Genomic DNA, 57,671 nt, shown 5'->3' with positions numbered 1-57,671 from the left:
GAGTGAGCAATGTGTCTTTTTCCTTCCGCGGAAATGATCCGGTTCGCGAGGCCATGCATTCCGTTTTCCTCTATTATGCCATTAAAGCCGGAATGAACATGGGCATTGTGAATCCGGCGCTGCTGGAGGTGTATGATAATATTCCGAAAGATCTGCTGGAGCATGTGGAAGATGTGATCCTTGATCGCAGGGATGATGCTACAGAACGCCTGTTAAGCTTCGCCGAAACCGTGGTGGGTACAGCAAAAGAAAGTAAAACAGATCTTTCCTGGAGAGAAAAGCCGCTGCAGGAACGCATTACACATGCGCTGGTAAAAGGTATGGACGAGTATATTGTAGAAGATGTAGAGGCGGCAAGGGCCAATTCTACCCGCACATTAGATGTCATAGAAGGACCTTTAATGACTGGAATGAATGTGGTGGGAGATCTCTTTGGAAGCGGAAAAATGTTCCTTCCACAGGTAGTAAAGTCGGCCAGGGTTATGAAAAAAGCCGTGGCGCATTTGCTGCCGTATATTGAGGAGGAGAAAAAGGCCGCTGCTCCCCAACCCCCAGAGGGGGAGATCGGCCTTTCCCCGAGGGGAGAGGAGTACTGGAAAACGGCAGATCCACAGATGTATTCTGCCATGAAAAAGTTTGCGAGGGAAATGCGGTATGAAAAAGCAACTCCTGCTGAACAAATTCTTTGGGAGGCTTTAAGCAATAAGAAGCTGGAAGGCTATAAATTCAGAAGGCAACATATTATCGGACCATACATTGCAGATTTTCTGTGTTTGAGGCATAGACTCATCATTGAACTCGACGGACTCATTCATCAGCGCCCAGAAAATAAGAAAAGTGATGAAGAGCGCACAAAATGGTTGAATCAACAGGGCTTCCGGGTAATTCGGTTTACAAACAAAGAAGTAGAAAAAAATCTTGATGACGTTCTTCAATCCATCATAGAAGAGCTAAAAAGAGCACCTGTGTTAGGCGCTTCTGTGGCACCCTCCCCCTCCGGGGGAAGGGGGGCAGAGGGCCACGGAAGCGCTGGAAAAATCCTCCTTGCTACAGTTAAAGGTGACGTTCACGACATTGGTAAAAATATCGTAAGCGTTGTACTGGCTTGCAACAACTATGAGATCATAGATCTTGGGGTAATGGTGCCACCCGAGAAGATTATCGAAACCGCCAAAGCCGAAAATGTTGACGCCATTGGTCTTAGCGGGCTCATCACGCCCTCTCTTGACGAAATGACTTATTTGGCCAGTGAAATGCAACGACAGGGATTTAAAATTCCGTTGTTGATTGGTGGGGCTACAACCTCCAAAGCGCATACGGCAGTAAAAATTGATACCCAGTACAGCAATGCAGTGGTTCACGTCAATGATGCTTCCCGCGCGGTCACAGTGGCGGGAGACCTGCTTAAAGAAAAAACCCGGCACCAATATAAAGCTCAATTAAAAGCTGAATACGACACCTTCAGAAAGAATTTTAAAAAAAGAAGTAAGGTGAAGGAATATTTGACCATTGCTGAAGCCCGGCAAAACAAATATCAGATTGCCTGGAAAGCCGATGACATTTCAAAACCAAAAAAATCAGGGGTACATGTGATTGAAGATTTTGAGCTTAAAAAACTGTTGCCTTTTATCGATTGGTCGCCATTTTTCCGAAGTTGGGAGTTACACGGGAAGTATCCTGCTATTCTTACAGACGAAGTGGTGGGAGAACAGGCCACATCGCTTTTTAAAGATGCCACCGAACTGCTCATTAAGATCCTGGATGAGAAATTGCTGAAGGCCAAAGCGGTCTACGGACTTTTCCCCGCAAATACTATAAATGATGACGATATTGAAGTTAAGGCTGAAGAAGCGGGTGCCAAAAATGTCATTTTTAGGACCCTTCGGCAGCAGTTGAGTAAATATGAAGGGAAACCTAATTTTGCCCTGGCCGATTTTGTTGCACCTAAAGAATCGGGGATTCAGGATTATATTGGCTGCTTCTGTGTTACTACCGGCTTCGGAACCGATGAGCTGGCAAAAAAATTCGAAGAAGAGCACGACCAGTATAATTCCATCATGATTAAAGCCCTATCTGACCGTCTTGCAGAAGCATTTGCGGAATATCTGCACAAGCAAATACGTACTGAAGACTGGGCTTATGCCCCCAACGAGAACCTGAGTAATGAGGAATTGATCAAAGAGAGCTATAAAGGAATCCGGCCGGCACCGGGATATCCTGCCTGCCCAGATCATCTTGAAAAGACCACCATTTGGGAACTTTTAAAAGTAAAAGAGAAAATAGGGGTGAAGCTCACAGAAAGCCTTGCCATGTGGCCCGCTGCCAGTGTGAGTGGATATTATTTCGCGCATCCCGAAGCCCGCTACTTTGGCGTTGGAAAGATCACCAATGACCAGGTAGCCGATTTTGCTGAAAGGAAAAACATAACCTTTGAAGAAGCTCAAAAATGGCTGCGCCCTGCTATTGCCGATGAATAAAAAGAAATCCGAAATCTCCTGAAATTAAAGAATTACAAGAAATGAAAATTACAGAACACTTAAGTGCTTCCAAAAATAAGACACTTTTTTCCTTCGAGATCCTGCCCCCTCTAAAAGGGCAAAATATTCAGTCAATTTTTGATGGTATAGATCCGTTAATGGAGTTTAAGCCACCCTTTATTGATGTGACTTATCATCGTGAAGAATATGTGTATATCGAGCGGGCAAAGGGGCTGCTGGAAAAGAGAGTGGTGCGAAAAAGGCCTGGCACAGTCGGTATTTGTGCAGCCATACAGAGTAAGTACAAAGTAGATGCCGTGCCCCATATTTTATGCGGGGGATTCTCTAAAGAAGACACCGAAAACTTCCTGATTGACCTCGATTTTCTCGGGATCAAGAACGTAATGGCACTTAGAGGGGATGCGGTAAAAAGTGAGATCTATTTTACACCAGATCCCCAGGGGCACAATTATGCAAATGAACTGGTAGAGCAAATTTCGGCTATGAACCGGGGAAAATTCCTTGATGAAGCCCTGGAAAATGGTCACAAAACCGATTTTTGTGTGGGAGTGGCAGGGTATCCCGAAAAGCACATGGAAGCACCCAGTATCGAAAAGGACATTCAGCGGCTTAAAGCTAAAATTGAAGCCGGTGCCGAATATGTGGTGACCCAGATGTTTTTTGACAACCAGAAGTTCTTTGAATTTGAGAAAAGTTGCAGGGAAAGTGGGATCACAGTGCCAATAATACCGGGGCTTAAGCCTATCGCCACCAAAAAGCAGCTCACCCTAATACCGCATCGTTTTCATGTAGATATGCCCAACGACCTTACCAGAGAGGTTGAGAAATGCAAGAACAATGAAGAGGTTCACCAGGTAGGGATTGAGTGGTGTATTGAACAAAGTAAAGAATTGGTGGCGGCAGGAATTCCGGTTTTGCATTACTATTCAATGGGTAAAAGTTCAAATATTAAAGCTATTGCTTCACAGGTTTTTTAGGAAGAAATTAATTATAGCATGAGGCTTCAAAAATGTCATTTTTGAAGCCTCATTTTGTGGCTATAACTTATTCATTTCCTGATTTTTATCAATATTTTTATACTGAAGAATTCTGAAATTTATTTTTTAAATATTCTTCAAAAATGAAAAATTTCAGGATCATTTCAGTTCTGTCTGTTATTACCGCAATCTTTGCTGCTGTTGCAGCGGCTGCCGGGATTTTTTATACTTCCGGAGGCGAATCTTATTTTTATGAATCCATTCGTGGGCAGCAAATAGAGATCTATGGTCGCGGACTTTACCAACACATGTCCAGCGAAGTTGCAGTGCAGGGGATTGCACATGATTACGTGATACTCTTTATCGCGGTGCCCGTTCTTTTAATTTCTACCTTTTATCTTAAAAAGCCGGGTCTCAAAAAAATACTTTTCCATGCAGGATTAGTAAAGTTCTTTTTCATCACCTATCTATTTTACATGAACATGGGGATGTATAATGGGCTTTTTATAGTGTATGTTATTCTCACTTCAACTTCTTTTTTTGCCCTCGCCCTTACACTACTAAATATAAATCCGGATACTCTCAAAGCAGGATTCGAGCCGGGACTTCCACGGAAATTTATTGGAGGTTTCCTAATATTCCTATCTTCAGCTATTGCACTGCTCTGGCTCCAGATTATAGTGGCACCTCTAATAGACGGCAGTATTATACCCGCATCTGTGGAACATTATACCAGTTTGACTGTGCAGGGACTTGATCTTTCCATTCTCCTACCATTATCCTTTGTAGGAGGATATTTGTTTATAAAAGATAGAAAGTGGGGATATTTTATATCTGCAGTTACTCTTGTATTTCTCTGTTTCTTAATGAGTGCATTGGTAGCCAAGATCATAGCAATGGCTTTAATAGGGGTAAATGTGATTCCGGTGGTCTTTATCATGCCCCCGGCCTTGATCCTGGCAGTAGTATGCAGTATAATATTTTTTAAGAAAATTAAACCTGAAGCACAGAAAAGCACCTTTTACTCTTCCAGCTCGATCCACACCGGGGCGTGATCACTGGTCTTTTCCCAGCCGCGTACATGATTGTCCACTCCGCCGTCTTTGAGCTTGTTGGTAAGATGAGGACTTAGCAGGAAATGGTCAATGCGCAATCCGGCGTTTCTTTCAAAGGCATTCCGGAAGTAGTCAAAGAAGGTATAGATGGTCTCTTCGGGATATAATTTTCTGATGGCATCTGTCCATCCCTGAGCTACAAGGCTGTGAAATGCTTTTCTCACTTCGGGCCTGAACAATGCGTCATCTACCCATCGTTCAGGTTTATAAACATCTTTTTCGGTAGGTATTACATTATAATCTCCGGTGAGAACTACAGCAACGTCACTATCCAGTAGCTCTTTTGCTCTTTTTGAGAGACGTTGAAGCCAGCGCATTTTATAGTCGAGCTTTGGTCCCGGTGCCGGATTTCCATTTGGGAGGTAAAGGCAGCCAATAGTGATCTCATTCACCACGGCTTCGATATACCTGCTTTGTTCATCTTCGGGTTCCCCGGCAAGGCCGCGGCCGGTTTCCTCAATTTCAAGTCCGTTTTTAGCGAGAATGGCCACGCCATTCCAGCGTTTTTGTCCATGCCAGATGGCTTTATAACCCGCTTTTTCTATATCCTGTTTCGGAATCTTCTCATCGGGTGCTTTTAATTCCTGAAAGCAGGCCACATCTGGCTTGGTTTCCTCCAGCCATTTAAGTAGAACAGGGAGGCGGGCATTAATTCCATTTACATTGTAGGTGGCAATCCTCATTTTAGAGGCTTAAGCTGTAGGATCTTTCCGTTATCTTCATCTGTTAGCACCCAAATACTGCCATCGGGACCCTGTTCTACATCACGCACTCTGGTGGTAAGTGGAATGCGTTCTACTTCCTGGGCATTATCACCGTTCACGTCTACCCGCACAATTCCGGCAGCAGTAAGGCCACCAATCATCATGCTGTTCTTCCATTCGGGGAAAAGGTTGCCATCATAGAATATCATTCCGGAAGGGGAAATAGTGGGTGTCCAGTGAATTACTGCATCTGCAAATTCAGGACGGGTAGTGGGTTTGGGAATTTCAGTTCCGTCGTAATTATCTCCCCAGCTCACCACCGGCCAGCCGTAATTCTTTCCGGCTTTGGCGGGTTGCAGTTCGTCACCGCCCATGGGCCCCATTTCGGCTACCCAAAGGGCTCCGGTTTCGGGATGAATCGCCGCACTTTCAATATTTCTATGTCCGTAAGACCATATTTCAGCAAGAGCGTTGGCATCGTCGAAAGCAGGGTTTTCTTCAGAAGCAGTTCCATCATCTTCCAGTCTTACCACGGTTCCGAGGTGACTTGAAAGATCCTGAGCCGGTTCGAACTTGAATCTTTCAGCAAGGGTGAGAAAAATGTCATTTCCTTCAGTAAAAAGAATCCGGCCTCCAAAGTGATTAGGGCCTTCAACTTTTGGTTCCATGCGGAAGATGGTTTCGAAATCTTTGATTGTATTTCCCTCAAGTTTTCCTCTACCAAGGGCAGTAGAAGCTGTACCATTGTTTCCGGGTTCAGCAAAAGAGAGGTAGATAAATTGATTTTCCTGAAAATTTGGATGTAAAGCTACATCCAGCATTCCGCCCTGTCCCTGCGCAAAAACTTCAGGAGTACCCATAAGTGGCTCTGAAAGTGTGCTGTCTTTTAGGATGCGGAGGGTTCCTGCTCTTTCTGTAACCAGCAACCTGCCATCTGGCAAAAATGCCATTCCCCAGGGATGATCAAGATTTTCAACTATTTTACGCACCTGCACATCACCAGCATCGGTTCTTACAGTAGATTTTTGGGCCAAAGCTGTAAGGCTGAAGAGTAGAAGGGTTAAAAATGAAATTAGAATTTTTTGTTGCCCCGCAAGAGGGATTGCAACAGCCTGTGATCTCGTATTTTTTCTCATAGCAATTTTTTTACCTACCTAAGATAAAAAGACTTGCGCCTGCTTACAAGCTGATTAGTAAAGACTTAACACGGTGTGTTGAAGCTTTATAGTTTTTTATGATCTTGCTGGCTGGAGGAGTGAAAAATTTATGCTAATTCACACTGGCAGCCTGAAGCAGAAATTACTGCCGGCCTAAAAATATTCAGCCTCAAAAATGGCATTTTTGAAGGGCTGTTTTCTTCGGAAGCTATTCGAGCGGAATCTCTAATACAAAAGCAGTTTCCTGCTCGTTTGAAGATACTGTTAATTCTCCGTGGTGCGCTTTTGCAATTTCTGAAGCTATAAAAAGTCCCAGTCCCAAACCTTTTTTGTTGGTGTCTTCTCCTTCGCGGTAGAAAGGCTGAAAAAGGTGAGCTAAAGCTTCGTCAGAAATTTTTTCTCCCGAGTTTGATACTTTTAATTTGAAGTGATGGTCATTTGTGCTGGCCTCCACCTTAATCAGGGCTTCGGCATTACCATGTTCATGGGCATTTCCCAGCAGGTTTGACAGTAGTTGCCCAATGCGGTTCTTGTCACAGTTCACCTCATGATCAAGCTTGCAGCTAAAGATGATCTCCCTGTCGGGAGCCAGTACTTTCATCTCCTTGATAACCTGCTTCAGCATTTCTTCCAGGCTATGGTTGTGCTTCTCTTTCTCCAGAATAATGCCTTCTCCCATTTGCCCGCGGGCAAAATCGAGAATATTTTCAATAAGCGCCTGCATTCTGTAAGAAGTAGACTTAATAAGGGCAGCATTGCGAAGGGTGAATTCCTCTTTAGACATTTTAAGGAGAATGTCGGCACTCATTCGCATAGTAGCGATAGGGTTCTTAAGATCATGCCCAAGAATGGCAATGAATTGATCTCTAAGTTGGGCGATTTCCTTCTCTTCCTTTAGATTGTCTTCACTAAGCTTAATTTTTTCTACGGCATCGAGGTGAAAGGAAATAAGCTCGGCATAAAGCTGGAACATCGTGGTGATTTCGGGGGTATTGATCTCCTGCGGATTGGGATCAATAGCGCAAAGCGTTCCAAAAAATTCACCATTCTTCCTGTACACCGGCACCGAAATATAACTCTGCAACCCATAAATTTTTGGAGTGTGATGGTTGCAGTAACTTGTATCATTAGCCACGTTGTCTATAACCACAGCCTTTCGGTTTTGGTGCACCTCATGGCATAGAGTAGTTTCAACGTCCAGTTCATCTCCGGGTGTGAGCCCAAAAGAGATAAGGTCATGTGTGGCACAGGTCACCCAGCGGTCATCTGTTACCCTGGCAATGGCAGCAAAACCCATTTTAGTGGTACGACAAACAACTTCCAGTAATTGCGGAACTACCGAAATTTGATTTATGGCGGCTATATCACCAGATAAATCGAGAGGAGAATTTACTTTAATACGTATATTTTTTTTTAATTTCTAAAGCAATTAGCAAATTACAAATAAAATTTTAAAAACGCAGTGTGGAAATATTTATCAGTTTATTGCGGGTCTATGGCTTTGAGTGTTTCAAGCACATTTTGTTCGGTTTTATAGAGTTTTTCCCTGCAAATTTTGAGCAGGGCAGAGGCGCGTTTCACCTTCGCATCGAGCTCGTCAATGCCAATTTCGGCATTCTCCATTTCACCTACAATCTCCTGTAATTCGGTAAATGCTTCGGTGTATGTGATCTTTGTTCCCATTATTTACTTTCGGTATTTTTTATTTCTGCGGAAGCTTTTCCTTCAAAGAATTCGGTTTCTACAAGATCTCCCGGTGCTACCGCAGCCGAGTTGGTAACGATCTTTCCGTTTTTCCGGGTAATGCTGAAACCCCGCTTCATGATGTTCTTTGGAGACAGCAGTTCTACTGAAGTAGTGATGTTCTTTAAATTTGCAGCTTCATATTTTATGACAGCTTTACTTTCTGAAGTAACCGTCTGCCTGAAGGAGGCGAGCCTGTTCTTCTCCCGGTCTACTATCCTGTTCGCCAAGAAACCGAAGGAGGTGGATACCCGCGAGAGCTGTGTTTCCTGCCTCTCAAAAAGCAGGTTTGCGCCGGCAATTATTTTCTGAATATTTTCCCGGAGGGGCTGGGAGAAATTGTGAAACTCCTGAAGAAGGAATTCAGCTATTTTTGTGGGCGTAATAAAACTCTTGTAACTCACAAGTTCACTAACGGTCTGGTTGGTGGAATGTCCAATGCCGGTTAAAACCGGGATCGGGAACTGGGCGATTTTCTTTGCCAGCTGGTAATTATCGTAGCAGCTAAGGCCTATTTCTCCGCCACCTCCCCTAATAATAGCCACGGCATCAAAGAGCTTTTTATGATGCTTTATTTTCTCTAACTGCGCAGTAATGGTGGTCACAGCCCTTTCTCCCTGTAAAATGGCAGGAAAAAGTTTATACTGAAACTGATAACCCCAGGGGTTGTTCTCAATCACATTGATAAAATCCTGATAACCTTTACTGCTGTTCACCGAGATAATTGCAATAGTCTTGGGAAGTTGAGGCAGTGGCTGTTGTTTATTGGCGTCAAAAATGTCTTCGGCAATGAGTTTTTTTATAGCCTCTGCACGTTGTTTGGCCAGTTCCCCCAAAGTGTATTCGGGGTCTATGTCAAGAATGTTCAGCGCCAGCCCGTAAACCGAATGGAAAGTGACCGTTGCCTGTACTACAACCGTCATATCATCGCGAAGATCTTCATTTAAAACATTTCTGAATTTGTTATTGATAAGATCAAAGTTAGATTTCCAGATATTACCTCTGAGTTCGGCGATGATCTTTCCGTCTTTTTTCTCCACGAGATCGGGGTAGCAGTGGCCGGTGTGGGGGTAATGATTCAGTTTAACGATTTCGGCTTTTACCCATACCACCTTGCTGCAATGACTGTTTATCACATTCTCAATAGCTTCGGTAAGCTTGGACAGCGGGAAAACTTGTTTGGCAGGCATAGCTTAATCTTACAAGCTAAGATATTGCAAAATATCTATCCTAAAAACTATTGTCTCAAAAATGGCATTTTTGAAGGTCTTTTGCTGAAGCGTATCAATTTGACTGATCTATAGATCTTAATTTACTATAAGAGCAGCTAACCCTGCGCTAGTGTTTTTGCTACTTTTGATGGAAAATAGCTTTATATGAACAACAGTAATTCTCCCCGGCTCTTTGAGCCACTCAAAATAAAATCTATAACATTTAAAAACCGAATTGGAGTTTCTCCCATGTGCATGTACAGTAGCAAAGACGGTTTTGCCAATAACTGGCACCTTGTACACCTGGGAACCCGTGCAAGCGGCGGGGCAGGACTTGTAATTTCTGAAGCTACCGCGGTTTCTCCCGAAGCCCGTATCACGCCCGATGATCTTGGGATTTGGAAGGATGAACACGTTGAAAAACTGAAGGAAATAACGGTATTTTTGGAGGGCCAGGGAAGTGTTCCGGGCATCCAGCTGGCTCATGCCGGGAGAAAAGCGTCTACCAGCAGCCCCTGGCAGGGCGGGAAGTTTCTTTCTGAAAATGAAGGTGGCTGGCAACCGGTTGCTCCCTCAGAAATTCCTTTTTATGATGATAACCCGGAGCCGGAAGCATTGAATTCCGAAGGAGTTGAGAAAGTGATCTCCGATTTTAAAGAGGCTTCAAAAAGGGCATTTTTGGCAGGTTTTAAAGTGCTGGAAATTCATGCTGCTCATGGATATTTGCTGCACCAATTCCTGTCTCCGTTAAGCAACCATAGAACCGATAACTACGGCGGATCTTTTGAAAACCGCATAAGACTCTTGCTGGAAGTTACACGTGCCGTGAAAGAAAACTGGCCAGATGATCTCCCGCTATTCGTGAGGATCTCTGCGACCGATTGGGCTGCCGGAGGCTGGAATGAAGAGGAATCGGTGGAGCTGGCAAAACGGCTTAAACAAGAAGGAGTTGATGTGATAGATTGTTCTTCGGGCGGACTTGTGGCCGGGGTGAGCATTCCGGTAGCAAAGAAATACCAGGTGCCATTTTCAGAAAAAATAAAGAAAGAATCAGGGATCATGTCGGCTGCAGTAGGTTTGATCACCACGCCGCAGGAAGCCGAAGAGGTGCTGCAGCATGAACAGGCCGATATTATACTGCTGGGCAGGGAATTACTTCGGAATCCTTATTTTCCATTAGAAGCCGCTGCCGCATTAGGTGCCACTGTAGATTGGCCTAATCAATACCTAAGAGCAAAACGGGCAAAATAAAAAAATGAGGCTGTCTTAAAAGTACTACTTCAGTCGCTTTGGAAATAATTTCAGGGTTTTGAGTTCTGAAAATAACTTCCGAAGGACTTTAGCGCTTTAAGACAGCCTCATTTCAGTTTAAAAATTCCGCAGAAATTTTAAAGAATTATCCAGTCTACAAGTGACCCCACTACAGCTATAATTATTGCCAGCCATAAGGAAGGCATGAAACCGTGGGTTTTGAAGCCTGTACTCAGTTTATCGGCCAGTTCGATGATGATCGCATAGGCGATGATCCTGGTGATAAATCCTAATCCGAGGAAATAGAAGATCCCTAAAGTGGCAATATTGAGCACAGCCGTAAGGATCCAGCTTAAGAAAAAGCTTAGAACCCCAATAAGCAGTGCCACTACAAGGGCGGTTTTCCAGCCTTTTAGCTCTACTTTGGGAAACATTTTTGCTGCGATAAGGAGCACAGCGGCGTCAATGATAATATGTATTAGCCAGCTTAACATATGGGTTGGTTTTTAAGGTTGGGTTGGTGATGGTTTATTTATCGGTGTCGCTTACTTTTTCAGCTTGCTTTTTTAATTCGTTCACGTTGGTTTGGTAAGGTTTTTCTTTAAGCACTTTTGCCACGTGCACCAGGTTGTGAACCATGTGATAGAGGTTGCGGTTGGTGAAAAAATGCCGGTCACCATTGGCCTCGATATAAGCAGGGCCCGGGCCTGCCTTGCCTACGTAGTAGCTAAAGGCATTTACAGGAATTGTAAAGCCGTGTTCAGAGAGGTCAAAACAAATGCTGGAAATGGCCTTTTTGGCACCATCTTCATTACCGTCAACCATCACGCCACCAACTTTATTGAAAGTAGGATACTGTCCCGTATCTTCATCGGCTTCGCTCCAAATGCCATCAAATCTTTCGGCTACCAATTTAGCCACGGCACTGCGGTCGCCCCGCCAGATTGGAGTAGCGAGGATCATGATGTCGCTTTCTTTGATCTTTTTCAGGATTTTTGGCCAGTCATCGCCTTCCCCTTCATCAGATGTATTTCCGAATTTTACATTGTGGTCTATGACCCTTATTTCTTCGGTTTCTACCTCCAGACTGGTGAAGATCTTTTCGGCCTGTTTGATAAAGGCAGTAGTGTTGGAGGTTTCAGGTGATTTTTTGAGGGTACAGTTTAAAAATATTGCTTTTAGAGACATAATTTATCGCATGTTTGTTGCACCGTCCATTTGGTGCTTTAGTTTAAGATTTCCTTTAGGTTCTTTTTTTAGTTTAGAGGGTACTTCATCTCCAACCGGCCCTTTTCCAATAGTGATCCCTCCATCGGCAGAGTAGACGGCGCCGGTGACATAAGAAGCTTCATCGGATGCCAGGAAAAGGTACACATTGGCAATTTCTTCGGGTGTGCCGCGGCGGCCAAGTGGGGTAGCGCTCATCATTTGTTTTTCTATCTTTTTGGTGATATCACTTGTTTCTTTGTGCGTCCACGCGGTATCGATAGGGCCGGGAGCAACGCAGTTTGCCCTAATTCCGTTCTTTGCCTGCTCGGCTGCGACTCCTTTCATAAAAGCGTGCATAAATCCTTTTGTTCCACCGTAGGGCGTGACACTGGGGATACCAATTTTTCCTGCTTCCGATCCTGCTGAAACAATGCAGCCCTGCGACTTCTGCAAATGTGGAATGGCATATTTGGTCATCAAAAATGCCGTTCTCAGGTTGTTCTTCAGAAGATTATCAAAGGCTTCAGGAGAATATTGGTCTATTGTATTTACTTCAGGATAAACCCCTGCGTTGTTGATGAGAATGTCTATACGGCCGAAGTGTTTAACGGCGGTTTCTACAGCATCTTTGGCATTTTCTTCCGAAGAAATATCGGCAGAATAACCTATAGCCTTTCCTTTAGATTTCTTGATGTCACTAATAACCTCTTTTACCGGGTCTTGCGGCATGCCCACCACAAGCACTTCGGCGCCTTCGGCTGCAAATTTCTTAGAAATGGCTTCCCCAATTCCCGTGGCTCCGCCGGTTATAATCGCTACTTTTTTTTCCAGTCTGTTCATCTCTGTTTCTTTTGTTTTACGGCCTTTTACAATGGTTTTAAAATCGTGGATTCCTAAGTTAGTTTCTTTTTGAGCCTGCAACAAAATGATTAAGAAAGCTTTAGCTGTTTTTTTCTCAAATCTTAACGCATTGAGGGCTTGCGGGGGTGTAGCCCGTTAAGACAATGCTAATACTTCGGGTATAAATAGAAAATCGGGTATCTTGTAGTATATCAATTAAAATCTTCAAATTATGAGGTCAATCTGGAACGGCTCAATAAGTTTTGGTTTAGTGACTATCCCTATTAAAATGTACTCGGGCAGTGAAGAAAGAAAACTCGATCTCGATATGCTCGACAAGAATGACCACGCCAGGATACGATACAAACGAGTGAATGAAGTGACGGGTGAAGAAGTGGAGTGGAAGGATATTGTAAAGGGCTACTTAAAAGACGACTCTTATATTGTGCTGGAGAAAGAGGATTTTGACAAGGCCAATATGAAAAAATCCCGCACCATAGATATTGAAGAATTCATTGAAGAAAAGGATGTGGCCGATGTGCTCTTTAAAAAGCCGTATTTCCTGGAGCCTCAAAAGGATGGGGAGAAATCATATAATCTTTTAAAAGCTGCTTTGAAGGATACCGGCAAACTGGGCGTGGCCACTTTTGTAATGCGTGCCAAAGAGAACCTTAGCCTTGTTGGGGTATACAAAGACGCCCTCGTGTTGCATGTGATTAGGTTTGCTGATGAGATACGCGACCCTACCGAACTAAAACTCCCCGACACCAAAGTTTCCAAAAAGGAAATTGATATGGCCAAATCGCTCATTGAACAATATACTGAAGAATTCGATTTTGAAAAGTATAAAGATGTCTATAATGATCAACTCTTAAAGATCATTAAAGCGAAGAGCGGCGGTAAGAAAACCAAAACCGAAAAATTTGAGTCAAAAGCCACTCCTGCGACCGATCTTATGGCGCAGTTAAAGGCGAGTCTTGATAAAAAGAAGAAGAAAACTAAAGCTTCCTAATGGCACTTGACGAGTACATCAAAAAAAGAGATTTTCAGAAAACTCCCGAACCCGATGCTGCTTATGAAAAGAATGGAGGGAAGTTTAGGTTCGTGATTCAGCGGCACAGGGCAACCCGCCTGCATTACGACCTGCGCCTGGAAATGGAAGGCGTACTAAAGAGCTGGGCCGTACCCAAAGGCCCATCTATGAACCCTGCCGATAAGCGGCTGGCAATCATGACCGAAGACCACCCCATAAAATACCTCACTTTTAAAGGAACAATCCCTAAAGGGAATTATGGAGCAGGGGAGATGAGTATTTGGGATGAAGGTACTTATGAGGCATCTGGTGGCGGAGGCGAAGAAGACCTGCTTAAAATGCTGAAAAAGGGGGACCTTAAAATTACCTTTTTTGGCACCAAAATAAAAGGAACTTTTGCACTGGTGCATACCGGGCGAGGTGGTGAAAAAGACAATCAATGGTTGCTTATCAAGAAGGCTGACGATTTTTCTACAGATTTAAGTTATGATGCCGAAAACCTTAGTGAACACGCCAGTAAAGAGAAGGTAAAACAGCTTGAAGTAAATGAATTGATCAAGCCCATGCTTGCCACAAAAGCAAAGGAGATCTTTAATAAGGCCAACTGGATTTTTGAATTAAAGTGGGATGGATATCGCGCTTTGGCCAATATCCAAAAAGGGAAAGTGGACCTGTATTCCAGGAATGGTATTTCGTTTAAAGCCAAATTCAGGGAAATTTATGAGCAGCTAAAGAATATTCCGCATGATGCGGTGCTTGATGGGGAAATTGTGGCGCTCGATGAGAGTGGGAAACCCGTTTTTCAAAAACTTCAGAATTACCAGAAAGCACCTTCAGGAGAATTGCGATATTACGTTTTTGACCTGTTGCACCTTAACGGGCACAATGTTATGCACCTGCCACTTTCCGAAAGAAAAAGTTTAATTCAGGAAGTGATAGAAGATATTCCGCAGGTATATTACTGTGATCATGTAGAGAGCATGGGAAAAGCCTTTTTTGAGCAGGCATTGGAAATGGGAATGGAAGGTGTGATTGCCAAAAAAGCTGATTCCCGGTACCTTCCAGGCTCCAGGAGTGATAAATGGCTAAAGATAAAAGCTTTTGAAAGCCAGGAAGCATTGATTTGCGGGTATACAGATTCAGATAAAGGAGGGCCGTTTGGATCTCTGATTTTGGGAATGCACCGAGATGAAGAGCTGGTTTATATTGGCAACTGCGGCACGGGTTTTAGTGAAGATGATAAAAAGGAACTTTTCGACAAATTCCAGGAGATGGTTACTAAGGCCATGCCTTTTAAGAAGAAGCCTTCCTTAAAAGGACGAAAGCCTACCTGGCTTACTCCGGAATTGATCTGTGAAGTCACTTTTTCTGAATGGACCCGCAGCGGACATATGCGACACCCTTCTTTTAAAGGACTGCGGATGGATAAACTTCCGAAGGAGATAACCAGGGAAAAAACTGCGGGAGTCCCTAAGCATAAGCCCACATCAAAAAAGGAAGGGAACACGCTGGATATTGGGGGCATATCTGTGCCCATTAGCAATCTTGATAAGGTTTACTGGCCAAAGTCGGGATTGAGAAAATACGATCTCATAGAATATTACCTGCAAATAAGTGATACGATTTTGCCATTTTTGAAGGACAGGCCGCAGAATCTACACCGGCATCCCAACGGCATCCTTGAAGAGGGATTCTACCAGAAAGATACAGCGGGTATTTTCCCACACTGGCTGGAATCTGCCAAAGTATTTTCAAAGCACAACAACCGCGAATTGGAGTACATTCTGTGCCAGAATGAAGCCAGTCTTATTTACATGGCTAATTTGGGGTGTATTGAGATCAATCCGTGGAACTCGAGGGTGCAGAACCTGCTTCACCCAGATTTTACGGTTATTGACATAGACCCTTCAGAAAAGAACACTTTTGAGCAGGTGATAGAAGTTGCACAGGCAGCGAAAGAAATTCTCGATAAGGCCAAAATACCTGGCTACCCCAAGACTTCAGGTTCAAGCGGGATCCACATTTATATTCCGCTGGGCGCGAAATATACTTATGATGAAGCCCGGGATTTCACGAAGATTTTGTGCTATTTTATTCAGGAGAAACTTCCCGGTCTCACTTCAATGGAGCGCAATGTTAAAAAGCGGCAAGGCAAGATCTACCTGGATTTTCTTCAGAACAGAAAAGGGCAGACCCTTGCTGCCCCATATTGTGCCCGTCCCAAACCGGGAGCAACGGTTTCGGCACCGCTTGAGTGGCATGAAGTGCAACCTGGTCTTGACATGAAAGATTTTACTATAAAAACCATGCCGGCCAGAATTCAGGAAAAACCTGATCTATTTAAACCAGTACTTGAAAAGGGCATTGATATAGAAAAGGCCATTGATGCACTTTCGGGCTAATTTTTACCATTATCATCTTCGTCTTCCTCATTTTCGGTGCTGTGTTCGCTTTCGTTGAATTTGTTATTTAGAAAGTACTTGGGACTTACACCATATTTTTCTTTGAATATCTTTGAAAAATAGCTTCGGTTGTTTAGCCCAATCTGGCCAACAATTTGTGATATGTTTTGATCTGATTCACTAAGCATTTCTTTTGCAGCTTCGAGCTTTACCTGTTGTACATATTTATTCACAGTGAGGTTGAACATGTACCTGAAACCTTCCTGTAATTTATTTACATTAGTTCCTACTTCTTTGGCCAGCTCATCAACAGAATAATTATTATTGAGATCCTGGTTGATCACGTCTACAGCTCTTTTGACTTTTTCTACATCACTTCTTCTAAGCATGGTAGATTTACTGTCGTTTTGTTCATCGTCTATGAACTGGCTTATTTGTTTGGTGAGCATCTCATAGGCTTTACCTTCTAAAAATATGAAACGCAAGAAGCCGGTATGATCCTTTTTAGCGATGTCTTCTACGATATCGGCAGCCTGAATGCTGTAATTACCCTGGTAGAAGAAAAGTTCCTGGGCTACGTCATCTTTAAACAGCCGCTCCAGGCGTGGGCTGATATCTTTGTACCCAAAGTTCTTTCTTTTATTGAATTCGGCCCGAATGATCTCCAGGCTAAAAACATGCGAGGTCTCATTGGCTTTAAAGTAAAGCACATGGCCGTTGTACCCGCTACTGGACACGATCACATTTTGGTAGGTATCTATGGTATGAATGTCTTCGTTTTCTTCAAAGGCGTGGTTTACCCTGCCTTCAGAACAAAATATGAACTTTAAAGGATGGGTTTGGTTAATAGTGAAATGGATCTCCATATCCTTGTAAAAGGTCACATTGTATTCAATGATCCCTATACCCGAATCAAAACTGGTTCCTCTAATGAAACCCTGTCCAAGTTTTTCAGGGAGTTCTATGGTGAGTTCTCCGGCATCTTTTTTAAGCGGAGTTCTAAATTGTTTGGATAAGCTTTCAATAATCTCTTCAACAGGAAGAGCTTTTACAAAAATTTCCATCTAGTGGTTTTCTTTTTTGGTCTTCAGTTTATTTTAAATTTACTCTAACAAATCCTTTTTGGATGAGATAATCTATAGAAAATTATAAAGGATTTATCTTAAAAATACCTGATTTTATAAAATCATATATTTAAAGTTGTGTTATAAGTTGTATAGGTTGTGCTAATAACGGTAACCTTTAACAGTGCTTTAAGGTACATTTGGTTTTTTGGATTCAACGAGACTCCAATAAACATTAGTGTATGGGGTTATTTTATTTGATATTGGGACTCGAGATCCTGGGAGTTTTATTGGTGAGCGTTTTCTTGATTCGAAAGGTTTACAACTTATACCGTGAAAAACGAGAGCGTAAACGCGAGTAATTTTAAAAATATTCCCCCTTTTTTCTTACTACACGCTTCATTTGCAGCCTCTGTTTGAGGGATGTATCTTTGTGAAAATTTTAGTTATGGAAAGTGTAGATGCGCTAAAGTGGCGTTATGCAGCAAAGAAATTTGATCCTGAAAAACTACTTCCGACAGAGAAGATAGAAATACTCAAAAATGCTTTTAACCTCACTGCTACCTCTTACGGGCTACAGCCCCTTAGATTGGTGATGGTGCAAAATAAGGATGTGCAGGAGAAGCTGATGAAAGCCTCTTACAATCAACAACAGGTAAACACCGCCTCTCATGTGCTGGTTATTTGCATTGAACGTACCGTGAATAAAGCTTTTATTGAAAACTATTTTAAGACGGTTCAGGATGTGCGAAAAACTCCTGATGAGATACTGCATCCCTTTAAAGAGTCATTAGTAGGAGATTTTGAACAAAAGCCTGTTAGTGAAGTAAAAATATGGGCCACTCACCAGGCTTATCTTGTGCTAGGTACTTTGCTCACGGTTTGTGCAGTAGAAAAAATAGATTCCTGCCCTATGGAAGGTTTTGAACCGCATAAGTATAATAAAATCCTTGAGCTTGAAAAATACGGCCTTGAAGCAGTACTTGCCTTACCTGTAGGTTACCGTGCCCAAGATGATTTTTTTGCTTCCCTTAAAAAAGTGAGAAGGCCCCTGGAAGACACTGTTATTGAAATTTAATATTTTACGTACTCAATAATTTCGAGTCCGTATCCTATCATTCCCACGCGTTTAGTCTGTTTTGTATTAGATAAGAGACGAAGTTTGTGGATTTTGAGATCGTGAAGTATCTGGGCTCCAATTCCGAAGTCCTTAGAATCCATCACAAGGGGAGGAGCTTTCATTTCTCCCGTTTTTTGAAGGTCTTTAAGTTCACCAAGTCTTTTAAGTAAATTGAGGGACTGGCTTTCCTGGTTAATAAAGACTATAGCTCCCTTTCCTTCTTCATTTATCGCCTTGAACATGTAATCTAGCTTCTTATCGGCGTCGTTTGTAAGGGTGCCTAAAATGTCATTATTGACAAGCGTTGAATTCATGCGTACCAGCACCGGATCTGAAGATTTCCATGCGCCTTTGGTAAGTGCGATATGCACCTGCTTATTGGTGGTTTGTTGGTAGGCTCTTAACCTAAATGTTCCAAAGCGGGTGTTGATATCAAAGTCTTCCTTTTTGGTAATAAGAGAATCATGCAGCATTCTATAAGCTACAAGATCTTCAATAGAAACTACCTTAAGGTCGAATTTTTTAGCTACCTCCAGGAGCTGCGGCAGCCGTGCCATAGAACCATCTTCATTCATGATCTCTACAATTACCCCGGCAGGAGGAAAGCCTGCAAGCCTTGCAAAGTCAATAGCAGCTTCGGTATGACCTGTACGTCTTAACACGCCTCCTTCTTTAGCTTTAAGCGGAAAAATATGTCCGGGACGACTAAGGTCAAAAGGTTTGGTGTCAGGATCAATAAGGGCTTTTACAGTCTCTGCTCTGTCTGATGCCGAAATTCCTGTGGTTACTCCTTTTCCTTTAAGATCTACAGAAATAGTAAAAGCAGTTTCCATAGGATCTGTACTGTTGCCAACCATCATTTCGAGTTGCAGTTCTTTACAACGCTTCTCGGTAATAGGGGCGCAAATGAGACCCCGACCGTGAGTAGCCATAAAGTTGATCATTTCGGGAGTTACCTTGGAAGCTGCAGCAAGGAAATCTCCTTCATTTTCACGATCTTCATCGTCAACAACAATGATCACCTTACCGGCTCTAATGTCATCAATAGCTTCTTTAATAGTATGTAGTTGAAATGAAGTTTCAGTAATCATAGATGTGCAGTATTATTGCCGGTAAAGATATTAATCCTTTTGGGAACGACCCATAATGTGCGTTCTTTTCAGCAACTTTTTAATAGGCTCAAAGAGAATGCTAAAGCTGAATAATCCCTGATCTGTAGTTGCTCTATAGGTGAGAAAAATTCCTAAAGGAAGCATGATGAGGGTAGAAAGCCAGGTTCCCAGGAACGGGCTAACCTGCCCTTCTTCGGCACTGTTCTTGGCAAAGATCCCAATAAAGTGATAGGTGAGGAACAACAGCACGGCTATCACCATGGGCAATCCCATTCCTCCTTTTCTAATGATGGCTCCCAGGGGCGCACCTACAAAGAAAAGAACAATACAGGCAAAGCCAAGCACATATTTCTCGTGCAGGGCGATCTCAAATTTATTAAGGCGTTTTGAAGCCTGCGACAGTTCTGTACGCTTACCAACCACCGTAACGAGTGCACCATTGACATTGCCCAGCGCGAGATTAACAATCTGCGAGGCCTCATGGGTTTCATAGAGGGGTAGAATACCTTTTTCGGGTTCAATAACCGTATCTTCTGTGGCAGTGTTTTCTCTCTTGAGATTTTCGACCCCTGTGCGGCTGTACATATTTCTTGAAAAAGATTCCAGGTCCTCATTATAGGAAGTAGAGAAAGAATCTATAGTTCGGGTGAGTTCTGAGATCTTGAGCATGTTATGGGAGTTGCTGTAATTCTCCTCATCAAGGTCTATGTCGTTGAACCCTGAAAGATCCATGTTGATCACGTACTCTTCAAAATAGCTTTTTGCAAAAGGCTTTTTCTGCCTGTCGCGCGGAGAATCGGGGATGATCTCATCGTAGTAGTTACCATCCTTCAGGATCAAACTTAAAACATTTGAGCCTGTGCTTCCTACCAATTCTCCTTCTGTAGCTTTAATTACGGTGTGATTTCCGGGGCGGCGCTCGTTCTTTTTATGAATGATGACATCTTTAAGATACTGGCCTCGTTCTCCCGATTTTTCTTCAACTTTAATATTGATCTGGCCCAGGTCGTTAAATACTCCTTCAGAAATAGCCATTGCGGGCTTTAACTGGGCGATGTTTCTCCTCAGGTTTATAGATTTATACTCGGCAGCAGGAATTACATTATTGGAAAAGAAAAAGGCGGTAATACTTACCAGTAAGATGAAAAAAGTAAGGGGGCGCATTGCCCGCTGTAAAGATATTCCTGCCGATTTCATTGCTGCGAATTCATAATTTTCGGCAAAATTACCAAAGGTCATGATTGAAGTAAGCAGGATGGTGAGCGGCAGTACCAGCGGTACCAGCTTCGGACTAAAGTATAACAGGAATTTAAAGATGACCTCGGCATCGAGATCTTTACCTGCCAGCTCCCCAATGTACAGCCAGATGGTTTGTAATACAAATATGAACATGAGTATCACAAAGACCGAAAAGAACGTTCTTAGGTAGCTGGTAAGTATGTACCTGTCTAGTATTTTCAATTAACTTAGTCTAACCGGTTAATATAATAGTCTTTATACCTGCTTTCTTTAAACTGGAACAGTGACTGGGGCAGGGGTTGATTGGTCTTGAAACTGTTTACTGTAATTGTGATTTTAGTGCCATTGTCCTGCGTTTGGATCATGTTATAGATGTGCTTTGTTTGTTTGTCAATGCCAAGGTGAATTTCTTTAATCTCGGCGTTGGAATCAATAGGTGTAAGCTTTACATACTGAATTTTACGTCCCTTAAGATCCTGTACAGGCCCCATTTCTGTTTTGTACCCGTTGTTGTAAAAGGTCAGCATTTTAGACGGACTAATATCCTGGTCGTCCTCCGGATTATGTGAGGAAATATTAATTTCTTCATCTTCGGGGATAATGGTGTACAATTTTGCCCCGTCAAATAACCGGGTGGTGCCCATAATGTTGAGCAGGTATTTTTCACCTTCAAGGCTTACATCTCCACGGGTTTCGTGCTTTACATTCTCGGCAGTATTTTCAAGTCCATATTTGAACTCAATAACTATGTTTTCATAAGATTCCACCTTCGAGGAAACTTCGCTGAGCAATTGTTTGGCTTCTTTAGACGATTGGGCATTTCCTGCCATAAAAGTCATTATTGCCGCTACTACTAAAATTATTTTTTTCATTTTCTTATGTGGTTATACTATTCTTCATTTAACAGCTGGTTCAGGCCTTCCAGATCCTGCACCAGTACTTGTCGTGCCTTGCTGCCCTCAAAGGGGCCCACGACTCCGGCTGCCTCCAGTTGATCAATGATCCTGCCTGCGCGGTTATACCCCAGTTTCAGCTTTCTCTGAAGTAAAGATGCCGATCCCTGTTGTGCGATCACTATGACTTCGGCAGCTTCGCGGAAGAGGTTGTCCCGGTCGCTTACGTCAATATCAAGAGATGTGCCACTTTCCTCTCCGCTGTATTCAGGGAGGTGATAAGCATCGGCATAAGCCTTTTGCGAACCAATGAATTCGGTGATCTTATCTACTTCGGGAGTGTCAACAAAAGCACATTGTAACCTGAGTAGCGTGTTGCCCTGGGTGAATAGCATATCTCCCTTTCCAATAAGTTGATCGGCCCCCTGGCTGTCGAGAATAGTACGTGAATCTATCTTTGAAGTTACCCTGAAAGCTATACGGGCAGGGAAGTTTGCTTTGATGATCCCCGTAATTACGTTCACCGAAGGCCGCTGGGTAGCAATGATCAAATGTATACCAATAGCCCGGGCCAACTGGGCCAGTCTTGCTATTGGAGCTTCAACTTCTTTACCGGCCGTCATAATAAGATCGGCAAATTCGTCTACCACCAGTACAATATAAGGCAGAAATTTATGGCCGTTCTCGGGGTTCAGTTTTCTAGCCTTGAACTTTACATTGTACTCTTTTATATTCCTTACCATGGCGTCTTTAAGCAACTCGTACCGGTTGTCCATCTCAATACACAACGAATTGAGGGTATTGATCACCTTGGTGTTATCTGTAATTATAGCTTCGTCGGTATCGGGAAGCTTCGCGAGGTAATGTCTTTCTATTTTATTAAAGAGCGTTAATTCTACCTTTTTTGGATCTACCAGAATAAACTTCACCTCTGCAGGATGCTTGCTGTAAAGAAGGGAAGTAAGAATAGCGTTAAGCCCAACAGATTTACCCTGGCCTGTAGCTCCTGCCATAAGCAGGTGAGGCATTTTAGCAAGGTCAACCACAAAGGTCTCGTTCGAGATCGTTTTACCCAAAGCCATTGGCAGTTCCATTTCGGCATTTTGAAACCGGGGGGAGGCTATTACGCTTCTCATGGAAACCATGGTGGAATTCTTATTTGGAACTTCAATACCAATAGTTCCCTTTCCCGGAATTGGGGCAATGATCCTGATGCCTAAAGCTGAAAGGGAAAGTGCAATATCGTCTTCAAGGCTCTTGATCTTCGAAATCCTTATTCCTGCCTCGGGGATGATCTCGTATAGCGTCACGGTAGGGCCAACAGTAGCCTTGATTTGCGCAATATCAATCTTGTAATTTTTGAGGGTATCAACAATCCTGTTCTTGTTCTCCTCAAGTTCTTCCTGGTTAATGGTAATACCGCCGCCATTGGCGTTGTGATCTTTGAGAAGTTCAATGGTAGGGAACTGGTAATTCTTAAGTTCAAGAGTTGGGTCAAACTCGCCATAATCTTCTACCAGTTTACGGCTCAGGTTATCGTCAAGTTCTTCTTCCTCGTGCGCCGTTTCAACTTCCATCGCCACGTCATCGGGGTTTTCTTCTGAACGGATTACAACTTTTTCGGGAGCGGGTTGTGGAGGTGTTGGTTTTTCTGCTTCAGGCGTTGCAGGCTTTGGCTGTTCTGCCTGTTTGTGTTGGGGTGCCGGTTTGGTTGCTTCTGAAGTATTTTTTGATCCGAAGTCTTCAGAAACAGAAGAAGACGTCTGGAAATCTTCTGAAATATTTTCTTTAGTTCTTTTTAAAGCTGAAATCAACTTTTCGGGAGTAATTTTTAGCCTTATCACCATGTATGCGATGAACAAGAATGAAAGCAGGAGTACTGTACCGGTAAAGCCCAGGTAATCCTGAAGGTAATCATTTATTTCGTAACCCACGGTACCACCAAGCAGGGCATTAGATTCAGCAAAGAATCCCAGGAAAACCGAAACCCAGATCATCACCAGAAGGCCCCAGAACCAAAACCGGAACAAAGCTTTTTTGTTAAGGCTCATAAAATAGTAGATCCCCGTGGTAATAGTGAGAAAAGCAAATGCAAAGGCTGCAATACCAAAGCCTTCATAAATAAAGAAGTTGCTTATAGCGGCCCCAAACTTGCTGAGAAGGTTTTTTGTTTCAACTTCACGGTTGCCTAGCTGTGAAAGGGTACTTTGATCTACCTGCCAGTTAAAAAGAAAAGAGGTAAAGGCAATTAACAGCGCAAGGCCAAAAAAGATCAAAAAGCTTCCCAATAGCACCTTTCCCTTAGGGGAAAGCCTTAACGAGGACTTCGAAAAAGAGGATTTTGAAGAAGATTTTTTGACAGCTTTTCTTTTAGCCATAGTAGAACTGAAGGTTTGGGCGCAAAAATACAAATTAGTGCCAGCTAATATAAAGAAAAGGTAAAATCTATTTTAAAGAAGTTTTGTTAGCGGCAGATCACCGAATAAGTTTTGCTTTAATCCCGACCCTCTAAAAAATGTTTCTCAAAAATGCCATTTTTGGAAGGTATCGGGTGTGAGGGATCTATTGCCTGCGCTTTCAGCTTAAATGAAATTCGATAAGTCTAGACGGTATAAAAGATATAGGGGATATATATAATGAGCCCAACGGCCACGGCTGCTATGGCGGCAAAGAAAACAGCTCCTGCCGCAACGTCTTTTATGCGTCCTATTTTTACGTGATAATCGGCATGTACAAAGTCGGCAATGTTCTCAATGGCAGTGTTTACACCTTCGGTGGCCATTACCAGCCCAATGGCAAAGATTTGCATGACCCATTCAGTCGGGGTAATTCCGAAGAAAAACCCCGCAATGGTCATAATCACGGCAATAACAAACTGCACCTGTATACTGGGTTCATGGCGCAGTAGCAGCCACGCACCTTTTATTGCATAACCACCTCCTTTGATTCGGCCGGTGATGAAATTATACATTATAGCAAGGGTTTAAGAGCTTCCAGGTAGTTAGGCTCATCTTCAATCTTATCTACCTGTTCGGTGTGGAGAATCTTTCCGTTCTCATCGAGCACAATAACTACGCGTGACAATAATCCTTCCATAGGGCCATCTATGATCTCGAGGCCATAATCTTTTCCGAAGTTGCGTTCCCTGAAGTCTGAAAGGTTTATTCCGTTAGAAATTTCATTGACTTTCCTGAACCGCTCCTGGGCAAATGGCAGGTCGCGGGAAATATTTAGTACCACTACGTTCTCAAGATCGGCTGCCCGTTCACTAAAGTTATTTACCGAGGTGGCGCAAACGTTGGTGTCAATACTTGGGAATATATTCATGATCACCCGCTTACCCTTAAAATCCTGAAGGGTGGCAACGCTGAGGTCTGATTTTAATAATTCAAAATGCGGAGCTCTTTCCCCTTTTTCGGGCAGGTGGCCATAAGTAGTAATAGGTTTTCCTTTATGCGTTATTTGTGACATATCGACTTTTCTTAGGTTGAGCTACTAAAATTAAAATTTTGGGGATGGTATTTTACTAAAATTGTCATAAAACAAAAAGGCTGCCTCAAAAACGAGAGACAGCCTTTATTATCTATGTATTGTGCGGGTCTATTTATCTATAGAACTCAACACTTTTTTCATGAAGTTGTTTGCCGCATCTCTTTCGGGCATTCCTTCATCTATCATATTCTGAACTTCAAGAGCACCGCAAATGTTGCTGATCAACTCTCCAATCACATCCATTTCTTCCTCACTCACCGACCTGTGGTCGCAGAACGATTCTAAAACTTCAAGCGTGTTTTCAAGCTTTTCTTTATCGTTGTTCTTTTGCAGGTGTCTAATTACTGGTAACTTCATTAACTAGGTCTTTTAAAAGTTCAAATTTGTTGGTTTGCACCTGGTTTACAAATGCACCGTTTTTAAAAGTGGCAAAAGTTGGCAAATTGTCTACTTTGGCCATTTTCCTGGATTCAGGATTCTTTTCGGCATCAACCAGGAGAAAAGTTGCGTTTTCATTTTCGGCAGCAAGCTTCTTGAACTTGGGCTTCATCACCCTGCAGTTACCGCACCATCCGGCCATGTACTGTACAACTACAGTTTCATTATCGGCAACTACTTCAGCCAAATTATCTTCAGTCAATTCTCTCATTGTAATGCGTTTTTTAGTTAGAGCTTAGGTAAGATGCTACTCCCTTACGGTTTGCACTCATGGCATCTTTTCCTTCTTCCCAGTTTGCAGGACATACTTCACCTTTTTCCTGTACGTGAGTGTAAGCATCGATCAAACGGATGAATTCTTTTACGTTTCTACCAAGTGGCATGTGGTTAATACTTTCGTGGAATACTGTTCCTTCTTCGTCAATAAGGTAAGTAGCACGGTAAGTTACGTTATCACCTTCTACAGTGTAGATACCGGTTTCTTCGTTGTAGCTCTCGTTTGTAATGTCAAGGATGCCAAGTTGGTTAGCAAGGTTCCTGTTAGAGTCAGCAAGGATTGGGTAGGTAACACCTTCAATTCCTCCGTCGTCTTTTGGAGTATTTAACCAGGCAAAGTGAACCTCTGGAGTATCACATGAAGCACCAATTACCATTACATTTCTTTTTTCAAACTCAGCAAGAGCTTCCTGAAATGCGTGTAGTTCTGTAGGGCAAACAAAGGTGAAATCTTTTGGGTACCAAAAAAGCAAAACTTTTTTTCCGTTATTTTTAGCTTCTTCGAATACGTTGATCTTAAAAGTATCACCCATATCGTTCATAGCGTTTACTTCTAAGTTTGGAAATTTTTTTCCTACTAATGCCATAGTATTTTAAGTTTTTATTATTGATTTAATTCGAGTGCAAAGATAAAAACAAAGAGCGGCCTTACTAAGGCCGCAAATCTTTATTTTTTATTTTGTTATAGGTTTTTCTAATGCAAATATTCTTGTTGTATAACTTATTGTTATTGAGCTGTTGCTTTGTCTGCGAGCTGTCGTATTTTAATGTTGAAAGCTGCATAGAATAAGGTCATGAATGGGCTCAGGTAGTTAAAAATAGCATAAACAAAGTAAGAAGCTACCGGCACTCCAAGCACCCCGCTGTGATAGGCGCCACAGGTATTCCACGGAATAAGTACAGAGGTAACGGTACCCGAATCTTCTAACGACCGACTAAGGTTCTCTGGTGCCAGGCCTTTATCGCGGTAAGCTTTGGCAAACATTTTTCCCGGTACCACAATAGCCAAATACTGGTCAGATGCTGTGGCGTTAAGCGTAATACAGCTAAAGACGGTGCTGGCAAAAAGCCCGAAAGTAGTGTGGAACAGGTTAAGAAGGGCTTTACTAATAGTAGCAAGAGCGCCAATGGCATCCATGATCCCACCAAAGACCATGGCGCAGATGATAAGCCAGATGGTTCCCAGCATTCCATACATTCCTCCCGAAGAGAAAAGATCGTTGAGTTGGGCGTTATCTGTAGTGATTGAAGTGTCTATGGTTATTGAATTCATGAGTCCCACATAAGCCGCTTCAAACGAAAGGTGCTCATAACCAGATACTGCAGTTACCACCTCTGGCTGAAAGATCAATGCTGCAGCAGCACCCAGCAGCGTCCCAAGAAGCAGGGCGATGAGGGGAGACGTTTTCATGACGATGAGTACGATCACCAGTACAGGTACTGCAAACAGCCAGGGGCTGATATTAAACGCGCTGTCTATAGACGCCAGAATGGCGCTTGTATCTGCAGTTCCCGATGGTTCTACTGTGAATCCAAGAATTATGAAAACAATAATAGTGATCGCGATGGTGGGTACCGTCGTGAGGGTCATGTATCGTATGTGAGTAAATAGATCTGTCCCGGCCATGGCAGGGGCGAGATTAGTGGTATCACTAAGGGGCGACATCTTATCTCCAAAATATGCACCCGAAAGTATCGCGCCGGCAGTCATTCCTACAGAAATCCCCAAAGCTTCGGCAATTCCAATAAGGGCAATCCCTACAGTCGCCGAAGTGGTCCAGCTACTTCCGGTGGCCACAGAGATCACCGAACAAATGACCACGGTTGCTGCCAGGAAAATTGTAGGATTGAGTATTTGCAAGCCGTAGTAGATCATCGTGGGGATAATTCCGCTAATGAGCCATGTACCTGCCAAAGAGCCTACCATAAGCAGGATAAGGATTGCACCGGTGGTAGATTTAATATTATTGGCCACCTCCTCAATCATGGTGTCGAATTTCACCTTGTTGAACATTCCAACTATTGCTGCAACCGCTGCTCCCAATAGAAGGATGAACTGGTTGGAACCGCTAAGGGAGTCGTCTCCATAAACAAAAACGTTGTACGCCAGCATTCCAACTAAGGCAAATACAGGAAACAAGGCTTCCCAAATATTCAACTCACGATTTTCAAGAACTTTTGTGTCTTTGATGAATTTTTCGTCTTCCATTTAAGGGGGTGTAAATTTTTGAATGCGTAATGTTACGATTTTTCGTTAAAAGTCAAAAGGTGAGATTTCAATACTTGGTTATGAAAATACCCTTTTGAACAGAAAAAGTCAATTTGTATAGCTCCTGAACAATCTGCTGTTAAAATAAAAAAGCGGAAACTTCATTCTGAAATTTCCGCTTCTGTATAGTTATATGAGTTATTCTATCCGAGTTCAAGTGCAATTTCCACCATTCCTTTAAAAGTGCTTTCGCGTTCTTCGGTAGTGGTTTTTTCCTTGGTCACCAAAGAATCAGATATGGTAAGAAGAGAAAGGGCATTTACCCCGTGTTTAGCTGCAATAGTATACAAGCCCGATGATTCCATTTCTACACAAAGCACCCCAAAATTAGACCACATTTGATAAGATTCAAATTCATCAGCATAGAATTCATCGCTGGTAAGTACATTTCCAGCCTTTACCTCAATATTCTTCTCTTTAGCCTTTTCAATTGCCTGCTGAAAAAGACTGAAACTTGCCGTAGGTGCAAAATCGGCTCCCTGAAACCTGTACTGGTTGATCCCTGAAGTTGATGAAGCCGCCATAGCAATAACGATATCGCGAAGCTTCACACTTTTTTGATAAGACCCGGCGCTACCAACCCTAATGAGGTTTTTTACACCAAATTCATTGATCAATTCGTGCGCATAAATGGAAATTGAAGGTACACCCATCCCGGTTCCCTGAACCGAAATCTTTCGTCCTTTATAAGTACCTGTGTACCCAAACATGTTTCGTACCTGGTTGTAGCAATTTACGTCTTCAAGATAAGTTTCTGCAATCCATTTTGCTCTTAATGGATCTCCTGGTAATAAAACTGTTTCTGCTATATCGCCTTTTTTGGCGCCAATGTGTATGCTCATTTTTTTAATTCCTTTACAATTGATATTCCCGAAGAAGTTCCTATTCTTTCTACTCCTGCTTCAATGAAAGACAAAGCGGTATCAAGGTTCTTTATACCTCCCGATGCTTTTAATTTTGCCTTTCCTTCAACAGCTTTTTTCATTAACTCAATATTTTCGAGTCGGGCGCCGTCATTGCCAAATCCGGTAGAGGTTTTTACAAAATCGGCTTTTGCTTTTACAGCAATTTCGCTGGCCAAAACAATTTCCTGGGGAGTGAGGTAACAAGTCTCAATAATTACTTTGAGAACTTTATCGCCTACGGTCTTTTTAATTTCGGCAATTTCTTCTTCTACTTGTTTAAAGTTTTTAGACTTCAGTTCCCCAATATTGATCACCATGTCAACCTCTTCAGCGCCATCTTTGAGAGCTTGTTGGGTCTCAAATACTTTGGCGGCAGTAGACATAGCTCCCAAAGGAAAACCTACCACGGTACAAACTTTTACATCAGTTCCTTCAAGTTCTTTTTTAGCAAGAGGCACAAAACCGCTGTTCACGCAAACCGAGAAAAAATTGTACTCTTTAGCTTCTTTACATAGCTCCACAATATCCTCACTGGTAGCTGTTGCTTTGAGAATAGTGTGATCTATGTACCTGTTAATCTCTATCATGAATATTTATTTAAAACAAAAATGTGACAAAAATGTCGGTCATTATATGATGAGGGTCACCGTATGTGCGGTCACCTGTCTCACCGGCAAAACCTCACAAATATAAAGATTCAAACTCGCTTTAAGTCTAATTGTTGATAAAATGTAAGGTTCCAAAAATGGCATTTTTGGAACCTTATATAGAAATATTATTTCCTAAGATATTTACTTCGGAAGTATTCTAAAGCGCTATTTAGTTTGTTGCTGCTTCCGAAGGTTTCAGGATACCCACTTTTTCCATGCATTCCCTCATCATCCTGTAAGTGCGCTCCACATCATTGTCAAGACCAATAGAGAATCTTATAATTCCGTCAGAAAGTCCCATTTCTTTTTGCTCTTCTTCAGGAATTTCCGAAGAAGTTGAGGTTCCGGGGGCACTAAACAGGGTTTTGTAGAACCCGAGGCTTACTGCAAGGTAGCCCAGGTTTTTTTCCTGCATCATTTCCATAAGGGCATTGGCTTTATCAAGGGAACCGGCATCTACAACCAACATTCCGCCGTAACCGTACTCCTTATTCATCATGCTTTTGTACATCTCATGCCCCGGATGGCTTTTTAGACCGGGATATACAGTCCTAAGGCCGTCCTGCTCAAATTTTTCGGCAAGGAAAAGGGCATTGTGACTGTGTTGTTTCATCCTGATGTGCAGGGTACGCAGGTTCTTTAGAATAGAAGCAGCCCGCATAGAATCCATCGTTGGGCCCAGCAGCATACTGGCACCATCGTTCACACTTCTAAGTTCGTTGATAAATTCCTGGGTTCCGCAAACCACGCCCCCAACAGTATCACTGGAGCCGTTAATGAATTTTGTAAGGCTGTGAATCACCACATCGGCACCCATAGTTGCAGGGGAGATGGCCAGTGGCGAAAAAGTGTTGTCTACCACGAATTTAAGTCCGTGTTTTTTTGCTATTTCTGAAAGACCTTTAAGATCGGCTACTTCCAGTAAAGGGTTACTTACGGCTTCACAATAAATTACCTTAGTGTCTTTGGTTATTGCAGCTTCTACCTTTTCTAAATTGGTGATATCAACAAAAGAAGTAGTGATGTTCAGCCTTGGAGCAAAGTTTTTAAGAAAGGCATAAGTCCCCCCGTAAATGGTGCGGCTGGAAATGATGTGATCTCCTGCCTGGCACAGTTGCAGTAAAACCGGGGTGATAGCGCCCATTCCACTAGCTGCGACGTTTGCAGCCTCGGTACCTTCCATCGCTGCAAGTGCTTCACCCAAATATAAATTGGAAGGCGAGGAGTGCCGGGAGTATAAATAACAACCTTCGGCATTGCCTTCAAAGGTGTCAAACATAGTCTTTGCTGAAAGGAAGGTGTAAGTAGAAGAATCGGAAATGCTGGGGTTTACCCCTCCAAATTCTCCAAAGTACTGTAGGTCCTGTATCTTATCTGCCGGTTTGAATTTCATGATGTTTATATTTTTATTCTATTCAAAGAAAAGAAATTTCAGAAATAAAATCAATGATGATGCTCCTGCACAGAATATTTATCTGCCAAAAATGGCATTTTTAGATAATATTTCAGATATATTTGTTTAAATACATTATTTCAGGAAAAATTTACGGAATGATTAGCGATCCCATCGATAAAAAACTGCTGGCTTTACTGCAGGAGAACTCAAAAAAGACCAATAAAGAACTTGCCGGAAAACTGGGGCTTTCAGTAACTGCTGTTTATGAACGAATAAGAAAACTGGAACGCGCCGGGGTAATTTCAAAGTATGTAGCCCTTGTAAAACCCGAAAAAGTGGAGCGTTCTTTTACGGCTTTTTGCCACATCAAACTGGTGCAGCATACCAAAGGAAATGTTACCGGCTTTGAAAGCCAGGTTACCAAACTGCCCGAGGTGCTTGAGGTTTTTCACGTGAGCGGCGAATATGATTATATTCTGAAGGTAATGGTGAAGGATATGGAGGCTTACCGGGAGTTTATGCTTAACAAGCTCACCACGCTGCAACACATTGGCAGTACCCAAAGTACTTTTGTTATAAGTCCCGTTAAAAATACCACCGAATTAAGTGTTTAAGGCTCAAAGCTTAAGGTTCAACGTTCAAAGTTCAAGGTTCAAGGTTGTGGAGCCAAATTTTCCTTATCTCAAATCTAATATCTCATATCTCCCAAAACAATCCGGTCTTTTCATTTGTCATTAATAGTCGTACTTTTGTTATTCTTGTAAAAACTCAACAAAAAACTTACTTATGAGCAAATATGATGTTGCTGTTATAGGTTCAGGCCCGGGAGGATATGTCGCTGCCATTCGTTGCGCGCAATTGGGGATGAAAACCGCACTTATAGAAAAGTATTCCAGTCTTGGAGGCACCTGTTTAAACGTGGGATGTATTCCCAGCAAGGCGCTACTCGATTCTTCACATCACTACGATGATGCCGTGAAGCATTTTGAAGAGCACGGGATTGAAATTCCTGGGGAAGTAAAAGTGAACCTGGAAAAAATGATCGAGAGAAAACGTTCTGTGGTGAACCAAACGGTAGACGGGATAAAGTTTCTTATGAACAAGAACAATATCGACGTTTTTGAAGGTGTGGGGTCTTTTAAAGATGAAACTCATATCAACATCAAAAAATCTGATGGCGAAACTGAAGTTCTTGAAGCAAAAAACAGCATTATTGCAACAGGTTCAAAGCCTGCCAACCTTCCATTTATAAAGCTTGACAAAGAGAAGATCATCACTTCTACTGAAGCTCTTGAACTTAAAGAAATCCCCGAACACCTTATAGTGATTGGTGGCGGAGTGATAGGTCTGGAACTTGGGCAGGTATATATGAGGCTTGGTGCAAAAGTTTCGGTGGTGGAGTATATGGACAGTATTATTCCTACAATGGATGCTGCCCTTGCCAAAGAATTAACCAGGAGCCTTAAAAAGCAGGGAATGAAGTTCTATGTTTCGCACCAGGTGAATTCTGTAGAGCGTAATGGGGATGAAGTCGTGGTTAAAGCCAAGGATAAAAAAGATAAAGAAGTAGAATTTAAAGGGGATTACTGCCTGGTTTCTGTAGGCCGTAAACCTTATACCGAAGGACTTAATGCTGAAGCTGCGGGAGTGAAAATTGACGACCGCGGAAGGGTAGAGGTGAATGCCCGGCTACAAACTTCAGCAAAGAACATTTATGCCATAGGCGATGTGATCAAAGGCCCAATGCTGGCGCACAAAGCTTCGGAAGAAGGAACTCTTGTTGCTGAAGTTATCGCCGGACAAAAGCCGCACATCGATTACAACTTAATTCCGGGTGTGGTTTATACATGGCCTGAAGTTGCCGCCGTTGGTAAGACCGAAGAACAACTAAAAGAAGAAGGCGTAAAATATAAGGAAGGAAAATTCCCTATGCGCGCCCTTGGAAGATCAAGAGCCAGCGGAGATATCGACGGAATGGTGAAGATACTTTCCGACGCAACTACAGATGAGGTACTTGGCGTGCACATGATAGGTGCCCGGGTAGCCGATCTTATTGCTGAAGCTGTGACTGCCATGGAGTTTCGTGCCTCGGCCGAAGATATTTCAAGGATGAGCCACGCTCACCCCACATATGCTGAAGCCGTTAAAGAAGCTGCCCTTGCAGCCACCGATAACAGGCCGATTCATTCTTAGATTCAGCTTAATATACATTCAAAAAGATCTCTCAAAAATGCCATTTTTGGGAGATCTTTTTTTTATATGCTGCTGATTAAAAAAGTTTTAATTGCTTGATTTCGATTCATCTCTTTCACTACATTTATACTAAATTAAATATGCAAAAAGATGCCTAAAGAAAAATCACCTTCAAAGAATTCAGCTAAGAAAGAACCCGTTCTAAGCCTGAAAGAAAAGCGTGCTGCCAAAGCCGCCAAAAAGAAGACCAGAAGCTAATTAAATAATTTGTCCTTTTATTCTATTTGAATAGAATAAGAAGCTTTAAATTCCTGAGAAGGCATTAATTCGTTAATGCCTTCTTTCGTTTTTAGATCCTGATTAGTATTTTCAACATCGGCATAGCCCAGCCATGGTTCAAGACAAACAAAAGGAGCTGCCGGTTTTGACCATATTCCCAGATGCCTGAAATCTTCATATTCAACAGTAAGAATATTTTTGCCGGACTTATTTTTTAAGCTGATTCTTTTTGAGGGGATATCTTTAAAAATGAGAGCGTCCCGGTCAAAAAGGTTTTTATGGAGCTGGATCTTTTTATCATTTTTGAGCACTTCAACCGTCTGCTCTTTGATTAAACCTGTTTGTGTCAGGGTGTAACTGTGGAGGTCCATATCCCTATCAAACTCAAGAAAATAATCTTCCAGAGATTCATCCTCATAGAGCGGGACATTAAAAGCAGGATGCCCGCCAAGGGAAAAGTAGAGCGGCTTCAAATCAAGATTAAGAACCCGATGAGAAACACATACATTATTTTTTTTGAGGGTAAAACTTATTTCGAAAGTAAATTTGAACGGATATACTTTCAGGGTTTCTTCGGAATAGCTTAGCTCAAAAACCAGCTGCTTTTCATGCTGTTCTTTAAGTCTGAAATTTTTGTTGTGCCTAAGAAAGCCATGCCTTGGCAAAGAATATTTGTTGCCTTCAAAGAAGTAGGTATCTTCTTTTAGACCTCCAACAACAGGAAAAAGGTTTGGGGCCTGCCCGCCCCAAATTTCGGGTGTTCCCTGCCAGAGATATTCAAGTTCACTTCCGGTCTTTTTCAGGCTGCAGAGTTCAGCACCGGTTTTTCGTACACCTATGCTTAATTGATCGTTCTTTATTTTGTACATGAAATGTAACTTATTCCTTAGCAGGAAAATTGAAAATCAAATTTAGCTTATTGGTGCTATATTAAGAAGTAAAAGTCTTCAGAAGTTCTCTTCAGTAGAAAAAAATGGTTTTCTGAGTTCCTGAATTATCCAATTCTGAATAGGTTTTTCTCTTTGACCTTTTCCAGAGTTTTTTATTAATTGTCGCTCACGAATTTGAAAAACTTACTTTCTCCACCATCTTTGGTTTTTTCCTGGTAAAGGAATTGTAAATCATTTTCGTCGAATATCCTGAAGAACTCTTCCCACGAGATATTTTTGAGATTATCTTCTGCATAACCGGGGAAATTGATGCGGAGTAAACCCCCGCCTTCACTACTGTTGGTTGCACTTTCTACCACTGCAGGTTTTCCGTCTCTTTCTTCGGTCCAGTTTTTAATGGTGTTATGATCTTTTGTGGTCTTAGAATCTGACTGTGCCATGTTTGCTGATTTTAAGTTGATTATAACTCTAAATTCTCATTTTTGGAACGGAACCAAAAGACTTTTAACAGCAAAAAAATATAATTGTTAAGCTCTTGTGAATCGGGGCTGCTGTTAATTTCTCTTCTTATACAGTCTCAGTTTCCAGTAACCCCGTTTAAAGTAAATAAAAGCGGCAAGGGCAGCAATGAGGTTCGAAATTGGAAACGCCCACCAGATCCCTTCGTAGCTAAGGTTGGTTTTGTGCGAAAGCATAAAAGCCACAGGAAACCTGATGATCCAGAGATTGAGGATTGAAATGAGCATTGAGGCTTTGGTGAATCCTGCACCATTAAAAACCCCGTTTAAAACCTGCTGTACGCCTAAAAGTCCGAAGCTGGGTGCCATAATCTTTATGAAATATGCGGCATCATTAATTACTTCAGGGTCATTTGGAATAAAGAAAGCTGTGATGGGAACAGCAAAGAAGTACATGAGAACTCCCATGCCTGTTAGGCCAAAAAAGGCGATTTTGCTACTTAAGTTTGCAACCTGCTCTGCCCGTTTAATTTTTATGGCCCCAATGTTTTGTCCTACAAGAGAGGTGGTGGCAATGGCGAGCCCCAGTGCCGGGATAATGATAAAGCTTAAAATTCGGGCGCCAATCCCGTAGGCTGCCACCACTTCACTTCCAAAGCCCGTTACAAGTATGACCATAAAGGTCATCCCGAGTGCCCTGGTAGATTGTTCTATACTGGCAGGAATTCCAAGATTCACAATTCGTTTTAAGGTAGAAATATGAGGTCTCATCTGGTTAAAATGAATCCTGATTCCGCTCCTGCCTCTAAAAAGGATCCACAGGCCAATGACTGCTGAAAGTGCCTGAGTAATAATACTTGCAACTGCCGCCCCGGCTACCCCATATCCGGGTATGGGACCGTATCCATAGATAAAAAGAGGGTCCAGGATAAGGTTCAGGAATACGGTGAACAGTACGATATAAACGGGCATCATCACATTTCCTATCCCGCGCATGAGCGACTGGAAGGAGAAGAACATAAAGAGAAACACAAATCCAATGGAAGAGACCTGAAAGTAATTCACTGAATCTTCCAGGATTTCGGGCCCTGCACCTATGAGCTTCATGAGCGGCGCAGCTGCAAAATAGCTCAATACCGAAAGAAATAGAGATATAAAAAAGATTAGGGAAATGGTCTGCGATGAATTAAAATCTACTCTTTTTTGATCTTCGGCACCATAGTATTGGGAGACCAGCACGGTTCCGGCCAAAGTTAAGCCCGAGCCCAGAGACAACACCAGGAATAACAGGGGGAAACTGATGCTTACTGCAGCAACAGCATTTGCACCCAGTCTACCCAGCCAAAAAGTATCGATTAGCTGATAAGCAGTTTGGAGTATGTTTGCCAGGATTATAGGAACGGCGAGGTGGAAAAGGGACGTAAAGATCCCTCCTTCGGTATATTTCCTTTTTTGATTCATGTGCTACAAAAATACGGCAGGTAGATCCTATTTTATGCTAAAACTTTAATAATTCCTTTTAAGCTCAAAAACAGCACCTGGAAAAGATTTAGAATTATCCCTGATATTTAAACCTGGCGTCTTTTGAAAGTTTAGTTGTTAAAGCAGATTTTTTGTTGTAAATTTAAGAAGCACAGTAAGTTATGTGTAGGTTGTATTTGGAATTATAAAACTCCGTTACCTATGAGCGCACTAACAAACATCTGGAATAATTACACCGTCGAGTTTTCTACTACCCAAAAGGTGATAATTGCTATTGTACTTGGAATGATCTTTTTGATCGCCATTTTCGCCATAGTTTTAGTCATTTTGGAAATTGCAGGATAATAGAAAATTTACAATTATGTAAAAAGTCCTTCTTTTGAGGGTTATGTTTTCTGTGCCTGATTTTCCTGATCATTAGTCTTTTTCTTATTTCTTTAAAAGCATCTCTGTAGGGTGTGCTTCCTCATGTTCCTGATTTTTATTATCTTTAGGGACAACCTATTAGCAGTTGCTAGAAAAAAATCAATTATGGATGCTATTACAATCTACAAATTGATGAAGCCTCATCTCGATTTGTTGAATTCTTCAGAAAAAGCCACACTTTCTAAATTGATCATTGCCGAAAAACCCTCTCGGGTGACCTGTGTACATCGCAAGAAACTAACACTTATTAAAGCAAAAGAACAGCTAAAAGTATTTTGCCAAACAGAAATGGAGCGGGAGAAAGCGAGCATGGTAACGCTCTAATTTTTTGTTAATCCTTTAAATTCCGGATCTTCTTCAGATTATTTCCTGTAATTTCAGGAAGAAAGCTTATAGTCATGGAGGAGAAAATTCTATTAGCCGGAGCTTCCGGAGCCCTGGGGCTTGAAGTCCTTAAATTACTGCACCAACAGGGGAAAGATGTAAGAGCATTGGTACATTCTGAAGATGGGGCCGAAGAGGTCTCTCCTTATACGAATGATATTTGGAAAGCCGATGCCAGTGAAGGTAATGAAGTTATAAGAGACATTACAAAAGATGTTTCTATCGTGATTTCTACCCTGGGGAAAAGTGTTAGTTTATTTACCAACCGGGGCAAATCATTCGTGGAGAACGATTTTTATGCTAATTCCAATATTCTTGATGATGCTTTGAAGAACGGTGTCAAACGATTTATTTATGTTTCTATTAAAGGTGCCGAAAAAGCGCTGGAATATGAAGTGGCCAAATCTCACAAGATGTTTGAAGATGCGCTCGAAGCTTCAGGTCTTGATCATACCATTATAAGACCGGTAGGGTTTTATTCGGGTCTTCACGATCTTGCTATAATGGCCAAAAGAAAAGTCATTCCCATTGTAGGTGACGGTGATGCTAAAACCAACAGTATTCATCAAAAAGATTTGGCTAAAGTTGTGGTGCAGTACTTACATGAAGGGCCCGAATTAAAAGAAGTAGGAGGGCCTTTGATCCATACCCGCAGGGAAATGGCCGATATGGTTGCCGAAAAAGTGGGAGGAAAGGTGATTCCTGTCCCCGAAGAGATCGCTGAATGGGGCATGTTTCTTCCCGAAATGGTAGATGATGATATTTCGGCCAAGCTACACTATTTCAAATTTGTAACCACTCATGATATGGTTGGAGAGAAAAATGGTGAAATCACCTTTGAAGAATATCTCAACAGCCTCGACCTGGAAAAAGATTTACCATAATGTCTAATAAATATGATGCCATAATTATTGGGTGCGGAAGCAATGGCATAGCTGCAGCCATAAGATTACAGCAAAAAGGATTAAAAACTGCCATTTTTGAGCAGGCAGCGGTACCCGGTGGTGCTACTAAAACAAAGGAGTTGACCCTGCCGGGTTTTAAGCATGATGTAGGTTCGGCTATTATGCCCCTGGGGCTGGCCTCTCCTTTCTTCCGGAATCTGCCCCTGCAGCAGTATGGCCTGGAGTGGGTCTTTCCCGAAGTTGCCTATGCACATCCTTTTGATGATGGTACAGCTTATGCCTGCTACAAGGAGATTCAAGCCACGGCTGCGCAGCTGGGAGAAGATCAGGATGCCTATCTGAACCTTATCAATCCTTTGTTGGAGAATTGGGATAAGCTCAATGAAGACCTGTTGGGGCCACTGGGCATTCCCGATCATCCTTTGCAATTTATGAAGTTCGGACTCAAAGCCCTGCCTTCAGCAAAAATGATTGCAGACAAATACTTCAAAAATGAGAAAACGAAGATGTTTTTTTACGGCTCGGCCGCTCATTCCACACTTCCTCTAAACACTTTGATCTCTGCTTCTTTTGGGCTGGTGCTCACCACCAGTGCGCATAAATATAACTGGCCTTTTCCAAAAGGAGGAGCTGGGAATTTCTTTGATGCCCTAGTACAGCACTATAAATCTCTGGGCGGTGAGATCTACTGTGACCAGTTGGTGAACGATATTCGCGACCTGCCCAATGCGTATTCTTATCTCTTTGATCTTACCCCAAAACAGCTGCTGAAGATCAAGGGTCTTAATTTTAATTCTCTTTACCGCAAGCGGCTGGAGGCTTATAAATATGGTGCCGGTGTTTTCAAAATGGACTGGGCGCTAAGTGAACCTATTCCTTTTACCAGTGAAAAATGCCGAAAAGCCGCAACTATACATCTGGGATTTTCTCAGAAGGAAATTGAAGCGTCTGAAGAAGGTATTCACGATAAAAAAATGACCGATACTCCTTATGTGCTTGTTGCCCAGCATACCCCTTTTGACTCCACGCGTGCGCCCGAAGGTAAGCACACGGCCTGGGCGTATATTCACGTTCCCAACGGCGATACCACAGATTATACAGAGATCATAGAAAATCAAATTGAACGTGCTGCCCCGGGTTTTAAAGATAGTATCCTCGAAAGATCGGCCATGAACACTGTGGCCCTCGAACAGTTTGATCCTAATCTCGTGGGAGGGGATATCAATGGAGGACGACAGGATATAACACAGCTATTCACGAGGCCTGTGGCCAAAATATCACCTTATGCTACCCCAGATCCACGGGTGTACATTTGTTCTTCATCTACGCCTCCTGGTGGTGGCGTTCACGGTATGTGCGGCTTTCACGCGGCTCAAAAAGCACTCAAAGATCATTTTAGCGAATTGCTATAATAAAATAGGCCGGAATCATTTCCGGCCTATTTTGTTTTTAGGAAAAATCCTGTTGCTATTCTTTAGCTGAAGGAACAGGGAAGCCCCTGTCTCTCATTAGTGCATCAATATTTGCATCTCTTCCTCTAAAGAGTTGGTAAGCTTCAGCCGGATCCATTGCATTACGTGGTGCGAATAAATACTTCACCAGTTTTGCAGCTACATTTTCATCATAGAATCCGCCCGGGGCTTCTCTAAAAGCTTCCGCAGCATCCGAAGTTAAGACATCAGCCCACAGGTAGCCGTAATAACCGGTAGCATAACCTTCGCCCGAGAATACGTGCCCAAAATGGGGCGTACGGTGCCTCATTACAATTTCAGAAGGCATATTGAGTTCATCGAGCGTCTCTTTTTCAAAAGTATCCATATCAATTTCTGAAGGATCTGTGGTGTGCAACTTCATATCCATCAAAGCAGAAGCAAGGAATTCGGTTGTTGCAAATCCCTGATTAAAAGTGGAAGCTTTTTTGATCTTTTCCACCAGTTCCTGCGGGATAGGTTCTCCTGTCTCGTGATGCACCAAAAAGCGATTGATCACTTCATCGGTAGACAACCATCTTTCCAGCAGTTGAGACTGGAATTCGGTATAATCTCTCACTCCGCTGTTTAAAATAGGATATTTTACTTCGGAAGAAAAGAAATGCAGGGCATGACCAAACTCGTGGAAAAAAGTGGTAGCATCATCCCACGAAATGAGCGAAGGTTCTCCCGGCGCAGGTTTTACAAAATTCGAGTTGTTGGAGGCAAGAACAGTTTCTTCCTTTCCTTCCATTTCGGCATGGCTGCGGTATTGAGAAGCCCATGCACCAGATCTTTTCCCTTTTCGCGCGTATGGATCAAGATACCAGAGGCCAATATGTTTGCCGGTATCTTTATTGGTCACTTCCCACACCTTTACGTCTTCATGAAACACAGGAACGGTACCTTTTGGTACAGGGGTGAATTTATAATTGAATACCCTATCGGCTGTAAAGAAGAGCGCTTCTGTCAATTTATCGAGCTGGAGGTATTGCTTTACTTCATCCGATTCGAGATCGTATTTTTCCTGCCTCACCTTTTCGGCGTAATAACGATAATCCCACGGGGCAATTACAATATCTTTTCCTTCAGCTTCGGCCACTGCCTGCATATCGGCAACTTCTTCTTCTACACGGGCCAGGGCTGCCGGCCAAACTGCCTCCATAAGCTCCATGGCTCTTTCGGGAGTTTTTGCCATGCGGTCTTGCAATCTCCATTGGGCATAATTTTCAAAACCGAGCAGTTCTACACGCTCATCGCGTAACTTCAGGATTTCCTTGATAATTTGCTTGTTGTCATATTCGTCATTGTTGTCACCACGGGAATAGTAATTGTCCCACACCTTCTTTCTAAGCTCTCTTTCATCAGAATAGGTGAGGAAAGGATCCATAGAAGAGCGGGTGTTAAGTACGGCATATTTACCTTCTTCACCACGATCGGTTGCTGCTTTGGCCGCTGCTTTGACAAAAGATTCGGGCAGGCCGCTTAGCTGATCTTCTTCAAGATAAACCACGTAGTTTTCTTCTTCGGCTAAAACATTGTTGCTAAACTGCGTGTAAAGACGCGAAAGTTCTTTGTTGATTTGAGCATATCTCTCTTTGTCGGCTTCGTTAAGATCTGCGCCTTCCATAGCAAAATCTTCGTACATAAGTTGTACCGCACGTTGCTGTTGAGCTGGGAGAGGATCTACCTGCGACTGCTCATACACTGCTTTTATTCTCTCAAAAAGCTCTTTATTTTGTGATATTTTTGAAGAGTATTCAGAGATCTTGGGTGCCAGTTCCTGCTGAATTTCCCTGAATTCAGGTGAAGACATATTGCTGCTCCAAATTCCGTAGTAGGTAAAGGCCCGGTCCAGGGCTTCACCCGATTGCTGCATGGCCAAAATGGTATTTTCAAAGGTTGGTGGGGCAGGATTTGCAGAGATCATAAGCACTTCCTGCAGGTGGGAAGCCATTCCCTGTTCCAGTGCAGGTTTGAGATCTTCCAGCTTCATTTCATCAAAACGGGGCACCCCGCCATAAGGGCCGGTCCACTCTTGTAAAAGATCGTTTTTCATAGTAGTTTTTTGTACTGTTTCATCAGAATTGGTGGGAGTGGCAGGAGCAGTAGAACTACCCGGGCCACAAGCCGTTATAATCGCGGCTGTTATTAATCCAAGACTTATTTTCTTAGTGGGGATCATTTTCAATTATCATTTTTTTTGTTCGGTCTTCAAGATACTAATAATCCTAAAAAAGAAGAGGTTTCAAAAATGCCATTTTTGACAGGTAAATATTTCGGCTTACTTTTATGCACCAGAATTTATCACATGGAATTTTTAAAGAAGAACTGGTCTAACATCCTGTTTATTATTCTCATCATTTTGTTGCTGGTTCCCCAAACCCGGAAACCTATACAGGTGGGTCTTAACCGCATGATCTCGTTTAGCCCTTCTAAAATTGCCGAAGATGAGCGCGATACGCTTGAGAATTACAACTGGAACCTCGTTGATCTAAATGGAGAGCCGGTAAATTTCAAGAGCAGTATCGGGAAAGTGGCCGTAGTAAACCTGTGGGCAACCTGGTGCCCTCCATGTATTGCTGAAATGCCTTCTTTTCAGAAATTGTATGACCAGTATGGCGACAGGGTTGATTTCTATTTTGTTTCTACTGAAGAGGCAGCCAAACTACAACAGTTCTTAAATAAAAAGCACTACAGGCTCCCGGTTTATCAGCCTCTTGATATGGCACCTCAAAAGCTGCAGTCACGCAGTTTACCCACCACCATAGTAATCTCTAAAAAAGGCAAAATAGCAGTAAACAAAAAAGGATCGGCAAACTGGAACGATTTGGGCTTTAAAGGGCTGCTTGATCAGTTGCTGGCCGAAGATTAAATCTCCTGTTGCAGGGAGCTTCTTATGTTGAGAAGTTCTTCAACAAATTCGCGGCTGTTAGAGAGGCGTGGTACCTTATGCTGCCCACCCAGTTTATTTTTACGTTTTAGCCATTCATAGAAAGTACCTTCGGGCATTTCACGCACTACAGGCCGTTCAATGGCGATGTCATTCTTCCGCTTTGAAGCATAATCATCATTGTACCTGCCCAATTCCCTGTCCAGCACATCTGTAAAATTCTCCATATTTGCGGGAGATCTTACAAACTCTATGATCCATTCGTGATATCCCTTTTTACGCCGGTCGTAAAAATAGGGCGCAGCAGTAAAATCGCGGAGAATCGCGCCTGTTTCCCGGCAGGCCTGTGAAATGGCTTTTTCGGCATGTTCAGCAAAAAGATCTTCTCCAAAAACATTGATACAATGCTTGGTACGGCCGCTTATGGTAAAGCGGTACGGGCTGGTGCTGGTGAATTTTATTGTATCTCCAATTTTATAGCGCCACAAACCTGAGTTTGTACTAATCACCATCGAATAATTTTTCCCTAATTCGACTTCACTCAGGGGAATTACCTTCGGGTTTTCTGAAAGGAATTCTTTTTCAGGAATAAACTCATAGAAAATTCCGTAGTTGAGCATCAGCAGGAGGGAAGGATCATCTTTTTGATCCTGAAGTGCAAAAAATCCTTCAGTAGCATTAAAGATCTCCAGGTACCTAAGGCTTTTGTCTTTGTCGAGCTCCTCAAAAAGAGGCCTGTATGGCGCAAAAGAAACAGATCCGTGAAAAAATACCTCAAGATCGGGCCATACATCCTGGATATAGGTAATGTTTTTCTCTTTGATAATGTGCTGGAGCAGTAATAACATCCACATGGGGGAACCGGCAAGGCTGGTAACCCGTTGGTGAGAAGTTATTTCAGCTATCTTTTTGATCTTCTCTTCCCAGTTGTTCATCATAGTGACCTCCAGCCCCGGAGTTCTTCCAAACTGGGCCCAGAATGGAAGGTTTTTCATCACAATGGCCGAGATATTGGCAATATAATGGCTGTTGTTGCTGGACTGCTTTCCTTCCTGGCTACCGCCAATTGACAGGTTTTTTCCGGAAAACAACCTGGCATCGGGGTAGTTGTGAATGTATAAAGCGAGCATATCCCGACCTCCCTGGTAATGACACTGTTCTAATCCTTCTGTAGAAACAGGGATCATTTTGCTAGTGGCTCCCGTGGTTCCCGATGATTTGGCGAACCATTTTATTGGGGTAGGCCAAAGTACGTTAGTTTCCCCTTTTAGGATTAATTCTATATAAGGATGGAGGTCTTCGTAATTATTAAGCGGTACCTGTTCAACAAACTGGCGGTAATTATGAATATCTTTAAAGTGGAATTTCCTTCCGTAATAGGTGTTCTTAGTCGTTTCCAGAAGTTGCTGCAGGACCCGTTGCTGGGTCTCATGAGGATTATTAATGGAATTTTCTAAGTCTTCGATCCGGCTCTTCATCACCAGATTCCCTATGGAATCAATTATCCCCATATATTGCGATCAACTTTTGTAATGATTTTCTTCGTGGAATTTATAAAGAAATCCCCCTCTTTTACAATTGCCGAAGATACACAATAATCGCTTTTTTTGAACTTCACCTGCTTATTTTCCTTTTTTAACGTCTTCATGAACAGGAAAAGTAAGTATAAATGTGGTTCCTTCATTGGGAACACTTTCCACTTCTATTGTCGCATCATGATCGTCAAGGATGTTCTTGACCGAACATAGTCCAATTCCCATGCCGCCGGGTTTTCGTGTGTAAAAAGATTCAAAGAGCCTGTCCAGCTGTTCCTTCACCATTCCACAGCCGTTATCTGTAATGGTAAGGGAGTAAGTGTTTTTTCTTTTCTTAATACTAAGAGTCAGTTTACCCTCATTTGGCACCATTGCTTCACTGGCATTAACAATAATATTCAGTATTGCAATTTGAAGCTTCTCCTCGTCGGCATTTATAAAGTAGGTGCCGCGGTATTTTTTGTAGACACTAACGCCTGTAAGGTAAATACGATCTTTGGCATGACTTAAAGCTTTGTTTGTGGTTCTTGCCAAACAGCACTTTTTCATTTTAGGCTTGGAGTAATTTGATGCCGTTAAAAGATCGGTCACCAAATTATTTAAGGTTGAGGTGCTCCTCTTTATAATGTTAGTGTAGTTCTTTGTATGCGACTCCCGGCCAAGTTTTTCCAGTATGTCTACAGACATGTTGATGCTGGCCAGTGGGTTTCTCAACTCGTGGGCCAGGGTTCTCGCTATTTCTCCTTTAATAGAAAGTTTCTCGGCAGTTATTAAGGCCTGCTGTGTCATTTTTTGGGACTGAACATTTCTTAGGAGAACAATGTACTCTACAACATTTCCTTTTTCATTTCTCATGAACACCTTGCCCCGTGCATTATAACATTCCCATTGTTTTTCATGTGCTTTTAACCTGAACTCTACTTCTAGCACATCATCATCAGAACTTCTTAGAAGTCCACTGTGAAAGCCCAGGGTTTTCTGCCTGTCCTGAGGATGGATTAATGGGAAGATGTCAGGTAGCGACATACCCTCAATTTTCTTCACAGTCATACCTTCTTCAGCCGATATATCTCTGTTGATGTATCTTATTTTCTCGGTATACAGGTTGAAAATCATTATCACATCTGGTGAAGTTTCTACCAGTTGTTTTTTAAATCTGCTGTTTTCCCTTAATTTTTGAGCTTTTAATTTATTCCTCGTAATATTTTCAAGGGAACAGATGAGAAGGCCTTTTTGACGCCTCCCTGAAATTTGGAACCAGTTATTTTTACCGTTACGATCAACTTCGATTTCAAAATCGGCAGATTCTCCTGTCAGCATCGTTTGCTTCAGGGCCTCAAAGACCCCTTTTTCGGTTGCGCCAGGATTATACTTTAGAAAACTACGCCCTACCATTTGGGGTTGGTTGTAGTAGCGGTTAATGATCTTATTTACTCTTACATAGGTAAAATCTACAATGTCATAATTCTCTCCAAAAAGTGGTTTCATTACAAATATGCCTTGTTTTACAGTGTCAAAAACCATCTGGAGCAGTTCATTATTTTCCTCCAGCTCATGGGTACGGCTTTTTACTTTTAGTTCAAGATCCTCGTTTAATTTTTGCAGCTTTTCTTCGGCTTCTTTACGCGGGGTAATGTCTGAGAAAAGGCAGACTACTTTTCTGCTTTTTGAACTTCCTATGGGAAAGGCGTAGACATCAAACCACCGGTGATGTGCAACAGCGTAATCTTCAAAGCGTACAGCCTTTCCTGTAAAAGAGACTTTTCCAAGAGTATTAAACCAGTGGCTCTCATGATCGCGATAAAATTCCCTCATAGTTTGGCCCAGCGGGTTTCTCAAACCGGTATGTTTTTCAAACGCCGGATTGACTTCAACAAAAAGATAATCAATAGGATTCTTTTGCAGGTCAAAGATCATTTCAACCACTCCAAATCCCTGATCTAATGAATTTACCAGGACCCTATAGCGGTTAAGGCTTTCCTGCAGCAGTTGTTCTTTTTCGAGCCCCAGTTCTTTTCTTCCCTTAACGCTGGAATTATCTACAGGTTTGGCAAGGGTAAGAATAAAACTTTCCTTGCGACCCTTAAAGCCGTCATACTTGCGAAATTCAAATTGAAAACTTTTCCAGTGTCCAAAAGCAGATTTTACCCGTATTATCTTTGTTCCTTCTTGGGGATTTGAAGGGGGGTGAGATTTTTTCAGAAGCTGTAAAAAAAACGGGTAATCTTCAGGATGGATCTTTTCCCGGTAAAAGTTGTCGCTGTCTTCTTTAACAGGAGAACTGTCTTTGAAGTATTGCAGAAACCGGTAATTTACTGCCTCAATGGAAAGATCTTCCGCAGAAAAAATAAACAGAAGAAATTCCTGATTATCACGCCCATTAAAAGCACTGGAGAGGCTGTGCGCAGCACCAGTAGAAATTTCATCTGGCATAAAAGTAGTTTTTTGCATCTAAAAAATATTAGACAGCAGTTCTTTCGTTCTGCTCATTCTGATATTAGGCTATTAGGGGAGTAAGTTAAAATTAGGATAAATTTTTAATAACTCAACCATCACAATACCAGATTTTTACAAAAAATATCTTACACATTCCCGGAAGCTGCGTACCTACTGTGTTTTCTCACAGAAAAATTTTCAATTTATTTGCTCAGTTTGTAAAAATCTGCATCAATAGGGGAGGTGTAGCATGTTACTTGGTAGTTTACAATAAGTTAAATGTCCTCTCTTAAAGAAGATAAACGTCAAATTTTTTGGATTAAAGGTGCAGGGTATCCGGAGATCTTCCCTGGATAATCTTACAGTGGCTTAACTAATTATTAAGAAAATCTTATCTTAAAACAGGACCATTAAAAATGTAGAATCGGGTCTATTTTTTCTTCTTACGGTTGTAGTTTTTGTCGCCGCGGGTCTTTGGCTTTTTGTACTTTTTCTTGATCTCCCGGCGATAGGATCCGCCTAAGTTCACTTTTTTGTTCTTATCCTTTTTGTCGTGAAAAGTAGGGCCCGGTTGATCTTCATCTGAAGATTTATTCGGATTGTAAATTTCATCAGATTTAGGCTGTTCTTCCGGAATAAGTTCTGTAGATACTTCCACAGCATCGGGCAAAGGTTGAAAAGAGATCTTCAGGTCCATCAAAGATTCTATCTTCTCAAGATCTTCTGTTTCCGAAGGAGTTGTGAAAAGTATGGCGTGTCCTTCTTTTTCGGCCCTTCCTGTACGGCCAATGCGGTGTATGTAATTTTCGGGGTAGGCAGGAGTATCAAAGTTAATGACGTGGCTCACCTGTTCAATATCGAGACCTCGTGCCATAACGTCTGTAGCTACGAGTATGCGGCAAAATCCGTCTCCAAACTGCCTTATGCTCCTCAAACGGTAGTTCTGGGTCTTGTTGGAATGGATCACGGTACATTCTTCGGGGAAAAGAGGATCGAGGTTTTGAAAAAGCCGATCGGCTATTCTTTTGTTCCCAGCAAAAATGAGCACCTTGTGGAAGGTTTCTTTATCGGCCAGCAGGTGTTTTAGAAGATTCACCTTGGTGTAAAAGTTTGGGACTTCAAAGCCTTCCTGGTTGATGTTTTCCAGCGGGGCACCACTGGCGGCTACCGATACAGTTTCGGGATTTTTAAAGTTTTCCTGAATCAGTTTCTCTACATCGGCCGTCATGGTGGCCGAGAACATAATGTTTTGCCTGTTGGCCGGGAGCAGCTCTAAAATATTCGTCAGCTGGAACCTAAAGCCCAAATCAAGCATCACATCAACTTCATCTATCACCAGCTTTTGAACAGATTTTAACTGCAGGTCGCGGTTAATGGCAAGATCATAAAGTCTACCCGGTGTGGCGACCAAAATATCCAATCCCTGAGCTACCAGTTGTTTTTGAGTATTGATGTTGGTGCCACCGTAAATACCAAGAATGCGCGTGTTTATGTACTTGGTAAGCTTTTCAAGTTCTTCTGCTACCTGCACCACAAGTTCCCGCGTGGGTACCAGAATGAGGATCCTCGGGTTCTTTTGTTCAGAATATTTTAGGGTCTTTAAAAGGGGAAGAAGGTATGCAAGGGTTTTTCCCGTACCTGTCTGGGCAATTCCCACCATATCCCTTCCCGAGAGAATTACAGGTAAAGATTGCTCCTGGATAGGCGTAGGAGTAGAGATCTTTTGATCTTCAAGTGCATTTAATAAGGGAGTAGTAAGGTTGAGGTCCTGAAAAGTCACGCAGTAAAATTTAAGGGGCAAAGTTAAACTTAAATTATTGAAAGCCTATGGGTTTTGTTTAAGCTAAGGCTATCTTTATTTCTTCCCGGCCTATTTTGTATTTTTGACTGCTAATTTTACTACTATGACAAAGATCCTGGCTTTTGCCGGCTCCAACAGCCCAACATCTATCAATCACCAGTTAATTCTCAATGTAACCCGGCGAATTTCAGATCATCAGGTAGAGGTGCTCGAGCTTAACGACCTGGATATTCCTCTTTACAGCATTGTAAAGGAAAAAGAAGGCTTCCCCGAAAACGTCAAGTTTATTTATAAGAAAATTGTTGAGGCTCCTGCTCTAATTATAGCAGTGAATGAGTACAACTCCAATGTTTCAGGGTTTTTCAAGAATATTATCGACTGGCTGTCACGGGTTGAAAAGAATTTTCTCGGGGGCAAGAAGATACTTTTAATGAGTACCTCACCGGGCAAGCGCGGTGGTGCCTCGGCTTTAGAATACTGCAAGAACCAGTTTCCGCGTTTTGGAGGTGAAGTGTTAGAGAGCTTCAGCCTGCCGCAGTTCTACGAAAATTTTGATTCCGAAAAAGGCGTTGTGGTCAATGAGATTTTCGACCTGGGCATCATTGATGTGATCACTTCTTTTTCTCAAAATATTAAGGAAGCAGCGGAGTGAGGATATCCAAAAAGGTCAAATTTGACAAAGATTTTCCCATTAAAAAGGCGCTGTTGCACTGGGCCCGCCAGTACAATGAAGTAGTGTGGTTAGACAGCAATGAACATAAAGACGGCTACTCTAATTTTGAGGCTTTACTCGCCGTAGATGCCTTTACAGCCATTCAAACCGATGCTTCGGAAGCTTTTGACAAGCTTAAGGAATACCAGGAAACCACTGCCGACTGGATTTTTGGATATCTCACTTATGATCTCAAAAATGACGTGGAACACCTGAAGAGCAACAACCACGACGGGCTTTTTTTTCCTGAATTGTTCTTTTTTCAGCCGAAGAAGATCATTACTCTGAAAGCAAATGAACTCGAGTTGAATTATCTCGGGTTAGTAGATGATGAGCTGGAAGAAGACCTGGAACAGATCCTTCAAAAAGGGCATTTTCAGGAGGGAATTTTTCCGGTGGTGAAAAATGAGATCAGGCTAAGACCCCGAATCTCAAAAGAGGCTTATTTCCTGAAAGTTCAGGAAATGTTGGGGCATATTCAGCGGGGAGATATCTATGAAGCCAATTTTTGTCAGGAATTCTATGCTGAAAGTGCCATTTTTGATCCATTTCTGAAATTTTCAGCCTTAAATGATATTTCCAAACCTCCTTTTGCCACATTTTTCAGAAATAACGATCATTATTTGCTATCAGCTTCCCCCGAAAGATACCTTCAGAAGAAAGGTGACCAATTAATTTCCCAGCCCATAAAAGGAACTGCGCCCAGAGCCCTTTTTGATCCCGAAAAAGATAAAGAACTTGCCCTGCAGCTTGAAAGAGATCCTAAAGAAAGGTCAGAAAATATCATGATTGTAGATCTGGTTCGCAATGACCTTTCAAAAACAGCAAAAAAAGGCAGTGTTGAGGTAACCGAACTTTGCAGGGTGTACAGCTTTAGGCAGGTGCACCAAATGATATCTACTGTAAAAGCAAGGCTGGAGGAAGGTATACCTGCAGTTGAGGTGCTGCGCACTACTTTTCCTATGGGGAGTATGACGGGTGCTCCCAAGATCTCGGCTATGGAGATCATTGAAGAGCTGGAAGAAACGAGGCGTGGCCTGTATAGCGGGGCTGTAGGATATTTTGATCCTGCAGGCGATTTTGATTTTAACGTGGTGATCCGCAGTATTTTATATAATCAGGCTTCTAAATACGTGTCTTTTTCGGTAGGTAGCGCCATCACGTCGCGTTCTATCCCCGAAAATGAATATGAAGAATGCCTGGTAAAAGCGGCAGCATTAAAAAAGGTGCTGGAGGAGCACGATTAAAGGGAATTCTTCAGAAAAAAGAGTATTGCAACCCATCCATTTTGATATCTTTGAGCCTATGCTGTCAAAGTTCAAAAAACACCTTGAGGAACAGTTTTCTAAAACCCTTACACGCAAGATACTTCTTGCCGTGAGTGGCGGTGTAGACAGTGTGGTGCTGGCCCATTTGTGCCGGCAGGCAGGTCTTGACATAGCTCTTGCCCACTGTAATTTTAACCTGCGGGGAGAAGAGAGCGAAGGCGACGAATCTTTTGTTCTGGAACTTGCAGATGCGTTGGAAACTGAAATTTTTATTGAAGGTTTTGAAACTGAAGCTTATGCTGCCGGGAAGAAAATTTCCATTCAAATGGCGGCAAGGGAGCTAAGGTACAATTGGTTTAGGGAGCTGCGCGAAACATTGCAGTTTGACTATATTTTCACAGCCCATCACGCCAATGACAATCTTGAAACTGTTCTCATCAACCTTATAAGAGGAACAGGGCTGGAAGGCCTCACAGGAATTCCAGATGTTAATGATTGTGTTATTCGGCCGTTGTTGCCTTTCTCGCGGGAGGAAATAGAAAAATATGCCCGTGGGCAGGAGCTTCAGTGGCGTGAAGACAGCAGCAATGCATCTACCAAATACTTCAGGAACAAAGTTCGGCTGGAGGTGATCCCTACGTTGCTGGAAATGAATCCGCAGTTATTGGAGAGTTTCGCAAAAACCCGAAGTCATCTGCAACAAAGTTCCCAGCTTATTGAAGATTATGTTTCGGTGATTTTTCCGAAGGTGGCAAAGCAGGAAGAGTATGGGTATTCTTTTAAGGTTAAATTGCTGCAGGCCCTTCCCAGTACAAAAGCCGTGATGTACGAACTTTTTAAGTCTTTTGGCTTTACCGAATGGGAGGATGTGCACGGCCTGCTGGAGTCACAACCCGGAAAAATCGTCTACTCAAAAACCCACAGGCTTATAAGGGGGCGGGAAGATTTACTGCTCACCGTTGTTTCCCCGCTGGAAGATAAGATCTATACCATCAAAGAAGATGAAGAAGTGGTGATGCTGCCCATGGGTACTTTTCAGTTTGAACCGGCAGAAGAGCTGGAAAAAAGCGATGCTAGCGTCATCTTTCTTGATCGGGACAAGCTGCAATTTCCCCTCACTGTAAGAAAGTGGCAGCAGGGCGATTATTTTTATCCGTTTGGGATGAAAGGGAAGAAAAAAATAAGCAAGTTTTTCAAAGATGAGAAGTTATCTTTGCCACAAAAAGAAAATTGCTGGTTGCTGTGTTCGGGGCAGGAAATTGTTTGGGTAATAAACTACCGTGCCGATGCACGCTTTGCTGTTGAAGACAGTACACAGGAAATTCTGAGATTAAGTTACACACCATGAGATTACCGATTCTTTTAATTGTTTTCTTTTTAAGTTTTTTTAATGCTGAAGCCCAGATCTTTGACCCCAATAACCTGGGGCAGGGCATGGAAGACCCTATTGAATGGGAGGCCAGGGTAGAGCAGGAGAACGATTCAATATACCAGCTCGTATTTTCGGCATTTTTGGAACCCGGCTGGCACCTCTATTCCCAAGAGGAAGTGAAGATTGACATTGCACCTATTCCTACAGCTTTTACTTTTTCTGAAGCTCCCGGAAAATTTGAACTCGTGGGGCCTACCGTTGAACCCGATGTTCCTGCGCTATATGATGCGGTGTTTGAAGCCGACATTACGTACTTTGAAGGGGAAGCTGTTTTCAAACAAAAGATCAAAGTGCTGGACTCAACTGATCTGTTCATCACTGCGGAAGTTTACTTTTCGGTTTGTGACGATGAAAAATGTCTTCCGCCCGAAACAGAGCGGTTTACTTTCAATATAGGAGAGAATCAGATAGAAGAAGGCTTTACAGACCTCGAGGTTTCAGATAAAGATCAGCGGCTTACCGAAGCTTTGCATATTGATGTAAAAGGTGTGGGCGGAGTAGATATTGCTGACGAAAAAGGGCATAATTACACCACCATTTTTTTCCTTGGTTTCATTGGCGGACTTATCGCATTGCTCACGCCTTGTGTGTTTCCTATGATTCCGTTGACCGTTTCCTTCTTTACAAAAGGAGCAAAAACCCGCAGAAAAGGACTTGTTAATGCAATCATGTACGGCGTATTTATTTTCCTTATTTACCTATTGCTCAGTTTGCCGTTCCACCTGCTGGATTCGCTTGACCCCGGCATCCTCAACAACATTTCTACCAACACCACATTGAACATTATTTTCTTTGTGATCTTTATATTTTTCGCTTTTTCATTTTTTGGGTATTACGAGATCACCCTGCCCAGTTCCTGGAGCAACAAAATGGACGACAAGGCTTCCAGCTTTGGAGGGGTTATAGGTGTTTTCTTTATGGCGCTTACCCTGGCGCTGGTATCTTTCTCCTGTACAGGACCCATTTTAGGATCTCTGCTGGGAAGTTCCCTTACTACCGATGGTGGTGCAATCCAGTTATCTTTCGGGATGGGAGGCTTTGGGCTGGCTCTGGCGCTTCCGTTTGCATTGTTTGCACTTTTTCCCAACTGGCTCAATTCGCTGCCAAAAAGCGGTGGCTGGCTCAATTCAGTAAAAGTTGTGCTCGGTTTCATCGAACTGGCACTTGCATTCAAGTTCCTTTCCAATGCCGACTTGGTGCAACACTGGGGGCTTCTAAAAAGGGAAATTTTCATTGGCATCTGGATCGTTGTAGGCATCGGTTTACTGCTCTATCTCTTTGGAGTGCTGCGCTTTCCTCATGATGGGCCAAAATCGAAATTGGGTAAGGGAAGATTGCTGCTGGGTATTGCAACCCTCGCTTTTGTGGTCTACCTCGTGCCCGGCCTCACCAACACGCCTGCAGCCAACCTTAAGTTGCTTAGCGGTTTCCCGCCACCTTTATTTTACAGCGTCTACGAAAAAGAAACCGAAGGGCCTTTAGGTTTAAAAGCTTACAAAGATTTTGATGAAGGCGTTGCGGCGGCAAAAGCTGAAAATAAACCCATACTTCTCGATTTTACCGGCTGGGCCTGTGTAAACTGCCGAAAAATGGAGGAGCAGGTTTGGAGTGACCCCCAGGTTTTTGATCTTATGCAGGATGAATTTGTGCTCATTTCCCTTTATGTAGATGACCGCAAAGAGCTGCCCGAAGATCAAAAGTTTAACTATCAGAAGCCTACAGGAGGCATTAAGAAAATAGAAACCATAGGAGACAAATGGGCTACTTTTCAAACACTTAACTTCCGGAATAACTCCCAGCCGTTCTATGTTTTGCTCGATCACAACATGAACATGCTCAATCAACCGGTTGGATATACGCCAAATTCAGAAGAGTTTGCAAGCTGGTTAAATGAAGGTGTAGAAGAATTTAACGCCCAGTAAAGTTTACCGGCAGCAGGTTTTTGAAAGGAATTTCTATCTTTAGGGACTTCAAAACTTAGCTTACAGATGAAATTTTTCAAAATTTATTTCCTGCCGGTGCTGTTTGTGCTGGTTAGCAGCCGTGGATTAGCACAAACCGCAACTGAATATGAAGTCAAAGACCACTACACCAAAAAGGAGGTGGTCATTCCTATGAGAGATGGTACAAAGCTTCATACCACCATTTTTTCCCCAAAAGATACTTCTAAGGAGTATCCAATCCTCATGACCCGCACACCATATAGCTCAAGGCCGTATGGAGAAGGGCAGTTCCGGTCACAGTTAGGGCCCAACGAATATTTGATGAAGCAGGGGAATATCTTCGTGTACCAGGATGTGCGCGGCAGGTGGATGAGCGAAGGCGTGTACGACAATATGCGAGCTTTTATTCCGAAGAAAAAAGGAAATCAGTTTGATGAAGCCAGCGATACTTATGACACTGTAGAATGGTTGGTGAAGAATGTAAAGAACAACAATGGGCGCGTGGGCCTTTGGGGTATTTCTTACCCAGGTTTTTACGCCACTTATTCCCTTTTGGCCAATCATCCGGCAATAAAAGCGGTTTCGCCACAGGCTTCTATCGGGGATTTCTTTTTTGATGATTTTCACCACAATGGTGCCTATATGTTGAGCTACTGGCGGGCTACGGCTGTTTTTGGATATGAAAAAAGCACCCCCAGCGATACTGCCTGGTATGCTTTTCCCGAGCTCAATACCAAAGATCAATATCAGTTCTTCCTCGATGCGGGGCCTCTTAAAAATCTCGATAAGTATTACGGAGAAGACAATGTTTTCTGGCAACAGCTTAAGGAGCACCCTAATTACGACGAGTTTTGGCAAAAACGCGGAATTGTACAACATTTAAATGATATTAAACCTGCAGTAATGGTTGTTGGCGGCTTATTTGATGCCGAAGATCTTTACGGGCCGTTCAATATTTATGAGACCATAGAGAAGAACAGCGATACTTATAATATGCTTGTAATGGGGCCCTGGAGCCACGGTGACTGGGCTCGTAAAAAAGATCGGCAGGCTATTGGGAATGTGTATTTTGGAGATAATATTTCTGAAAATTATCAAAAGGAAGTGGAGACCCTCTTTTTTAACCACTTTTTAAAAGGAGAGGCTGATGAACATCTTGCGCTTCCTGAAGCTTACATGTTCGATACTGGCTTGATGGAATGGAAAACCTATGAAGCCTGGCCTCCAAAAATGGCAAAAAAGAAGGCCTTTTACCTGGGTGATGATCAGCAGCTAATTGCAGGGCCTGTAGCTGTTCCTGCTGTTGCCTCTGGTGCCGAAACATTCATTAGCGACCCCAATAAACCGGTGCCTTATTCTGAAGATATCAAAATGGTCTTTACTCCGCGGAAGTACATGACCGATGATCAGCGTTTTGCAGCACGCAGGCCCGATGTGCTGGTTTATGAAACTGAAGTTTTAGAGGAAGACTTCACTTTGGCCGGAGAAGTGCTGGCAAAATTGCAGGTGGCGACTACAGGAACAGCGGCTGATTGGATTGTGAAAGTTGTTGATGTTTTTCCGCCCGATGCCGAAGATTTCGAAGAAACACAGGATTATCTCTCTATGAGCAATTACCACATGATGGTTCGCAGCGAAGTTATAAGAGGCAGGTTTAGAAACAGTTTCTCCAATCCTGAACCTTTTGAACCTAACAAGAAGACAGAAGTAAACCTGCAACTTCAGGATGTGCACCACACCTTCAAAAAAGGTCATAAATTGCAAATTCAGGTGCAAAGCAGCTGGTTTCCGTTAATCGACCTTAATCCGCAGACCTACGTAGACAATATTTTTGAAGCCGAAGAAGAGGATTTTCAAAAGCAGGAACACAAAGTCTTCCACGATTCCCAGATTATTTTCTCGGTGCTGGAATAGAATACTGAGGTGTCAAAAATGCCATTTTTGACATCTCTTTTTCTTTGACTGTGCCGCTGCAGGATTGCAGTTTATTTACTATTTTCAACATTCAATTTTCAGGATCAAATTATAGTGCCCATGAAGATCAAAATCATCAAAACCCTGCTTTTACCTGTCATTATTCTGGCCTTTTCTGCCTGCAGGAATGCTTCAGAAGAAACAGAGATCACTTCGGAAGAAATTCAGCAGGAAACAGCACAATTAAATCTCTTTTTTGAGGAGGAATTTCAGAAAGATCTTGCCGATTCTCCCATGCTGCAAACCCGCCTCGGAATAAAAACAAATTATGATTCCTGGGACGATTTTTCGCACTTGCGCTACGCCGATGATCTTAAAAAGGCAAGGCAAAGGCTCGATTTTCTGAAAGATGAAGTAAATCCTGAAGCTCTTGAAGGACAGGCAGCACTCAGTTATAAACTCTATCGCCAACAGCTGGAAAACGAGATTGAAGATTACGATTTTAGGCTTTACAACTACCCGGTGAATCAAATGTTTGGGGTTCATGCGCAGTTGCCGGCATTTTTGATCAATATGCATAAGATCGATTCGGTAAGTGATGCAAAAGCATACATTGCCCGGCTCAACAAGATCCCCGCAGTAATAGACGATGTAATAAAAGGGCTTGAACTACGGGAAATGAACCAGATTATGCCGCCGGCTTTTGTGTTTGCACAGACGGTTGAGGCTTCCCAAAATCTGCTGAAAGGACGCCCTTTTGAGAAATCGGCCGAAGCAAGTACTCTTTTAGAAGATTTTCGCAGTAAAGTGGAAAAGCTGGAGGTTCCGGAAGCTCAAAAAGATAAATTGATCCTGGAGGCTCAGGAAGCCCTGCTCAATTCAGTTAAACCGGCTTACGAAAACCTGATTGCAAAGCTGAAGGACCAGCAACAGCGTGCTACAGCCGATCATGGTGCGTGGAAATTTCCGAAGGGAAAAGCCTTTTATGAGAATGCATTGAAAAGGACTACCACTACCGATTTATCTGCTGAAGAGATCCACGAAATTGGCCTTAGTGAGGTGGCGCGTATTCATAAAGAAATGGAAGATATTATGAAGCAGGTGGGCTTTAACGGCAGCCTGAAGGATTTTTTCCAGTTTATGCGTGAAGATGACCAGTTTTACTATGAAAATTCAGAAGAAGGCAGGCAGCAGTATTTAGCCGAAGCCAAAGCGGCCATTAATAAAATTAAAGGGCGTCTCGACGGGCTGTTTTTAACGCAACCCGAAGCAGATATTGTGGTGAAGGCCGTTGAGCCTTTCAGGGAGAAAAGTGCAGGGAAGGCATTTTATCAGCAGCCGGCAATAGACGGCTCCCGTCCGGGAACTTATTACGCCAATCTTTATGATATGGAGGCTATGCCCACTTATCAGTTGGAAGCGCTTGCTTATCACGAGGGCATACCCGGGCACCACATGCAGCTTGCCATTGCCCAGGAACTGGACAGTTTGCCGATGTTTAGGAAATTGGGAGGATACGGTGCATACGTTGAAGGCTGGGGCCTTTACAGTGAATTGGTGCCGAAAGAAATAGGTTTCTATGAAGATCCATATTCCGATTTTGGAAGACTGGCTATGGAACTCTGGAGATCAATCAGGCTGGTGGTTGACACCGGAATTCACTCAAAAAAATGGACACGTGATGAGGCTATCGATTATTACGTTCAAAATTCCCCCAACGCCGAAAGTGATGCGGTAAAAATGGTAGAGCGGCACATAGTAATGCCGGGGCAGGCTACTGCCTATAAAATTGGAATGAACAAGATCCTGGAATTGCGGGAATATGCAAAAAAGGAATTGGAAGAAGATTTTGATATTCGGGAATTTCATGAGGTAGTCCTTACCAACGGGGCTGTTCCGTTAAATATACTTGAAGAACTGGTTGTAGAATGGGTTAATAATAAAAAAGCTTGAAAACAAAAGACACGGCCGAAGAGTTAAAGCTCTTAAGGCTTAAAAATCCAAAAGGAACAGAACTGGAAATCCTCAATTTTGGAGCTACGATCTTCAGTTTAAAGGTAAATGGTACAAATGTAGTTGTAGGGCCTTCCCGCCCGGAAGAATACCTCTCTGAGGCCTACCACCAGCAGGGGAAATACTTTGGAGCGACAGTGGGCCGCTATGCCGGCCGAATCTCGAAAGGGCAATTCACCCTTGATGGGGAAACCTATAAACTTCACGAAAAGAATGGCGTACACCTTCACGGAGGTAACTGCGG

Annotated in this window: 50 protein-coding genes (2 of these 50 running past the window's edge); 21 read left to right on the top strand and 29 right to left on the bottom strand. The window is 42.7% G+C overall.

The annotated features are described in order from the left end of the window. The 3 genes from VS868_RS01045 to VS868_RS01035 all read left to right on the top strand — a co-directional run. Positions 1-2,477: the 3' portion of a vitamin B12 dependent-methionine synthase activation domain-containing protein gene (locus VS868_RS01045; RefSeq protein WP_345598907.1), read on the top strand. 724 nt of this gene lie to the left of the window's left edge; only the last 2,477 of its 3,201 coding nucleotides appear in the window; its start codon lies off the left edge, out of view; it ends in the stop codon at positions 2,475-2,477. A gap of 41 nt (positions 2,478-2,518) precedes the next feature. Then, positions 2,519-3,475 carry a methylenetetrahydrofolate reductase [NAD(P)H] gene (gene metF, locus VS868_RS01040; protein WP_345598906.1) on the top strand — a complete coding sequence of 319 codons (957 nt, stop codon included), beginning with the start codon at positions 2,519-2,521 and terminating at the stop codon, positions 3,473-3,475. Positions 3,476-3,618: 143 nt separating this feature from the next. Continuing rightward, the gene (locus VS868_RS01035; protein WP_266069025.1) at positions 3,619-4,530 is read left to right on the top strand and encodes a hypothetical protein; all 912 of its coding nucleotides are present in this window, start codon (positions 3,619-3,621) and stop codon (positions 4,528-4,530) included. Here the strand turns inward: VS868_RS01035 and xth are convergent. The 5 genes from xth to xseA form a co-directional block, all read right to left on the bottom strand. Next, on the bottom strand, positions 4,497-5,273 hold the full coding sequence (xth, locus tag VS868_RS01030; protein ID WP_345598905.1) for an exodeoxyribonuclease III: 777 nt from the start codon (positions 5,271-5,273) through the stop codon (positions 4,497-4,499). The two genes, VS868_RS01035 and xth, sit on opposite strands and share 34 nt — an antisense overlap. Further along, entirely contained in the window at positions 5,270-6,430 is a 1,161-nt protein-coding gene (locus VS868_RS01025) for a PQQ-dependent sugar dehydrogenase (protein WP_345598904.1), read from the bottom strand. The genes xth and VS868_RS01025 overlap by 4 nt, the downstream gene beginning before the upstream one ends. A gap of 229 nt (positions 6,431-6,659) precedes the next feature. After that, positions 6,660-7,796, bottom strand: a complete 1,137-nt coding sequence (locus VS868_RS01020; RefSeq protein ID WP_345599860.1) for a GAF domain-containing sensor histidine kinase — start codon at positions 7,794-7,796, stop codon at positions 6,660-6,662. Positions 7,797-7,933: 137 nt separating this feature from the next. Beyond that, complete coding sequence (xseB, locus tag VS868_RS01015; RefSeq protein ID WP_345598903.1) at positions 7,934-8,134, bottom strand: exodeoxyribonuclease VII small subunit; 201 nt, start codon at positions 8,132-8,134, stop codon at positions 7,934-7,936. Beyond that, positions 8,134-9,384 (bottom strand): exodeoxyribonuclease VII large subunit, encoded by a 1,251-nt coding sequence (gene xseA, locus VS868_RS01010; RefSeq protein ID WP_345598902.1) that lies wholly within the window; start codon positions 9,382-9,384, stop codon positions 8,134-8,136. Before xseA ends, xseB begins: the two co-directional genes overlap by 1 nt. A 186-nt stretch (positions 9,385-9,570) precedes the next feature. Between xseA and VS868_RS01005 the strand changes: the two genes are divergently transcribed. After that, positions 9,571-10,656: an NADH:flavin oxidoreductase/NADH oxidase gene (locus VS868_RS01005; RefSeq protein ID WP_345598901.1), complete on the top strand. Its 1,086-nt coding sequence runs from the start codon at positions 9,571-9,573 to the stop codon at positions 10,654-10,656. Between the two features lie 137 nt (positions 10,657-10,793). Here the strand turns inward: VS868_RS01005 and VS868_RS01000 are convergent, their stop codons facing one another. Genes VS868_RS01000 through VS868_RS00990 form a run of 3 tightly spaced genes read right to left on the bottom strand, consistent with a single transcriptional unit; the run spans position 10,794 to position 12,705 of the window. Continuing rightward, positions 10,794-11,150: a phage holin family protein gene (locus tag VS868_RS01000; protein ID WP_266069018.1), complete on the bottom strand. Its 357-nt coding sequence runs from the start codon at positions 11,148-11,150 to the stop codon at positions 10,794-10,796. Positions 11,151-11,184: 34 nt separating this feature from the next. Further along, positions 11,185-11,844 (bottom strand): NAD(P)H-dependent oxidoreductase, encoded by a 660-nt coding sequence (locus VS868_RS00995; protein ID WP_345598899.1) that lies wholly within the window; start codon positions 11,842-11,844, stop codon positions 11,185-11,187. A gap of 3 nt (positions 11,845-11,847) precedes the next feature. Continuing rightward, a complete protein-coding gene (locus VS868_RS00990) occupies positions 11,848-12,705 on the bottom strand; it encodes an SDR family oxidoreductase (RefSeq protein WP_345598898.1) in 858 nt (285 codons plus the stop codon). 232 nt (positions 12,706-12,937) lie between these two features. Between VS868_RS00990 and VS868_RS00985 the strand changes: the two genes are divergently transcribed. Together VS868_RS00985 and ligD are read left to right on the top strand one after the other, a co-directional pair. After that, positions 12,938-13,717, top strand: a complete 780-nt coding sequence (locus VS868_RS00985) for a Ku protein (protein ID WP_266069015.1) — start codon at positions 12,938-12,940, stop codon at positions 13,715-13,717. Beyond that, positions 13,717-16,140 (top strand): DNA ligase D, encoded by a 2,424-nt coding sequence (gene ligD / locus VS868_RS00980; RefSeq protein ID WP_345598897.1) that lies wholly within the window; start codon positions 13,717-13,719, stop codon positions 16,138-16,140. Before VS868_RS00985 ends, ligD begins: the two co-directional genes overlap by 1 nt. Here ligD and VS868_RS00975 read toward each other — a convergent pair. Then, entirely contained in the window at positions 16,137-17,204 is a 1,068-nt protein-coding gene (locus VS868_RS00975) for an AraC family transcriptional regulator (protein WP_345598896.1), read from the bottom strand. The genes ligD and VS868_RS00975 overlap by 4 nt on opposite strands. Positions 17,205-17,652: 448 nt before the next feature. On the opposite strand from VS868_RS00975, the gene VS868_RS00970 reads away from it, so the two are divergent. Beyond that, entirely contained in the window at positions 17,653-18,282 is a 630-nt protein-coding gene (locus VS868_RS00970) for an NAD(P)H-dependent oxidoreductase (protein ID WP_345598895.1), read from the top strand. Here VS868_RS00970 and ribB read toward each other — a convergent pair. The 13 genes from ribB to VS868_RS00905 form a co-directional block, all read right to left on the bottom strand. Then, positions 18,279-19,415 (bottom strand): 3,4-dihydroxy-2-butanone-4-phosphate synthase, encoded by a 1,137-nt coding sequence (ribB, locus tag VS868_RS00965; RefSeq protein WP_345598894.1) that lies wholly within the window; start codon positions 19,413-19,415, stop codon positions 18,279-18,281. The two genes, VS868_RS00970 and ribB, sit on opposite strands and share 4 nt — an antisense overlap. A 30-nt stretch (positions 19,416-19,445) precedes the next feature. Further along, the gene (locus tag VS868_RS00960; RefSeq protein ID WP_345598893.1) at positions 19,446-20,897 is read right to left on the bottom strand and encodes an LptF/LptG family permease; all 1,452 of its coding nucleotides are present in this window, start codon (positions 20,895-20,897) and stop codon (positions 19,446-19,448) included. Positions 20,898-20,902: 5 nt separating this feature from the next. After that, positions 20,903-21,547, bottom strand: coding sequence for an outer membrane lipoprotein carrier protein LolA (locus VS868_RS00955; RefSeq protein ID WP_266069005.1), 645 nt, complete (start codon positions 21,545-21,547; stop codon positions 20,903-20,905). 17 nt (positions 21,548-21,564) lie between these two features. Further along, entirely contained in the window at positions 21,565-23,946 is a 2,382-nt protein-coding gene (locus tag VS868_RS00950; RefSeq protein ID WP_345598892.1) for a DNA translocase FtsK 4TM domain-containing protein, read from the bottom strand. Positions 23,947-24,170: 224 nt separating this feature from the next. Then, positions 24,171-24,539, bottom strand: a complete 369-nt coding sequence (locus VS868_RS00945; protein ID WP_266069002.1) for a diacylglycerol kinase family protein — start codon at positions 24,537-24,539, stop codon at positions 24,171-24,173. Then, on the bottom strand, positions 24,539-25,039 hold the full coding sequence (tpx, locus tag VS868_RS00940; protein ID WP_266069001.1) for a thiol peroxidase: 501 nt from the start codon (positions 25,037-25,039) through the stop codon (positions 24,539-24,541). Before tpx ends, VS868_RS00945 begins: the two co-directional genes overlap by 1 nt. 129 nt (positions 25,040-25,168) lie before the next feature. Continuing rightward, positions 25,169-25,417, bottom strand: coding sequence for a hypothetical protein (locus VS868_RS00935; RefSeq protein ID WP_266069000.1), 249 nt, complete (start codon positions 25,415-25,417; stop codon positions 25,169-25,171). Continuing rightward, positions 25,398-25,709, bottom strand: coding sequence for a thioredoxin family protein (locus tag VS868_RS00930; protein WP_266068999.1), 312 nt, complete (start codon positions 25,707-25,709; stop codon positions 25,398-25,400). The genes VS868_RS00935 and VS868_RS00930 overlap by 20 nt, the downstream gene beginning before the upstream one ends. 13 nt (positions 25,710-25,722) lie before the next feature. Then, positions 25,723-26,361 carry a peroxiredoxin gene (locus VS868_RS00925; protein WP_345598891.1) on the bottom strand — a complete coding sequence of 213 codons (639 nt, stop codon included), beginning with the start codon at positions 26,359-26,361 and terminating at the stop codon, positions 25,723-25,725. A 140-nt stretch (positions 26,362-26,501) separates the two neighbouring features. After that, a complete protein-coding gene (gene nhaC / locus VS868_RS00920) occupies positions 26,502-27,983 on the bottom strand; it encodes a Na+/H+ antiporter NhaC (protein WP_266068997.1) in 1,482 nt (493 codons plus the stop codon). 203 nt (positions 27,984-28,186) lie between these two features. After that, positions 28,187-28,885, bottom strand: a complete 699-nt coding sequence (deoD, locus tag VS868_RS00915; protein WP_266068996.1) for a purine-nucleoside phosphorylase — start codon at positions 28,883-28,885, stop codon at positions 28,187-28,189. After that, positions 28,882-29,532, bottom strand: a complete 651-nt coding sequence (gene deoC, locus VS868_RS00910; RefSeq protein ID WP_345599859.1) for a deoxyribose-phosphate aldolase — start codon at positions 29,530-29,532, stop codon at positions 28,882-28,884. The genes deoD and deoC overlap by 4 nt, the downstream gene beginning before the upstream one ends. A 235-nt stretch (positions 29,533-29,767) precedes the next feature. Further along, entirely contained in the window at positions 29,768-30,991 is a 1,224-nt protein-coding gene (locus tag VS868_RS00905) for an aminotransferase class V-fold PLP-dependent enzyme (RefSeq protein WP_266068995.1), read from the bottom strand. A 158-nt stretch (positions 30,992-31,149) separates the two neighbouring features. Between VS868_RS00905 and VS868_RS00900 the strand changes: the two genes are divergently transcribed. Continuing rightward, a complete protein-coding gene (locus VS868_RS00900) occupies positions 31,150-31,608 on the top strand; it encodes an Lrp/AsnC family transcriptional regulator (RefSeq protein WP_345598889.1) in 459 nt (152 codons plus the stop codon). 172 nt (positions 31,609-31,780) lie between these two features. Beyond that, positions 31,781-33,187: a dihydrolipoyl dehydrogenase gene (gene lpdA, locus VS868_RS00895; RefSeq protein ID WP_345598888.1), complete on the top strand. Its 1,407-nt coding sequence runs from the start codon at positions 31,781-31,783 to the stop codon at positions 33,185-33,187. Between the two features lie 275 nt (positions 33,188-33,462). Here lpdA and VS868_RS00890 read toward each other — a convergent pair whose 3' ends face one another. The 3 genes from VS868_RS00890 to VS868_RS00880 form a co-directional block, all read right to left on the bottom strand. Beyond that, positions 33,463-34,335, bottom strand: a complete 873-nt coding sequence (locus VS868_RS00890) for an aldose 1-epimerase family protein (protein WP_345598887.1) — start codon at positions 34,333-34,335, stop codon at positions 33,463-33,465. Positions 34,336-34,511: 176 nt separating this feature from the next. Further along, positions 34,512-34,796, bottom strand: coding sequence for a hypothetical protein (locus VS868_RS00885; RefSeq protein ID WP_266068991.1), 285 nt, complete (start codon positions 34,794-34,796; stop codon positions 34,512-34,514). A 114-nt stretch (positions 34,797-34,910) separates the two neighbouring features. Then, positions 34,911-36,275: an MATE family efflux transporter gene (locus VS868_RS00880; protein WP_345598886.1), complete on the bottom strand. Its 1,365-nt coding sequence runs from the start codon at positions 36,273-36,275 to the stop codon at positions 34,911-34,913. A 222-nt stretch (positions 36,276-36,497) separates the two neighbouring features. On the opposite strand from VS868_RS00880, the gene VS868_RS00875 reads away from it, so the two are divergent. The 4 genes from VS868_RS00875 to VS868_RS00860 all read left to right on the top strand — a co-directional run bounded on the left by VS868_RS00875 (position 36,498) and on the right by VS868_RS00860 (position 39,423). Then, the gene (locus VS868_RS00875; RefSeq protein WP_266068989.1) at positions 36,498-36,641 is read left to right on the top strand and encodes a hypothetical protein; all 144 of its coding nucleotides are present in this window, start codon (positions 36,498-36,500) and stop codon (positions 36,639-36,641) included. 186 nt (positions 36,642-36,827) lie between these two features. Beyond that, the gene (locus tag VS868_RS00870) at positions 36,828-37,046 is read left to right on the top strand and encodes a hypothetical protein (RefSeq protein WP_345598885.1); all 219 of its coding nucleotides are present in this window, start codon (positions 36,828-36,830) and stop codon (positions 37,044-37,046) included. 74 nt (positions 37,047-37,120) lie between these two features. Further along, entirely contained in the window at positions 37,121-37,990 is an 870-nt protein-coding gene (locus VS868_RS00865; RefSeq protein WP_345598884.1) for an NAD(P)H-binding protein, read from the top strand. Then, positions 37,990-39,423 carry an NAD(P)/FAD-dependent oxidoreductase gene (locus tag VS868_RS00860; RefSeq protein WP_345598883.1) on the top strand — a complete coding sequence of 478 codons (1,434 nt, stop codon included), beginning with the start codon at positions 37,990-37,992 and terminating at the stop codon, positions 39,421-39,423. The genes VS868_RS00865 and VS868_RS00860 overlap by 1 nt, the downstream gene beginning before the upstream one ends. Before the next feature lie 55 nt (positions 39,424-39,478). Here the strand turns inward: VS868_RS00860 and VS868_RS00855 are convergent, their stop codons facing one another. Further along, the gene (locus tag VS868_RS00855; RefSeq protein ID WP_345598882.1) at positions 39,479-41,665 is read right to left on the bottom strand and encodes a M3 family metallopeptidase; all 2,187 of its coding nucleotides are present in this window, start codon (positions 41,663-41,665) and stop codon (positions 39,479-39,481) included. A gap of 126 nt (positions 41,666-41,791) precedes the next feature. Here VS868_RS00855 and VS868_RS00850 point away from each other — a divergent pair, with 126 nt between their 5' ends. Further along, positions 41,792-42,355: a TlpA disulfide reductase family protein gene (locus tag VS868_RS00850; protein ID WP_345598881.1), complete on the top strand. Its 564-nt coding sequence runs from the start codon at positions 41,792-41,794 to the stop codon at positions 42,353-42,355. Here VS868_RS00850 and VS868_RS00845 read toward each other — a convergent pair. The 3 genes from VS868_RS00845 to VS868_RS00835 all read right to left on the bottom strand — a co-directional run bounded on the left by VS868_RS00845 (position 42,352) and on the right by VS868_RS00835 (position 48,124). Continuing rightward, positions 42,352-43,884: a GH3 auxin-responsive promoter family protein gene (locus tag VS868_RS00845; RefSeq protein WP_345598880.1), complete on the bottom strand. Its 1,533-nt coding sequence runs from the start codon at positions 43,882-43,884 to the stop codon at positions 42,352-42,354. The genes VS868_RS00850 and VS868_RS00845 overlap by 4 nt on opposite strands. Before the next feature lie 111 nt (positions 43,885-43,995). After that, positions 43,996-46,359 carry an ATP-binding protein gene (locus VS868_RS00840; RefSeq protein WP_345598879.1) on the bottom strand — a complete coding sequence of 788 codons (2,364 nt, stop codon included), beginning with the start codon at positions 46,357-46,359 and terminating at the stop codon, positions 43,996-43,998. A 415-nt stretch (positions 46,360-46,774) separates the two neighbouring features. Continuing rightward, positions 46,775-48,124: a DEAD/DEAH box helicase gene (locus VS868_RS00835; RefSeq protein WP_345598878.1), complete on the bottom strand. Its 1,350-nt coding sequence runs from the start codon at positions 48,122-48,124 to the stop codon at positions 46,775-46,777. 124 nt (positions 48,125-48,248) lie between these two features. On the opposite strand from VS868_RS00835, the gene VS868_RS00830 reads away from it, so the two are divergent. The 7 genes from VS868_RS00830 to VS868_RS00800 form a co-directional block, all read left to right on the top strand. Then, positions 48,249-48,797, top strand: coding sequence for an NADPH-dependent FMN reductase (locus VS868_RS00830; RefSeq protein ID WP_345598877.1), 549 nt, complete (start codon positions 48,249-48,251; stop codon positions 48,795-48,797). 2 nt (positions 48,798-48,799) lie between these two features. After that, positions 48,800-50,104, top strand: coding sequence for an anthranilate synthase component I family protein (locus VS868_RS00825; protein WP_345599857.1), 1,305 nt, complete (start codon positions 48,800-48,802; stop codon positions 50,102-50,104). 25 nt (positions 50,105-50,129) lie between these two features. Beyond that, complete coding sequence (gene tilS, locus VS868_RS00820; RefSeq protein ID WP_306419747.1) at positions 50,130-51,473, top strand: tRNA lysidine(34) synthetase TilS; 1,344 nt, start codon at positions 50,130-50,132, stop codon at positions 51,471-51,473. Then, the gene (locus VS868_RS00815) at positions 51,470-53,479 is read left to right on the top strand and encodes a cytochrome c biogenesis protein CcdA (protein WP_345598876.1); all 2,010 of its coding nucleotides are present in this window, start codon (positions 51,470-51,472) and stop codon (positions 53,477-53,479) included. The genes tilS and VS868_RS00815 overlap by 4 nt, the downstream gene beginning before the upstream one ends. 66 nt (positions 53,480-53,545) lie before the next feature. After that, entirely contained in the window at positions 53,546-55,414 is a 1,869-nt protein-coding gene (locus VS868_RS00810; protein ID WP_345598875.1) for a CocE/NonD family hydrolase, read from the top strand. A gap of 120 nt (positions 55,415-55,534) precedes the next feature. Further along, positions 55,535-57,367, top strand: a complete 1,833-nt coding sequence (locus tag VS868_RS00805) for a DUF885 domain-containing protein (protein ID WP_345598874.1) — start codon at positions 55,535-55,537, stop codon at positions 57,365-57,367. After that, positions 57,364-57,671 carry the 5' end (the start) of an aldose epimerase family protein gene (locus VS868_RS00800; protein WP_345598873.1) on the top strand. It continues 673 nt past the right edge of the window, so only the first 308 of its 981 coding nucleotides appear in the window; the start codon lies at positions 57,364-57,366; the stop codon falls past the right edge of the window. The genes VS868_RS00805 and VS868_RS00800 overlap by 4 nt, the downstream gene beginning before the upstream one ends.

The organism is Salinimicrobium sp. 3283s (assembly GCF_039602225.1).
GTDB lineage: Bacteria > Bacteroidota > Bacteroidia > Flavobacteriales > Flavobacteriaceae > Salinimicrobium > Salinimicrobium profundisediminis.
Note: the sequence above shows the minus strand (reverse complement) of the source record. Positions and strands in the feature narration are given on the sequence as shown.

What these genes read in the sequence shown, in the direction of transcription:
- metF (WP_345598906.1), top strand. Translation starts at nt 2,519, where the DNA reads ATGAAAATTACAGAACACTTAAGTGCTTCCAAAAATAAGACACTTTTT.
- VS868_RS01035 (WP_266069025.1), top strand. Translation starts at nt 3,619, where the DNA reads ATGAAAAATTTCAGGATCATTTCAGTTCTGTCTGTTATTACCGCAATC.
- xth (WP_345598905.1), bottom strand. Translation starts at nt 5,273, where the DNA reads ATGAGGATTGCCACCTACAATGTAAATGGAATTAATGCCCGCCTCCCT.
- VS868_RS01025 (WP_345598904.1), bottom strand. Translation starts at nt 6,430, where the DNA reads ATGAGAAAAAATACGAGATCACAGGCTGTTGCAATCCCTCTTGCGGGG.
- xseB (WP_345598903.1), bottom strand. Translation starts at nt 8,134, where the DNA reads ATGGGAACAAAGATCACATACACCGAAGCATTTACCGAATTACAGGAG.
- xseA (WP_345598902.1), bottom strand. Translation starts at nt 9,384, where the DNA reads ATGCCTGCCAAACAAGTTTTCCCGCTGTCCAAGCTTACCGAAGCTATT.
- VS868_RS01005 (WP_345598901.1), top strand. Translation starts at nt 9,571, where the DNA reads ATGAACAACAGTAATTCTCCCCGGCTCTTTGAGCCACTCAAAATAAAA.
- VS868_RS01000 (WP_266069018.1), bottom strand. Translation starts at nt 11,150, where the DNA reads ATGTTAAGCTGGCTAATACATATTATCATTGACGCCGCTGTGCTCCTT.
- VS868_RS00995 (WP_345598899.1), bottom strand. Translation starts at nt 11,844, where the DNA reads ATGTCTCTAAAAGCAATATTTTTAAACTGTACCCTCAAAAAATCACCT.
- VS868_RS00990 (WP_345598898.1), bottom strand. Translation starts at nt 12,705, where the DNA reads ATGAACAGACTGGAAAAAAAAGTAGCGATTATAACCGGCGGAGCCACG.
- VS868_RS00985 (WP_266069015.1), top strand. Translation starts at nt 12,938, where the DNA reads ATGAGGTCAATCTGGAACGGCTCAATAAGTTTTGGTTTAGTGACTATC.
- ligD (WP_345598897.1), top strand. Translation starts at nt 13,717, where the DNA reads ATGGCACTTGACGAGTACATCAAAAAAAGAGATTTTCAGAAAACTCCC.
- VS868_RS00975 (WP_345598896.1), bottom strand. Translation starts at nt 17,204, where the DNA reads ATGGAAATTTTTGTAAAAGCTCTTCCTGTTGAAGAGATTATTGAAAGC.
- VS868_RS00970 (WP_345598895.1), top strand. Translation starts at nt 17,653, where the DNA reads ATGGAAAGTGTAGATGCGCTAAAGTGGCGTTATGCAGCAAAGAAATTT.
- ribB (WP_345598894.1), bottom strand. Translation starts at nt 19,415, where the DNA reads ATGATTACTGAAACTTCATTTCAACTACATACTATTAAAGAAGCTATT.
- VS868_RS00955 (WP_266069005.1), bottom strand. Translation starts at nt 21,547, where the DNA reads ATGAAAAAAATAATTTTAGTAGTAGCGGCAATAATGACTTTTATGGCA.
- VS868_RS00950 (WP_345598892.1), bottom strand. Translation starts at nt 23,946, where the DNA reads ATGGCTAAAAGAAAAGCTGTCAAAAAATCTTCTTCAAAATCCTCTTTT.
- VS868_RS00945 (WP_266069002.1), bottom strand. Translation starts at nt 24,539, where the DNA reads ATGTATAATTTCATCACCGGCCGAATCAAAGGAGGTGGTTATGCAATA.
- tpx (WP_266069001.1), bottom strand. Translation starts at nt 25,039, where the DNA reads ATGTCACAAATAACGCATAAAGGAAAACCTATTACTACTTATGGCCAC.
- VS868_RS00935 (WP_266069000.1), bottom strand. Translation starts at nt 25,417, where the DNA reads ATGAAGTTACCAGTAATTAGACACCTGCAAAAGAACAACGATAAAGAA.
- VS868_RS00930 (WP_266068999.1), bottom strand. Translation starts at nt 25,709, where the DNA reads ATGAGAGAATTGACTGAAGATAATTTGGCTGAAGTAGTTGCCGATAAT.
- VS868_RS00925 (WP_345598891.1), bottom strand. Translation starts at nt 26,361, where the DNA reads ATGGCATTAGTAGGAAAAAAATTTCCAAACTTAGAAGTAAACGCTATG.
- nhaC (WP_266068997.1), bottom strand. Translation starts at nt 27,983, where the DNA reads ATGGAAGACGAAAAATTCATCAAAGACACAAAAGTTCTTGAAAATCGT.
- deoD (WP_266068996.1), bottom strand. Translation starts at nt 28,885, where the DNA reads ATGAGCATACACATTGGCGCCAAAAAAGGCGATATAGCAGAAACAGTT.
- VS868_RS00905 (WP_266068995.1), bottom strand. Translation starts at nt 30,991, where the DNA reads ATGAAATTCAAACCGGCAGATAAGATACAGGACCTACAGTACTTTGGA.
- VS868_RS00900 (WP_345598889.1), top strand. Translation starts at nt 31,150, where the DNA reads ATGATTAGCGATCCCATCGATAAAAAACTGCTGGCTTTACTGCAGGAG.
- lpdA (WP_345598888.1), top strand. Translation starts at nt 31,781, where the DNA reads ATGAGCAAATATGATGTTGCTGTTATAGGTTCAGGCCCGGGAGGATAT.
- VS868_RS00890 (WP_345598887.1), bottom strand. Translation starts at nt 34,335, where the DNA reads ATGTACAAAATAAAGAACGATCAATTAAGCATAGGTGTACGAAAAACC.
- VS868_RS00885 (WP_266068991.1), bottom strand. Translation starts at nt 34,796, where the DNA reads ATGGCACAGTCAGATTCTAAGACCACAAAAGATCATAACACCATTAAA.
- VS868_RS00880 (WP_345598886.1), bottom strand. Translation starts at nt 36,275, where the DNA reads ATGAATCAAAAAAGGAAATATACCGAAGGAGGGATCTTTACGTCCCTT.
- VS868_RS00875 (WP_266068989.1), top strand. Translation starts at nt 36,498, where the DNA reads ATGAGCGCACTAACAAACATCTGGAATAATTACACCGTCGAGTTTTCT.
- VS868_RS00870 (WP_345598885.1), top strand. Translation starts at nt 36,828, where the DNA reads ATGGATGCTATTACAATCTACAAATTGATGAAGCCTCATCTCGATTTG.
- VS868_RS00865 (WP_345598884.1), top strand. Translation starts at nt 37,121, where the DNA reads ATGGAGGAGAAAATTCTATTAGCCGGAGCTTCCGGAGCCCTGGGGCTT.
- VS868_RS00860 (WP_345598883.1), top strand. Translation starts at nt 37,990, where the DNA reads ATGTCTAATAAATATGATGCCATAATTATTGGGTGCGGAAGCAATGGC.
- VS868_RS00855 (WP_345598882.1), bottom strand. Translation starts at nt 41,665, where the DNA reads ATGATCCCCACTAAGAAAATAAGTCTTGGATTAATAACAGCCGCGATT.
- VS868_RS00850 (WP_345598881.1), top strand. Translation starts at nt 41,792, where the DNA reads ATGGAATTTTTAAAGAAGAACTGGTCTAACATCCTGTTTATTATTCTC.
- VS868_RS00845 (WP_345598880.1), bottom strand. Translation starts at nt 43,884, where the DNA reads ATGGGGATAATTGATTCCATAGGGAATCTGGTGATGAAGAGCCGGATC.
- VS868_RS00840 (WP_345598879.1), bottom strand. Translation starts at nt 46,359, where the DNA reads ATGCAAAAAACTACTTTTATGCCAGATGAAATTTCTACTGGTGCTGCG.
- VS868_RS00830 (WP_345598877.1), top strand. Translation starts at nt 48,249, where the DNA reads ATGACAAAGATCCTGGCTTTTGCCGGCTCCAACAGCCCAACATCTATC.
- VS868_RS00815 (WP_345598876.1), top strand. Translation starts at nt 51,470, where the DNA reads ATGAGATTACCGATTCTTTTAATTGTTTTCTTTTTAAGTTTTTTTAAT.
- VS868_RS00810 (WP_345598875.1), top strand. Translation starts at nt 53,546, where the DNA reads ATGAAATTTTTCAAAATTTATTTCCTGCCGGTGCTGTTTGTGCTGGTT.
- VS868_RS00805 (WP_345598874.1), top strand. Translation starts at nt 55,535, where the DNA reads ATGAAGATCAAAATCATCAAAACCCTGCTTTTACCTGTCATTATTCTG.